Source organism: Streptomyces sp. NPDC024632 (assembly GCF_055559175.1).
This window is the reverse complement of record NZ_JBVHLD010000008.1, coordinates 115,139-161,252: the sequence shown is the minus strand read 5'-3', so window position 1 is coordinate 161,252 and position 46,114 is coordinate 115,139. Positions and strand designations below refer to the sequence as shown.

At 71.3% G+C, this 46,114-nt stretch carries 79 protein-coding genes (1 of these 79 only partly in view); 75 read left to right on the top strand and 4 right to left on the bottom strand.

Annotated elements, in window-relative coordinates; translation table 11 throughout:
- The first annotated feature begins 167 nt into the window (after positions 1–167).
- The 32 genes from ACZ37P_RS18670 to ACZ37P_RS18515 all read left to right on the top strand — a co-directional run bounded on the left by ACZ37P_RS18670 (position 168) and on the right by ACZ37P_RS18515 (position 16,277).
- Positions 168–338 carry a hypothetical protein gene (locus ACZ37P_RS18670; RefSeq protein WP_467347473.1) on the top strand — a complete coding sequence of 57 codons (171 nt, stop codon included), beginning with the start codon at positions 168–170 and terminating at the stop codon, positions 336–338.
- 47 nt (positions 339–385) lie between these two features.
- Positions 386–1,822: a glycosyltransferase gene (locus ACZ37P_RS18665; RefSeq protein WP_467347471.1), complete on the top strand. Its 1,437-nt coding sequence runs from the start codon at positions 386–388 to the stop codon at positions 1,820–1,822.
- Positions 1,819–2,058 carry a hypothetical protein gene (locus ACZ37P_RS18660; protein ID WP_467347469.1) on the top strand — a complete coding sequence of 80 codons (240 nt, stop codon included), beginning with the start codon at positions 1,819–1,821 and terminating at the stop codon, positions 2,056–2,058. Before ACZ37P_RS18665 ends, ACZ37P_RS18660 begins: the two co-directional genes overlap by 4 nt.
- 5 nt (positions 2,059–2,063) lie before the next feature.
- Positions 2,064–2,330, top strand: coding sequence for a hypothetical protein (locus ACZ37P_RS18655; protein ID WP_467347467.1), 267 nt, complete (start codon positions 2,064–2,066; stop codon positions 2,328–2,330).
- Positions 2,327–2,674 carry a hypothetical protein gene (locus tag ACZ37P_RS18650; protein ID WP_467347465.1) on the top strand — a complete coding sequence of 116 codons (348 nt, stop codon included), beginning with the start codon at positions 2,327–2,329 and terminating at the stop codon, positions 2,672–2,674. The genes ACZ37P_RS18655 and ACZ37P_RS18650 overlap by 4 nt, the downstream gene beginning before the upstream one ends.
- The gene (locus ACZ37P_RS18645) at positions 2,671–3,321 is read left to right on the top strand and encodes a hypothetical protein (RefSeq protein ID WP_467347463.1); all 651 of its coding nucleotides are present in this window, start codon (positions 2,671–2,673) and stop codon (positions 3,319–3,321) included. The genes ACZ37P_RS18650 and ACZ37P_RS18645 overlap by 4 nt, the downstream gene beginning before the upstream one ends.
- Positions 3,321–3,665 (top strand): hypothetical protein, encoded by a 345-nt coding sequence (locus ACZ37P_RS18640; protein ID WP_467347462.1) that lies wholly within the window; start codon positions 3,321–3,323, stop codon positions 3,663–3,665. The genes ACZ37P_RS18645 and ACZ37P_RS18640 overlap by 1 nt, the downstream gene beginning before the upstream one ends.
- Positions 3,666–3,718: 53 nt before the next feature.
- Entirely contained in the window at positions 3,719–3,964 is a 246-nt protein-coding gene (locus tag ACZ37P_RS18635; RefSeq protein ID WP_467347460.1) for a hypothetical protein, read from the top strand.
- Positions 3,961–4,533 (top strand): hypothetical protein, encoded by a 573-nt coding sequence (locus tag ACZ37P_RS18630; protein ID WP_467347458.1) that lies wholly within the window; start codon positions 3,961–3,963, stop codon positions 4,531–4,533. The genes ACZ37P_RS18635 and ACZ37P_RS18630 overlap by 4 nt, the downstream gene beginning before the upstream one ends.
- Positions 4,526–5,317, top strand: a complete 792-nt coding sequence (locus tag ACZ37P_RS18625; protein WP_467347456.1) for a hypothetical protein — start codon at positions 4,526–4,528, stop codon at positions 5,315–5,317. The genes ACZ37P_RS18630 and ACZ37P_RS18625 overlap by 8 nt, the downstream gene beginning before the upstream one ends.
- Positions 5,314–5,727 carry a hypothetical protein gene (locus tag ACZ37P_RS18620; RefSeq protein ID WP_467347455.1) on the top strand — a complete coding sequence of 138 codons (414 nt, stop codon included), beginning with the start codon at positions 5,314–5,316 and terminating at the stop codon, positions 5,725–5,727. Before ACZ37P_RS18625 ends, ACZ37P_RS18620 begins: the two co-directional genes overlap by 4 nt.
- 85 nt (positions 5,728–5,812) lie before the next feature.
- Positions 5,813–6,190, top strand: a complete 378-nt coding sequence (locus ACZ37P_RS18615; protein ID WP_467347453.1) for a hypothetical protein — start codon at positions 5,813–5,815, stop codon at positions 6,188–6,190.
- A 4-nt stretch (positions 6,191–6,194) separates the two neighbouring features.
- Positions 6,195–6,740: an NUDIX hydrolase gene (locus tag ACZ37P_RS18610; RefSeq protein ID WP_467347451.1), complete on the top strand. Its 546-nt coding sequence runs from the start codon at positions 6,195–6,197 to the stop codon at positions 6,738–6,740.
- Entirely contained in the window at positions 6,737–6,976 is a 240-nt protein-coding gene (locus ACZ37P_RS18605) for a helix-turn-helix domain-containing protein (protein WP_467347449.1), read from the top strand. Before ACZ37P_RS18610 ends, ACZ37P_RS18605 begins: the two co-directional genes overlap by 4 nt.
- The gene (locus ACZ37P_RS18600) at positions 6,969–7,850 is read left to right on the top strand and encodes a hypothetical protein (protein ID WP_467347447.1); all 882 of its coding nucleotides are present in this window, start codon (positions 6,969–6,971) and stop codon (positions 7,848–7,850) included. Before ACZ37P_RS18605 ends, ACZ37P_RS18600 begins: the two co-directional genes overlap by 8 nt.
- Positions 7,850–8,239 (top strand): DUF4326 domain-containing protein, encoded by a 390-nt coding sequence (locus tag ACZ37P_RS18595; RefSeq protein WP_467347445.1) that lies wholly within the window; start codon positions 7,850–7,852, stop codon positions 8,237–8,239. The genes ACZ37P_RS18600 and ACZ37P_RS18595 overlap by 1 nt, the downstream gene beginning before the upstream one ends.
- Positions 8,236–8,853, top strand: coding sequence for a 3'-5' exonuclease (locus tag ACZ37P_RS18590; RefSeq protein WP_467347443.1), 618 nt, complete (start codon positions 8,236–8,238; stop codon positions 8,851–8,853). Before ACZ37P_RS18595 ends, ACZ37P_RS18590 begins: the two co-directional genes overlap by 4 nt.
- Complete coding sequence (locus tag ACZ37P_RS18585; protein WP_467347441.1) at positions 8,846–9,178, top strand: hypothetical protein; 333 nt, start codon at positions 8,846–8,848, stop codon at positions 9,176–9,178. The genes ACZ37P_RS18590 and ACZ37P_RS18585 overlap by 8 nt, the downstream gene beginning before the upstream one ends.
- The gene (locus ACZ37P_RS18580; protein ID WP_467347440.1) at positions 9,178–9,609 is read left to right on the top strand and encodes an SLOG family protein; all 432 of its coding nucleotides are present in this window, start codon (positions 9,178–9,180) and stop codon (positions 9,607–9,609) included. The genes ACZ37P_RS18585 and ACZ37P_RS18580 overlap by 1 nt, the downstream gene beginning before the upstream one ends.
- Positions 9,606–10,187 carry a winged helix-turn-helix domain-containing protein gene (locus ACZ37P_RS18575; protein WP_467347439.1) on the top strand — a complete coding sequence of 194 codons (582 nt, stop codon included), beginning with the start codon at positions 9,606–9,608 and terminating at the stop codon, positions 10,185–10,187. The genes ACZ37P_RS18580 and ACZ37P_RS18575 overlap by 4 nt, the downstream gene beginning before the upstream one ends.
- Positions 10,184–11,242 carry a hypothetical protein gene (locus ACZ37P_RS18570; RefSeq protein ID WP_467347437.1) on the top strand — a complete coding sequence of 353 codons (1,059 nt, stop codon included), beginning with the start codon at positions 10,184–10,186 and terminating at the stop codon, positions 11,240–11,242. The genes ACZ37P_RS18575 and ACZ37P_RS18570 overlap by 4 nt, the downstream gene beginning before the upstream one ends.
- On the top strand, positions 11,239–11,748 hold the full coding sequence (locus ACZ37P_RS18565; RefSeq protein ID WP_467347436.1) for a hypothetical protein: 510 nt from the start codon (positions 11,239–11,241) through the stop codon (positions 11,746–11,748). The genes ACZ37P_RS18570 and ACZ37P_RS18565 overlap by 4 nt, the downstream gene beginning before the upstream one ends.
- The gene (locus ACZ37P_RS18560; protein WP_467347434.1) at positions 11,745–12,200 is read left to right on the top strand and encodes a hypothetical protein; all 456 of its coding nucleotides are present in this window, start codon (positions 11,745–11,747) and stop codon (positions 12,198–12,200) included. Before ACZ37P_RS18565 ends, ACZ37P_RS18560 begins: the two co-directional genes overlap by 4 nt.
- Entirely contained in the window at positions 12,197–12,463 is a 267-nt protein-coding gene (locus ACZ37P_RS18555) for a hypothetical protein (RefSeq protein ID WP_467347432.1), read from the top strand. The genes ACZ37P_RS18560 and ACZ37P_RS18555 overlap by 4 nt, the downstream gene beginning before the upstream one ends.
- On the top strand, positions 12,460–12,789 hold the full coding sequence (locus ACZ37P_RS18550) for a hypothetical protein (RefSeq protein ID WP_467347431.1): 330 nt from the start codon (positions 12,460–12,462) through the stop codon (positions 12,787–12,789). The genes ACZ37P_RS18555 and ACZ37P_RS18550 overlap by 4 nt, the downstream gene beginning before the upstream one ends.
- Positions 12,786–13,214, top strand: a complete 429-nt coding sequence (locus ACZ37P_RS18545; RefSeq protein WP_467347429.1) for a hypothetical protein — start codon at positions 12,786–12,788, stop codon at positions 13,212–13,214. Before ACZ37P_RS18550 ends, ACZ37P_RS18545 begins: the two co-directional genes overlap by 4 nt.
- On the top strand, positions 13,211–14,023 hold the full coding sequence (locus ACZ37P_RS18540; RefSeq protein WP_467347427.1) for a tRNA(His) guanylyltransferase Thg1 family protein: 813 nt from the start codon (positions 13,211–13,213) through the stop codon (positions 14,021–14,023). Before ACZ37P_RS18545 ends, ACZ37P_RS18540 begins: the two co-directional genes overlap by 4 nt.
- Positions 14,016–14,405, top strand: a complete 390-nt coding sequence (locus ACZ37P_RS18535; RefSeq protein ID WP_467347426.1) for a hypothetical protein — start codon at positions 14,016–14,018, stop codon at positions 14,403–14,405. The genes ACZ37P_RS18540 and ACZ37P_RS18535 overlap by 8 nt, the downstream gene beginning before the upstream one ends.
- On the top strand, positions 14,402–14,794 hold the full coding sequence (locus ACZ37P_RS18530) for a hypothetical protein (protein WP_467347425.1): 393 nt from the start codon (positions 14,402–14,404) through the stop codon (positions 14,792–14,794). The genes ACZ37P_RS18535 and ACZ37P_RS18530 overlap by 4 nt, the downstream gene beginning before the upstream one ends.
- On the top strand, positions 14,791–15,144 hold the full coding sequence (locus ACZ37P_RS18525) for a hypothetical protein (RefSeq protein WP_467347423.1): 354 nt from the start codon (positions 14,791–14,793) through the stop codon (positions 15,142–15,144). Before ACZ37P_RS18530 ends, ACZ37P_RS18525 begins: the two co-directional genes overlap by 4 nt.
- Positions 15,145–15,348: 204 nt before the next feature.
- On the top strand, positions 15,349–15,804 hold the full coding sequence (locus ACZ37P_RS18520; protein WP_467347421.1) for a phosphatase domain-containing protein: 456 nt from the start codon (positions 15,349–15,351) through the stop codon (positions 15,802–15,804).
- The gene (locus ACZ37P_RS18515) at positions 15,801–16,277 is read left to right on the top strand and encodes a hypothetical protein (RefSeq protein WP_467347420.1); all 477 of its coding nucleotides are present in this window, start codon (positions 15,801–15,803) and stop codon (positions 16,275–16,277) included. The genes ACZ37P_RS18520 and ACZ37P_RS18515 overlap by 4 nt, the downstream gene beginning before the upstream one ends.
- A 6-nt stretch (positions 16,278–16,283) precedes the next feature.
- Here ACZ37P_RS18515 and ACZ37P_RS18510 read toward each other — a convergent pair whose 3' ends face one another.
- Positions 16,284–16,754, bottom strand: a complete 471-nt coding sequence (locus ACZ37P_RS18510; RefSeq protein ID WP_467347419.1) for a hypothetical protein — start codon at positions 16,752–16,754, stop codon at positions 16,284–16,286.
- 169 nt (positions 16,755–16,923) lie between these two features.
- Here ACZ37P_RS18510 and ACZ37P_RS18505 point away from each other — a divergent pair, with 169 nt between their 5' ends.
- Together ACZ37P_RS18505 and ku are read left to right on the top strand one after the other, a co-directional pair.
- A complete protein-coding gene (locus ACZ37P_RS18505) occupies positions 16,924–17,301 on the top strand; it encodes a hypothetical protein (protein ID WP_467347417.1) in 378 nt (125 codons plus the stop codon).
- 311 nt (positions 17,302–17,612) lie between these two features.
- A complete protein-coding gene (ku, locus tag ACZ37P_RS18500) occupies positions 17,613–18,479 on the top strand; it encodes a non-homologous end joining protein Ku (protein ID WP_467347415.1) in 867 nt (288 codons plus the stop codon).
- 47 nt (positions 18,480–18,526) lie between these two features.
- Here ku and ACZ37P_RS18495 read toward each other — a convergent pair whose 3' ends face one another.
- Both ACZ37P_RS18495 and ACZ37P_RS18490 read right to left on the bottom strand, forming a co-directional pair.
- On the bottom strand, positions 18,527–19,588 hold the full coding sequence (locus ACZ37P_RS18495) for a hypothetical protein (RefSeq protein ID WP_467347413.1): 1,062 nt from the start codon (positions 19,586–19,588) through the stop codon (positions 18,527–18,529).
- Complete coding sequence (locus ACZ37P_RS18490; RefSeq protein WP_467347412.1) at positions 19,585–19,905, bottom strand: PadR family transcriptional regulator; 321 nt, start codon at positions 19,903–19,905, stop codon at positions 19,585–19,587. Before ACZ37P_RS18490 ends, ACZ37P_RS18495 begins: the two co-directional genes overlap by 4 nt.
- Before the next feature lie 209 nt (positions 19,906–20,114).
- Here ACZ37P_RS18490 and ACZ37P_RS18485 point away from each other — a divergent pair, with 209 nt between their 5' ends.
- The 36 genes from ACZ37P_RS18485 to ACZ37P_RS18310 all read left to right on the top strand — a co-directional run bounded on the left by ACZ37P_RS18485 (position 20,115) and on the right by ACZ37P_RS18310 (position 43,757).
- Positions 20,115–20,828, top strand: coding sequence for a hypothetical protein (locus ACZ37P_RS18485; RefSeq protein WP_467347410.1), 714 nt, complete (start codon positions 20,115–20,117; stop codon positions 20,826–20,828).
- Positions 20,829–20,869: 41 nt separating this feature from the next.
- A complete protein-coding gene (locus ACZ37P_RS18480; protein WP_467347409.1) occupies positions 20,870–21,160 on the top strand; it encodes a hypothetical protein in 291 nt (96 codons plus the stop codon).
- A gap of 113 nt (positions 21,161–21,273) precedes the next feature.
- Complete coding sequence (locus ACZ37P_RS18475) at positions 21,274–21,522, top strand: helix-turn-helix domain-containing protein (protein ID WP_467347407.1); 249 nt, start codon at positions 21,274–21,276, stop codon at positions 21,520–21,522.
- Between the two features lie 143 nt (positions 21,523–21,665).
- On the top strand, positions 21,666–22,244 hold the full coding sequence (locus ACZ37P_RS18470; RefSeq protein WP_467347405.1) for a DUF4352 domain-containing protein: 579 nt from the start codon (positions 21,666–21,668) through the stop codon (positions 22,242–22,244).
- A gap of 218 nt (positions 22,245–22,462) precedes the next feature.
- On the top strand, positions 22,463–22,852 hold the full coding sequence (locus ACZ37P_RS18465; RefSeq protein ID WP_467347403.1) for a hypothetical protein: 390 nt from the start codon (positions 22,463–22,465) through the stop codon (positions 22,850–22,852).
- A 120-nt stretch (positions 22,853–22,972) separates the two neighbouring features.
- Positions 22,973–23,356 (top strand): phage tail fiber protein, encoded by a 384-nt coding sequence (locus ACZ37P_RS18460; RefSeq protein WP_467347402.1) that lies wholly within the window; start codon positions 22,973–22,975, stop codon positions 23,354–23,356.
- Positions 23,357–23,374: 18 nt separating this feature from the next.
- Complete coding sequence (locus tag ACZ37P_RS18455; protein ID WP_467347400.1) at positions 23,375–25,018, top strand: hypothetical protein; 1,644 nt, start codon at positions 23,375–23,377, stop codon at positions 25,016–25,018.
- On the top strand, positions 25,009–25,302 hold the full coding sequence (locus tag ACZ37P_RS18450) for a hypothetical protein (RefSeq protein ID WP_467347399.1): 294 nt from the start codon (positions 25,009–25,011) through the stop codon (positions 25,300–25,302). The genes ACZ37P_RS18455 and ACZ37P_RS18450 overlap by 10 nt, the downstream gene beginning before the upstream one ends.
- A gap of 7 nt (positions 25,303–25,309) precedes the next feature.
- Positions 25,310–25,591, top strand: coding sequence for a hypothetical protein (locus ACZ37P_RS18445; RefSeq protein WP_467347397.1), 282 nt, complete (start codon positions 25,310–25,312; stop codon positions 25,589–25,591).
- Between the two features lie 22 nt (positions 25,592–25,613).
- Positions 25,614–26,264: a glycosyltransferase family 2 protein gene (locus ACZ37P_RS18440; protein ID WP_467347396.1), complete on the top strand. Its 651-nt coding sequence runs from the start codon at positions 25,614–25,616 to the stop codon at positions 26,262–26,264.
- Positions 26,261–27,037 (top strand): class I SAM-dependent methyltransferase, encoded by a 777-nt coding sequence (locus tag ACZ37P_RS18435; protein WP_467347395.1) that lies wholly within the window; start codon positions 26,261–26,263, stop codon positions 27,035–27,037. Before ACZ37P_RS18440 ends, ACZ37P_RS18435 begins: the two co-directional genes overlap by 4 nt.
- Positions 27,034–28,302: a Rossmann-fold NAD(P)-binding domain-containing protein gene (locus tag ACZ37P_RS18430; RefSeq protein ID WP_467347393.1), complete on the top strand. Its 1,269-nt coding sequence runs from the start codon at positions 27,034–27,036 to the stop codon at positions 28,300–28,302. Before ACZ37P_RS18435 ends, ACZ37P_RS18430 begins: the two co-directional genes overlap by 4 nt.
- Complete coding sequence (locus tag ACZ37P_RS18425) at positions 28,299–28,874, top strand: hypothetical protein (RefSeq protein ID WP_467347391.1); 576 nt, start codon at positions 28,299–28,301, stop codon at positions 28,872–28,874. Before ACZ37P_RS18430 ends, ACZ37P_RS18425 begins: the two co-directional genes overlap by 4 nt.
- Positions 28,871–29,461 (top strand): class I SAM-dependent methyltransferase, encoded by a 591-nt coding sequence (locus tag ACZ37P_RS18420; RefSeq protein WP_467347390.1) that lies wholly within the window; start codon positions 28,871–28,873, stop codon positions 29,459–29,461. Before ACZ37P_RS18425 ends, ACZ37P_RS18420 begins: the two co-directional genes overlap by 4 nt.
- Positions 29,446–30,141, top strand: coding sequence for a galactosyltransferase-related protein (locus tag ACZ37P_RS18415; RefSeq protein WP_467347388.1), 696 nt, complete (start codon positions 29,446–29,448; stop codon positions 30,139–30,141). The genes ACZ37P_RS18420 and ACZ37P_RS18415 overlap by 16 nt, the downstream gene beginning before the upstream one ends.
- A 37-nt stretch (positions 30,142–30,178) precedes the next feature.
- Positions 30,179–31,228, top strand: coding sequence for a hypothetical protein (locus tag ACZ37P_RS18410; RefSeq protein WP_467347386.1), 1,050 nt, complete (start codon positions 30,179–30,181; stop codon positions 31,226–31,228).
- A gap of 16 nt (positions 31,229–31,244) precedes the next feature.
- A complete protein-coding gene (locus ACZ37P_RS18405; protein ID WP_467347385.1) occupies positions 31,245–31,412 on the top strand; it encodes a hypothetical protein in 168 nt (55 codons plus the stop codon).
- A gap of 16 nt (positions 31,413–31,428) precedes the next feature.
- Positions 31,429–31,797 carry a hypothetical protein gene (locus ACZ37P_RS18400; protein ID WP_467347383.1) on the top strand — a complete coding sequence of 123 codons (369 nt, stop codon included), beginning with the start codon at positions 31,429–31,431 and terminating at the stop codon, positions 31,795–31,797.
- 3 nt (positions 31,798–31,800) lie between these two features.
- The gene (locus tag ACZ37P_RS18395) at positions 31,801–32,037 is read left to right on the top strand and encodes a hypothetical protein (protein ID WP_467347381.1); all 237 of its coding nucleotides are present in this window, start codon (positions 31,801–31,803) and stop codon (positions 32,035–32,037) included.
- Between the two features lies 1 nt (position 32,038).
- On the top strand, positions 32,039–32,887 hold the full coding sequence (locus ACZ37P_RS18390; RefSeq protein ID WP_467347380.1) for a hypothetical protein: 849 nt from the start codon (positions 32,039–32,041) through the stop codon (positions 32,885–32,887).
- Positions 32,880–33,104 (top strand): hypothetical protein, encoded by a 225-nt coding sequence (locus ACZ37P_RS18385; protein WP_467347378.1) that lies wholly within the window; start codon positions 32,880–32,882, stop codon positions 33,102–33,104. The genes ACZ37P_RS18390 and ACZ37P_RS18385 overlap by 8 nt, the downstream gene beginning before the upstream one ends.
- 2 nt (positions 33,105–33,106) lie before the next feature.
- Positions 33,107–33,568 carry a hypothetical protein gene (locus ACZ37P_RS18380; RefSeq protein WP_467347376.1) on the top strand — a complete coding sequence of 154 codons (462 nt, stop codon included), beginning with the start codon at positions 33,107–33,109 and terminating at the stop codon, positions 33,566–33,568.
- Entirely contained in the window at positions 33,565–33,876 is a 312-nt protein-coding gene (locus tag ACZ37P_RS18375) for an HNH endonuclease (protein ID WP_467347374.1), read from the top strand. The genes ACZ37P_RS18380 and ACZ37P_RS18375 overlap by 4 nt, the downstream gene beginning before the upstream one ends.
- A 2-nt stretch (positions 33,877–33,878) precedes the next feature.
- A complete protein-coding gene (locus ACZ37P_RS18370; RefSeq protein WP_467347373.1) occupies positions 33,879–34,112 on the top strand; it encodes a hypothetical protein in 234 nt (77 codons plus the stop codon).
- 6 nt (positions 34,113–34,118) lie between these two features.
- The gene (locus ACZ37P_RS18365) at positions 34,119–34,379 is read left to right on the top strand and encodes a hypothetical protein (protein ID WP_467347372.1); all 261 of its coding nucleotides are present in this window, start codon (positions 34,119–34,121) and stop codon (positions 34,377–34,379) included.
- Entirely contained in the window at positions 34,376–34,567 is a 192-nt protein-coding gene (locus ACZ37P_RS18360; RefSeq protein WP_467347371.1) for a hypothetical protein, read from the top strand. Before ACZ37P_RS18365 ends, ACZ37P_RS18360 begins: the two co-directional genes overlap by 4 nt.
- A gap of 434 nt (positions 34,568–35,001) precedes the next feature.
- Complete coding sequence (locus tag ACZ37P_RS18355; protein WP_467347370.1) at positions 35,002–35,646, top strand: bifunctional DNA primase/polymerase; 645 nt, start codon at positions 35,002–35,004, stop codon at positions 35,644–35,646.
- A 72-nt stretch (positions 35,647–35,718) separates the two neighbouring features.
- Positions 35,719–36,162, top strand: a complete 444-nt coding sequence (locus ACZ37P_RS18350) for a phage terminase small subunit (protein WP_467347368.1) — start codon at positions 35,719–35,721, stop codon at positions 36,160–36,162.
- Positions 36,134–37,942, top strand: a complete 1,809-nt coding sequence (locus ACZ37P_RS18345; protein WP_467347367.1) for a terminase — start codon at positions 36,134–36,136, stop codon at positions 37,940–37,942. The genes ACZ37P_RS18350 and ACZ37P_RS18345 overlap by 29 nt, the downstream gene beginning before the upstream one ends.
- A complete protein-coding gene (locus ACZ37P_RS18340) occupies positions 37,939–39,381 on the top strand; it encodes a phage portal protein (protein WP_467347366.1) in 1,443 nt (480 codons plus the stop codon). Before ACZ37P_RS18345 ends, ACZ37P_RS18340 begins: the two co-directional genes overlap by 4 nt.
- Entirely contained in the window at positions 39,374–40,189 is an 816-nt protein-coding gene (locus tag ACZ37P_RS18335) for a VG15 protein (RefSeq protein WP_467347364.1), read from the top strand. The genes ACZ37P_RS18340 and ACZ37P_RS18335 overlap by 8 nt, the downstream gene beginning before the upstream one ends.
- Positions 40,190–40,258: 69 nt before the next feature.
- On the top strand, positions 40,259–40,939 hold the full coding sequence (locus ACZ37P_RS18330; RefSeq protein ID WP_467347363.1) for a hypothetical protein: 681 nt from the start codon (positions 40,259–40,261) through the stop codon (positions 40,937–40,939).
- Between the two features lie 12 nt (positions 40,940–40,951).
- Entirely contained in the window at positions 40,952–41,908 is a 957-nt protein-coding gene (locus tag ACZ37P_RS18325; RefSeq protein WP_467347361.1) for a phage major capsid protein, read from the top strand.
- On the top strand, positions 41,908–42,945 hold the full coding sequence (locus ACZ37P_RS18320) for a glycosyltransferase family 4 protein (protein ID WP_467347360.1): 1,038 nt from the start codon (positions 41,908–41,910) through the stop codon (positions 42,943–42,945). Before ACZ37P_RS18325 ends, ACZ37P_RS18320 begins: the two co-directional genes overlap by 1 nt.
- 12 nt (positions 42,946–42,957) lie before the next feature.
- The gene (locus ACZ37P_RS18315; RefSeq protein ID WP_467347358.1) at positions 42,958–43,377 is read left to right on the top strand and encodes a hypothetical protein; all 420 of its coding nucleotides are present in this window, start codon (positions 42,958–42,960) and stop codon (positions 43,375–43,377) included.
- Between the two features lie 116 nt (positions 43,378–43,493).
- Complete coding sequence (locus ACZ37P_RS18310) at positions 43,494–43,757, top strand: hypothetical protein (protein WP_467347356.1); 264 nt, start codon at positions 43,494–43,496, stop codon at positions 43,755–43,757.
- On the opposite strand, the gene ACZ37P_RS18305 is transcribed toward ACZ37P_RS18310, so the two are convergent.
- Complete coding sequence (locus ACZ37P_RS18305; protein ID WP_467347354.1) at positions 43,747–44,064, bottom strand: DUF4429 domain-containing protein; 318 nt, start codon at positions 44,062–44,064, stop codon at positions 43,747–43,749. The two genes, ACZ37P_RS18310 and ACZ37P_RS18305, sit on opposite strands and share 11 nt — an antisense overlap.
- A gap of 39 nt (positions 44,065–44,103) precedes the next feature.
- Between ACZ37P_RS18305 and ACZ37P_RS18300 the strand changes: the two genes are divergently transcribed.
- From ACZ37P_RS18300 to ACZ37P_RS18280, 5 genes are all read left to right on the top strand, one after another.
- Positions 44,104–44,439, top strand: a complete 336-nt coding sequence (locus ACZ37P_RS18300; protein WP_467347353.1) for an HK97 gp10 family phage protein — start codon at positions 44,104–44,106, stop codon at positions 44,437–44,439.
- Positions 44,436–44,837 carry a phage tail termination protein gene (locus ACZ37P_RS18295; protein ID WP_467347351.1) on the top strand — a complete coding sequence of 134 codons (402 nt, stop codon included), beginning with the start codon at positions 44,436–44,438 and terminating at the stop codon, positions 44,835–44,837. The genes ACZ37P_RS18300 and ACZ37P_RS18295 overlap by 4 nt, the downstream gene beginning before the upstream one ends.
- Positions 44,838–44,917: 80 nt before the next feature.
- Positions 44,918–45,502 carry a phage tail tube protein gene (locus tag ACZ37P_RS18290; protein ID WP_467347349.1) on the top strand — a complete coding sequence of 195 codons (585 nt, stop codon included), beginning with the start codon at positions 44,918–44,920 and terminating at the stop codon, positions 45,500–45,502.
- A gap of 104 nt (positions 45,503–45,606) precedes the next feature.
- Positions 45,607–45,975: a hypothetical protein gene (locus ACZ37P_RS18285; RefSeq protein ID WP_467347347.1), complete on the top strand. Its 369-nt coding sequence runs from the start codon at positions 45,607–45,609 to the stop codon at positions 45,973–45,975.
- Positions 45,976–46,028: 53 nt separating this feature from the next.
- Positions 46,029–46,114: the beginning of a hypothetical protein gene (locus ACZ37P_RS18280; protein WP_467347345.1), read on the top strand. It continues 262 nt past the right edge of the window; 86 of the gene's 348 nt are visible here — the first part of the coding sequence; its start codon is at positions 46,029–46,031; the stop codon falls past the right edge of the window.

The window sequence follows — 46,114 nt, the reverse complement described above, 5'->3', positions numbered from 1 at the left end:
TAAGGGGGGTCGCTCACCCCCTTCCTTCCTGACCGGCCCGGGGGCGGCGCGACGGCGGTCCCCCCCCCCCAGGGCTCCGCCGTCTGACCACGCCGTCGGCCCCGCCAACTCCCTGACCCGCCCGGGGCCAGGGCCGTCCCACCCATCAGAAAGAGACATCCAACCCCATGTCCGATCACAACCAGCTCGCCCGCACGGGCACCGGTGCCGTCATCGTCGTCGGCGGCGTCGCCCTCACGGGGGCCTGGCTGCTGGCCATCGCCCTCGGCCTCGTGCTCGTTGGCGCGGTAGCCATCCGCGTCGGCTTCCGCCGCGGACGCAGCGCAGGCCAGCGGTGAACCGCGGCGAGGCGCTCGCCGCGCGCCAACATCGCTCCGGTGCGGTCGTGACCGGCGCCATCACCCTGACGCTGGCCGCGGCGTGGGCGGCACAACACGCCCTCCACGCAGCCGACTACGGCACCCGCACCGGCGGGCGCCTCGCCGCCGTCTGGATCGTCACCTTCGCCCTGCTCATTCTCCAGACCCTGATGTACCACCTCGAGCGGCCCCGCCGCCTCACCCCGCGAGTCGCCCGGCAGCTCGCCGGCCTCCACGTCGCCGTCCTGATCCCCGCCTACAACGAAGACCCCGGTTACCTGCGGATGTGCCTGGAGTCCCTGCTCGCGCAGACCCGGCGCCCGGACTCAGTGCACCTGGTCGACGACGGCTCGAAGACCGACTACGCGGCGGTACGCGCCTGGTGGATGGCTGCAACCTGGGAGACCGGGATCGCAGTGACCTGGGTGCGCGTCCCGAACGCCGGTAAGCGGCACGCGCAGGCCCGCGGCGTGTACGCCTCACCGAAGGCCGACGTGTACGTCACCGTCGACTCCGACTCCTGCCTGGCGCCGGACGCCATCGAGCAGGTCCTCGTGCCGCTCGCCCGGCCGGACGTGCAGTCGGTCGCCGGGATCGTGGTGGCAACCAACTCCCGCGGCCCCGCCCGCCCGGCCGTACGCGTACGCGGCGGCCACGGGCGCCGCACCCCGCTGTCCCGTGCCGCCGCCGTAGCAGGCCGGGTCCGCGACCTCACTGCGTGGCGCGGCTCCCAGCTCCTGTGCCGGATGACCGACCTGTGGTTCCTCACCGGCCAGCTCGTCGACCGCTCCGCGATGTCCGCGATGGGCTCGGTCATCGTCAACTCCGGCCCGCTCGCCGCCTACCGGGCCGGCGTCATCCGCGACAACCTCGAGTCCTACCTCAACGAGACCTTCCTCGGCCGGCCGGTCGGGTTCTCCGACGACAGCATGCTCACCCTCTACGCCCTGCTCCGCGGGCGCACTGTCCAGCAGACCACCGCTGTCGTCTTCTCCGCGATGCCGGAGCGCCCGGGCCACCTGCTGCGGATGTACCTGCGCTGGATGCGCGGCTCCACAATCCGCTCGATCTGGCGACTCCGCTACCTGCCGCTCAACCGCTGGGCGTACTGGGCGCACCTGATGCGCTGGTTCCAAATGGCCCTGTCCACCACCGTGCTGGCCTGGCTCCTGATCGTCGAACCCTTCGGTTACGGCAACCCGCCGCCCGCGAGCTTCGCCGTCGTGCCGTTCCTCATCGGCTGGGCGCAGGGCCTGCGCTACCTGTCCATCGCCCGCAACGACGAACGCTTCCGCTCCCGGATCGGCACCTGGCTCCTCATGCCGCTCGCCGTCCTGTGGGCGTGGACCGTACTCCGCGCACTGCGCTGGTACGGCATGGCCACCTGCGCCAGAACCGGCTGGGGCACCCGCCAGTCCGGCGCGGAAGTCTCCCTCACCACCCCGGTGGCGGTGACCGAATGACCACCCTCGCTCCGCAGACCGCCGCTCCCGCCACCGCCACCGATACCGACGACGGCCTGTGCCACGTCTTCTGCTGCGACCCCGACACCGCGCTCTGCGGCACCGACGTCAGCGGCGAAACCGAGGTCCCCGACCCGACCGACCGGGACTGCGTCGTCTGCCTCGACCTCGAAGAAGAACAGGGCTGCCCCACCTGCGGCGGCGGCTCAGCCGCGCCGTACGAACCGAAGGACTGATCACCATGGCCACAGGCCCCGACCACTACCGCGCCGCCGAGGATCTCCTCAAGCGCGCCCACCGGTTCACCGCCGAGGGCGCCACGACCGCGGGGCTTGCCTTGTCGACCGAGGCCGTCGCCCACGCGCTGCTCGCCGGGGCCGCGGCGACCGCGATGTCCGCGCCCGTCGAGGACTTCGAGGCGGGCCTGCCGCCCGCCGACGCCGAAGCCTGGTTCGACGCCTGCGGCACCCGCCCCGCCAAGCCCGCTCAGCGAGGGAGCGACGCATGACCGCCACCGAGGTAACCGTCCCCGCCGGGGCGGACGTGCAGCGCCTGGCCGACGCGCTCAACGCCGCGCACCTGCTGGGAATCAAGTTCGCGGTCGGCCCCAACCCGCACATCGCCTGGGACACGGCCGCCCAGAAGTACGTCGCCGCCAGCCAGGCGCCGCGCGACGAGGAGTTCGAGACCACCTGGGACGGCGGCCACGCCCTGATCACCGAGTACGGCGACTGCGAGTTCTACGGGCGCTGCCAGTGCGGCGAGGATTTCGGCATGGTCACGCCCGACCGGTACCGGGCCGACGTCTTCGGAAGCCTGTGGGAGCGCCACGTGATGGGGCTGCCGCGATGAGCCAGCGGGAGGACGACAGCACCGAGCAGCGGATCGTCGAGCTGCTGCGGTCTGGTGCGGCGATCATCGAGCGGGACCGGGAGATCATCAGGCGTCGCCCGCGGCCCCCGCGGCGTACGGACGCCGACCTGTTCGAGGTGAATACCGAACCGGGCGACGACGGCCACCTGTTTTGGGTCGGGTACACCCGTCCCGACGGCGTGCCGATCCTGCGGAAGACCACCGCGTACCGGGTCGCGTGGAAGCTCGGCTCCGGCGCGGACCCGGACGGCACCGTACGCCCGGTCTGCGGGCAGTCCGCGTGCGTCGCCTACGACCACCTGGTGTGCGGGCCCGTCCCCCGGCTCGCCGACTCCGTGACCTCGCTGACCCGCCTCGCGGACCTGATCGGCGCGCGCACCGAACCGGCCGAGCCGGGCGGCCACGTCCGCTGGACCGGCCGCAAGGACGCACGGGGCACCCCGGTCATGCGATACGCGTCGCCGAAAGCCCACGTCCAGAGCACCGCGTACCGATTCGTATGGCTGCTGAACACCGGCGCGGACCCGGTCGGCACCGTACGCCCGGTCTGCGGCGTGTCCGGCTGTGTCGCTTACCCGCACCTCGCCGACTCCGGCACCCGCCCCGACAACGAAACGGCCCCGTGATGCCCGACTGGATGCCCAACCCCGACCGCGGTATGTGGCAACTGCCCGCCACGCCCGCCGAACCGGCCCCACGATGGTGGCGTACCCGCTGGCGGCCCGGCACCGAGACGTACCCGCGCCGCGCCCTCGTACTTGCCGACAGCCCGAGGCCCCGCTGCCCGGACTGCAAGGGCAGCGGCTGCTGGCGGCAGCACTACGCCGGACCGGACGGGGAGTACGGCGGCACAGACGACGTCGTATGCCCCTGCTGGAACCCCGGCCGCCGCATCGTCCTCCTGCCCCTGCCCGCGTGGGCCCGGCGCCGCCGCGACCGGACCGGGTACAGCGACGAACCGCCGTTCTGACCACCCGCCACCCGTCTCATCGCACCGCCCGCACCACCGGAAGGACCCTCTCGATGCCCCGTCTGCCCAGACTGCGTGTCCGCCTCGACACCTGGCCCTGGCCCGCCCTGCGCCTGGAGGACACCCCGCGCCCGAACTGCCCCTCGTGCGACGGCTCGGGCATCCTCAACCGCCCCGGCGCCGAGATCATCTGCCGGTGCTGGGATCCCAGCCTGCGGTTCGTCCTCCTTGCGCTGCCCAACCTTCCCGCCCTCCAGCGGCGCCACCGCGCGGTCTACGGCGAAGGAGCAACCCGATGAGCAGCATCGAGCACGCCCGTACTCACATGCGCGCCCTCGCTGAGGAGATGAAGAACGCCCTCGACCCGGACGACAACAGCCCCGCGGCCATCTTCACCGCCGGAGCGGTCAATGGCGTCGCCATGGCCCGCCGCATCCTCGACGGCGCGACCGCCGAGCAGGCGCTGGAGTCGACGGAGACGATGCTCCACACCCTCATCGGCCGCATGTACCTCGCGGGCGACCTGGCGGTCCTCGCCGACGCGTACGACCACCCCGACGTGAGGGCAACCGCGGGCGCGGCCCGGGATGTGATGGCGCAGGTGAAGCTCACCGAGATCCGGCGTGAGCAGCACCCGGACCGGACGACGTGGTCGCCGTTCGACCAGAACGAGCCCGTCCCGCCGCCCACTGCGGTCCGCGACGGCGACGCCGACACCTGGACCCGGAACACGCGCAGCCGCCGCTGGCGCATGACCGGATACACCGCCGCCCGCCACGAGCCGCGCGCCGGCCGCGCCCTGACCTGGCAGCAACTCGCCTACCACTACGGGCCGCTCACCGCCGAAGGAGACGCCACCGATGCCTGAGCCCGAGCCGTACACGTACACCGACGCCCAGAACCACCGGCTCACGCTGCTGTCCACCGAGGACTCGCAGAACCGGCCCTTCGTGCGCGTGGACGCCGAAGACTTCGCCGTTGGCGGCACCTTCGCGTCGGTGTGGCTGACGAACGACGAGTCCGCCCTCCTGTACGACGCGCTCGACACCGGGTTCCCGGCGTCGTTCACCGACCACACGGGCGACACGCTCACGGTCGAGCCGGGCGAGACCTACACCGTGCTCACCGTCTCTTCCCACGCCACCACCGATGAGCCGGACGCCCCCCGGAACTACGTGCGCGTCGTCATGCTCACGGCCCGGCTGCCCGAAGCGCAGACCGCGCTGACGGCCACTGCCGAGCGCGCGCAACAGCTCTCTGCCGACCGGCAGTTGAAGGCCGTCGCGCGCACACCCATGGTCGGTGTCGGCATGCCCGCTGCCCTCCACCTCGAGGCGTTCGGCCGGGAGATCAACGACGCCTTCGGGCACCTCCCGTACCTCGTCGGGTCCGCGGCCGTCGGCAAGCAGTGGCGGGATGTCGACGTCCGTCTGATGCTGCCCGACCAGGAGTTCGAGACCCTGTTCCCCATGCACCGCAAGCCCGACCGGCTCGACGGCCGGTGGGGGCTGATCTGCGCGGCGATCTCCGAGCTCGCCCGCGTCCGCACCGGCCTGCCCGTGGACTTCCAGATCCAGGCCACGGGGTGGGCGAACGACCACTACGACGGCGTCCGCATCCCGCTCGGCATCCACGACAGGAACGGCCAGTGAGCAGCAGCTACTACGCCCTGTGCGTCAGCCACATCCCGGCCATCACGATCAGCGCCGACCTCGGCGCGACGCAGGCCGACCACCTCACCGCCCGCGACCGGTTCACCGACCACGACAGGTGCGACATCCTCATCGAACGCCTCTCCGGCGGCCTCATCGAGATCGCCTGCCCCGGAACCCAGTTGCCCGGCCCGACCGGCTGCAAGGGCGGCCACCGGGAAGTCGAGTGGATCGACGTGGGCTGGCTGCGACTCCTGGCCTTCGCCATGAGCCCTCCGGACCCGGTCGACCCGAACCTCCCGCGGCACATCAGCACGCACGGCTGCTGGACTCCGCAGCGCATGGCCAGCCTCCGCGACAGGCTCGGCGTCCCGCTCACCTCGCTGCCCGGACCGGGCGGTGCGTCGTGACGCGCGCTGTGTGGTCGTGGCTCGCGGTCGCCGCCGCCATCGGCGTCGTCTTCAGCGTGACGTGGGCGGTGACCTTGTGAGCCGCATGAGCCCGGCCGAAGAGATCGCCACCGCCGCCGCGCGACTCCGCGAACTGGCGGCCTCCGTCGACGTAGTCGACCAGCCGGGCGTGCCCTGGCACACAGAGCAGTGCGCCGACGACGACCGCGGCAACTGTTCGTGCATCGTCGCCCAGGGCCGCACCAGCTATCACGACGAGCCGCCGCAGCCGATGTTCTACGTCGCCGACGCCGAGACTCCGCAGCTCGCCATGTACATCGCCGCCATGCACCCCGGCGTCGGTGCGGCGCTCGCCGACGTCCTCGACCAGTGGGCGTGGCTCGGCCGGATGGACCCCGATGCGCTGAACCGCGTCGGCGGCCCGGAAACGGTCCGTCTCGCCCGTCTCATCAACCGGGAGTAGCGCCATGAAGATCTGCGACAACGCCTCCGTCGGCGTGATCATCACCGACGAGTACAACAAGTTCCTGGTGTTCGAGCGGGCCACGTTCCCGCCCGGTATCGCCTCGGTCGCCGGGCACATCGACGAGCACGGCACGGTCCGGCAGGCCGCGGAGGCCGAAGTCCTCGAGGAGGTCGGCCTCACCGTCGTCAGCCTGACCGAGGTCACCACCGGGTGGCGGCACAACCGGTGCCGCCGCCAGCCCGGCCCGCGCGGTGTCGGCCACCAGTGGACGGTGTTCCGCGCCGCCGTCCTCGGCGACCTCGACCCGGACCAGCGCGAGACCCGCAACGCCCGCTGGATCGACGACAGCGAGCTTCAGCCCCTCGCGGAACGCACCCTCGCCTACGCCAAGGGAATGGTCACCGACGCCGCATTCGCCGCGCGCCCGGGCCTCGAACCGGTGTGGGTGCAGTGGTTCGCCGAGCAGCTCGTCATCGTCCTCGAACCCGACGAGCTCGCCGCCATCGACCGCCTCGCGAACGCCGACGGTCGCAGGGGCGGCTCGTGAGCGGCCATCGCCTGGACGTCCCCGCCCTGCACCTGGCGCTCGATATCCGGCGCGAGCAGCAGGGCCAGTCGTGGCGGGGCGTCGCGCGGGAGACCGGCCTGTCCCCGTCGACGCTCGGCCGGATCCAGCAGGGCCTGCGCCCCGACGCCGACGCCCTGATCAGCCTGATCGTCTGGCTCGGCCTGGACACCGACATCGCCCGTCTCGTGCAACCCCGGGAGCAGCCCGATGCCTGACCTGATCCACTACTCCTCCTGGGCTGAGGTTCCCGCCGGCATCTACCTCACGAAGACGCAGCTCGCCGACCTCGACCTCCCCCGCCGGCCCGGCCCGCGGGCGGCGACCGTCGAGGGCTACGACTTCCGCGACAAGAAGACTGTCGTCGACCTGTTCCGGATCGACCAGTCCACCCCGAGCCCTGCCAGCCCGCGGGCCCTGCGCGCGGCCCGCGCGCGCAGCGGCGGACCGGACGCGCATCTGTGCACCGACTGCGGCGCCCACCCCGACCTCCCCACCACTGCCTACGGCGATAGTCAGCGGCTGTGCCAGGTCTGCGCCCGCATCCGGAGCCTCCGCGCCCGCCAGGCCGAAAGCGCAGAGCGCCGCGCCCACACCGCGACCCGGGCCGCCGAACTCCTGGCCCGGCCGCTGGCCGTCGTGCACTGCACCCTCATCGACCGCGGCACCACCGCCGGCGGCAACCCCCGGCCGCCCGCCGCCGTCCACACCCTCGCCGTCGACCAGGACGGCACCACCCTCCTCAACCTCGTCGTACGGCTCGTCGGCTCGCGCGCCCGCGGCATCCCCGACGATGCGGTCGCCCCGGACGACGCCGGGCAGCAGATCAAGAACGCCTTCGCCGGGCGCGCCCTGGTGACGTGGCTGGGCGACGGCTTCGGCGAGTTCGCCGACGCCGTACGCCGCGCCGGGTGGACCGAGGCGATCCCCGGCGGCTACGGGGACCGGCACGACCTGCGTGCGATGACCCAACTGTGGCGCGGCGACCTCGACCCGAAGACCGCCCGGCCCCGCACCCCGGTGCCGCCCGGCCGCGCCGACCGCATGCTCTACCTCCTCCAGCAGATCGCCGCCGAAGCAGGTGAGAGCTGATGCCCGCCCGTATCCAGCGCCAGCGCACCAAGAACAAGCCCGGCGTGCCCCCGGGGGCGAAGTACGTCGGACGCGGCAAGGGCTGCAAGTGGGGCAACCCGTTCACCGTCGCCGCCGCGATCGAAGCCGGCTTCGCCGAGACGATTCCCGAGGCGCGTGCCTATGTGGCGGCGACCTTCCGGGCCTGGCTGATGAAGGAGTTCCCGCCCGGCCCCGAGGGCACCTCCTCGTCGGCGGAGAACCGTGACTGGATGCTCGCGAACCTGCCGAAGCTGGCCGGGCGTGATCTGGCGTGCTGGTGCGCCCCTCCGGAACCCGGCCAGCCCGACCACTGCCACGGCGCCGTTCTCCTCGACCTCGCCAACCCCGTACACGGAGCCGCACGATGACGACGCCCGCGCCCCTCGCCTTCCTCGACACGGAGACCACCGGCCTCGATATCGCCCGGCACGAGCTGTGGGAGATCGCCGTCGTCCTCCGCCAGCCCGGCGCCGCGACCGACGACGAGTACCTGTGGCAGGTCCGCCCCAACCTGACCGACGCCGAACCATGGGCGCTGGAGATCAGCCGCTACCACGAGCGCGCCGCCGTACCGGCCGGCCACAACGCCGCCGTCACCGGGGGGGCGCCCGAGGTGATCGCTCCCATGACCCGCGGTGAACTGCGTGCCGCGCTCACCAACCTCCTCACCGGCGCGGTCGTGGTCGGCTCCAACCCGTCCTTCGACACCGACTTCCTCCGCAAGTTCCTGCTCGGCGCGACGCCGTGGCACTACCGGCCGCTCGACATCGCCACCCTCGCCGCCGGCCGCATGTGCGCCCGTGGCCGCGCCCCGGTTCCGCCGTACTCCTCACGCGCCCTGTCCCGCGCCATGGGTGTCGCCCCGCCCGCCCCGGACCAGGCGCACACCGCCCTCGGCGACGCCAGATGGGCGCGCGACCTTTACGACGCCGCCACCGACCGGTTCGTGCGCCCGGCTCTGAAGGACCCCGACCATGCCTGAGCGCGTCTACAGCAACCGGATCCGCGGCGAGGAGCGCATCCACATCGAGCTGACGCTCGACGAGATCGACAGCCTCCTGCGGGACGGCACCTTCGCGCCCGGCGCAGGACCGACCGCGCGGGAGCTGGTGCGGATTCTGGAGGACTGGCGCCGCACCTTCACCGCGCCCGTCGGCCGCGGCGTCGTGCACGGCTGCCCGCCGGACGGTACCGGCGTCACCACCTGTTGCGGCCTTACCCCGTTCGAACTGCCCCGTACCGAACGTCTCAGCGAGACGGCTGCCGAGGTCACCTGCGCGGCGCGCGTTCCGGGGGTGAGCAGCTAATGACGGGACAGCCTCCGCCGTACCGGATCCTCCTCACCGGCTCCCGCGACTGGGCCGATCCCGGCATCGTCCGCCGTGCCCTCGACGAGACGCTCGCCGCCGCCCCGCCCGGCAGCCCCATGGTCGTCGTCCACGGCGACTGTCCCACCGGCGCCGACATCGTCGCGAAAGTCTGGGCCACCACATGGTGCGGCGCCGAGCGGGTCACCGAGGAACCGCACCCGGCCGCTTGGCACCTCCACGGCCGGGCGGCCCGACCCGAACGCAACCTGGCGATGGTCCGCGCCGGGGCTGACATCTGCCTGGCCTTCATCGGCCCCTGCGCCTCGCAGCGTTGCGGGCGGATCGACCACCACGGCTCCCACGGCGCGAGCAGCTGCTCCACCCTCGCCGAAGCCGTCGGCATCCCCACGAGGAGGTGGACGGCGTGAGCCACGACACCGGCGCAGTACGACGGCTCACCGTCGCACCCGAGCCAGGCCGAGCCGCGGCCGAGACAGGGCGAGCCACCCCCGAGCCACACCGGGCCGAGACGTCTCGCGCCGACCGGGCCACCCTCCGAGCCGTCGCGAGCCAGCTCTCCGACCAGGGCCTGAGCAACCGCGAGGTCGGCAGGCGGCTCGGCATCAGCAAGGACAAGGTGAAGCGATTGATCGACGAACTCACCGCCGAACAGGCGGCCACCAAGACACCGGCCGAGCCAGGCCAAGCCAGCCCCGAGCCGGATCGAGCCGCAGCCGAGACGGCGCGCGCCACCCCCGAGCCGGGCGACGCCGACCGGCTCACACTGGCGCTCGACGACGAGCTGCGCGCCGACCTCACGCTGCTCGCCGAAGCGGGCCACGACCCGGACTACGCCGTACGGATCGCCGTGAAGCTCCTCGCCGACTCCTACCGGACCGCCTGGGACTACCGCGTCGTCGACCGCGGTGTCGCCCCCCGGATCCGCACCCAAGTCGCCCGCCCGGTCCCGCCCGGCCACGAACCCGCACAAGGGGAAACCCGATGACCACCACACCCGCCACGCCGACCACCTTCGGCCTCATCCGCGACCACGACGTCACCGGCGTCTCCGGGACCGGCCGCGTCGCCGACGGCACCCTGTGGCCCGACGGCACCGCCTCCGTGCGCTGGCGCGGCGACCGCCCCTCGATCGTCCACTGGGGCCGCCTCGCCGACGTCGAGCACGTCCACGGACACGGCGGCCACACCCGGATCGTCTGGGACGGCGAGCAGCCGGGCCCCGGCCCGGACGAAAGCGACGACGAGCTTCTCCAGCGGATCGAGACCGTACTCCGGGAAGCCGCGTTCTCCTGCGACGGTGACTGCGGACTCACCGAAGAGACCTGCCGTCAGCAGCACACCATCCAGATCGCGGCCTGGTCGCACGGCAAGGTCTCCGACATCGAGGGACCAGTCACCGACCTCGCCGCGCTCCTGCTGCCGCTCGTGGCCGCCGTCACCGAGATCAAGACCGAGACGCACCGCAAAGCTCTCACCTACGAACGGAGGCTGAGCTACAAGCGGTTGCGCCGCGCCCTGGCCGCCGAGGCGGCCACCAACCGTGTGCGAGCCCTCGCCGAAGGCGAGTACCACGGCGTCACCGGCCGCGCCTTCCTCACCGCCCTCGACGCCGACGGGCAGCCTGGCGTCGAGAACGACGACGCCGCCGGTCCGGACATCGAGCGGGCCCCGGATGATGAACACCGGCACGCCCTGGACGAAGCCTTGCGAGTCAACGCCGAGGCGCAGCGGATCATCGACATACAGCGCGCCTTCATCGGCGAGCTCCGGCGGATCATCGTCAACGCCGCGGGCCACCGTGAGGACACCAGGGCCACGGACGTCTGCGAACGGTGCGACCGCGACCACATCGCCGAACTCGCGGTCGTGGTCGCGGCCACCGACAAGCAGTACGCCATCGAGTTCCCTGCCGACTGGCACGGCCCGGCCAAGCCCGGGCGCATCCCCGGCGTCGCCGCGGCCGAGCCCGCCGTGACGGTGCTGCTGCCGTCCCAGGCCGCCGAGGCTCTCCGCGAAGCCCTGCGGCGGTCAGCACAATGAGCGAGCTGCACATCACCCCGTACCGGTGCCCGATGCCCGGGTGCGTCGGCGGCCTCATCACCACCGTGTCCGGAGACGTCGACCGGTGCCTGCACTGCGCCGGATCCGGTCTCACCGACGATCCGCTCGGTGGCGCCGACCTCGCGCCCCGGCCACCCGCCGTGATGCGGACCCCGTGCGCGGACTGCGCGTTCCGCCCCGGCTCCCCGGAGCTGGAGAACGCCGGCGTCCAGCTCCCCGACGACGAACCGTTCTTCTGCCACCAGGGCCTGCCCCTCAGCGCCGCCGGCCGGTACGAGCCCGTCGCGACCTTCCGCGGCCTCCCGCTGGGCGCGATGGTCTGCGCCGGATGGTGGGCGCAGCAAACCGGCGAGCAGCCGCCCGCGGCACCCTACCGGGAGGTCCCGGTCGGTGAGGCCGGTGTCGACCGGCTGTGGGGCGAGCAGGCCCGGCGCAACATCGACCGCGCGGTACAGTGCGCCGCACCCGGAAGGCCCCGCCCGTGAACCACCGCCCCTACCCGAACACCGAACGGGCCCTGGCCGTGATCGAGCGGCGACCCGGTCCGCCGGTCTGCCCCGTGTGCCGTCACCTCGTCGCCCGCCATGCGCTGGAGGGCGGAGTGCCGGTCTGCACCCGCGGCCCCCGCGCCCGCGTCTCCTGTCAGGCCTGCGCCCACGATCAGGCCGCACTCCACGGCCTGCCGTCCTCGATGGCGGCTGCGCTCGCCGGAGTTCAGGACCTTGAGGCCGTCCTGAACGGCAGATTCGCCCCGCTCACACTGCTCGCCGCGCGCAGTACGGGGCGCGGCGCTGCGATGAGCGAGACCGTCAGGGAGGCTCTTGAGCGCGGCGAGCACGTCCACTACGCCACTGCCGCCAGAGGCGTACGGTGTCTCGGCGGCGGCGCCCGCTGCCCGCTTCCCCGAGCCAGCGTCCCGGCCGGGACCTTCTCGTGAGCGGCCCGCGCCGGTTCCTCGTCACCGGTATCAAACCGGTCATCGAGATGGCGATGGCGGCGACCCATTCCTGGACCTGGTGGCTGGGCAGCCGGGAGCACGACGGTGTTCTGACGTACGAGGTCCACGCGTACGGCGAGCACCCGCCGGAATTCCTCAAGGCGGTGTCGGCGGCCGGCGCTACCGTCGAGGAGATCACGACCAACAGCGAGCACGCCGGACGGCGTGAACCGACCGCCGCGGACTGGAGGCCGACACCGTGAAGAAGCCGTTCCCCACGCTGCGCGGCATCGACCGCCGCGGTGAACTGCGCTGCGGCTCGCAGCCCTTCACCGGCGCGCCCACCTGCCGCGCGCCCGCCGCCTGGCACGTCGCCTGGACCCTCACACCCGGCAACGCCGACTTCTCCCTGCTGTGCGAACGCCACATGGCCCAGGCCTGCCGCGACCTCGTCTTCGCGGAACGCCACCCGGCCGAAATCACGTGCGACATGCCCAGCACCGGGTGGAGACTCTCCACTCGGTCGTACTGCGTGGCCGTCAGCACCGACGACCTCGCGCCCAACAACCCGCCGCAGGAGCCACGATGACCGCCACCGACGACCTCCGGCAGCGCATCGCCGCGGCCCTCGCCGCGCGATACGCCGCCGGCCAGTCCGACGCGGGGATGACGAACCACTTCATCACCGAAGACGGCGATCCCCAATGGCGCCCCGTCACCCCCGACGAGGCGGCCGTCGTCGCGCTTTCCGCGATCCAGGGCGCGTACGTACCGCCAGCGCCGGGCTCCGACCGCGACAAACTCCCCGACCACGTGCTCGCGCACATCACCCTGGCGCCGTACCTGTCCACCGCCTGCGAGACCGCCGCCGCCATCGAGGAAGCCGAAGGGCTCGGCGGCCACGGCCTCGACGACTGGGCCACCCGCACGCACACCTCGTGCCGGATCACCCGCAAACAGGACATGGCCCCGTGCCGCTGCGACTGCCACCAGAGAGCCGAGGCGACCCGGTGAGCGACCACACCGCGCTCGGCGACCGCATGAAGGCGTACGAGGCCGCTCACCGCACCGTGCTGCCGCGCCGCACGTACACCGTCATCCGCGTCGACGGCCGCGCCTTCCACTCCTACCTGCGCGGCGCCGCCCGGCCGTACGACGAGACGTTCATGGGGGACATGGACGCCGTCGCGCAGGCGCTCTGCGAGGAAATCGCCGGCGCCGCGTTCGCGTACGTCCAGTCCGACGAAATCAGCATGCTCGTCACCGACTTCGCCACGGTCACCACCCAGCCGTGGTTCGGCGGGGTCGTCGCCAAGCAACTCTCGATCAGCGCGGCACTGGCCACCGCCGTCCTCAACGAGCGCCGCCCGTACGGACGCCGCGCGCTGTTCGACTCCCGTCTGTTCACCCTCGCCGACCCCGTCGAAGTCGCGAACTACTTCATCTGGCGGCAGCGCGACGCCGTACGCAACAGCGTCTCGATGGCCGCGCAGGCGCACTTCCCGCACCGCCGTCTCCAAGGCCTGTCCGGCGGCCAGATGCAGGAACTCCTGCGGGCCGAGCACGGGATCAACTGGAACGACTACCCCGACGGTTCCAAGCGCGGCCGGACCGCCGTACGCCACGTCGGCGAACGGGAGACCACCTACACCGACCGCCGCACAGGCGAGACCAACACCGTGCTGGCGACGCGCTCCTGGTGGGAGAGCAGCCCGGCCCCACACTTCACCACCGAGCCCGGCTCCTGGCTCACCCACGCCATCCCACCGCTGCCCGCCCTCGAACGGGTACCGGTGCCCGCCCGGGAGGCGCAGGATGCCTGAGCCGCAGCCGATCCTCAGTACCCTCCTGCCCAACGACACCGAGCCCGAATGGGAGTACGCCACCGTCCTCGGCGCACCCGCGGGTGCGATGCTCCTGCCCGGACAGGACGGCCCTTTCGTCGTACGCCGCCGCGTCACCCGCGGACGCTGGGAGCCGGTCACCCCGGACCGGTTCGCCGACGACCCCACCGGCAGTTTCGGCAACTGGTGCGGCGCCGAACCCTCGGGCGGCATCGGGGGCAAATGGATCGCCACGGACGGTAGGCAGGGCCGCTGGGGCGACTGCGACTGCACCAAGCCCGTCGGCCACGACGACGACCACGCATGCGAGCCGTGCACCGCGCGGCATGGCGCCCCCACCTGGCCAAGGGAGGATGCGTGAACGTCCTGCTGTCCGGGATCGTCGGCAGTACCGCGTACGGCCTCGCCCGCGAAGGCTCCGACATCGACCGCCTCGGCGACGGCTCGTTCAGCTCCGATACGAGAAAGAGGACGGCCAAGCACGCCCGGCATCTGATGCGGCTGTGCCGCCGGGGCTACGCCCTGTACACCACCGGCCGTCTCGACGTCCGCGTCGACGACCCGGATGCCTACTTCGAGTTCGGGCAGCGCGCCGCCCTCGACCCGGACTCCGTACGGCCCTTCCTCATCCGCATGGAGGAAGCCTTCGACAGGGCCACCAGCCCGCTCCCCGACGAGCCCGACGAGAAACCGGTCGAGGCGTGGCTGCACCGCGTCCGCCGCACCTACTACGACCCCGAGGCGACATGAGCAACTTCGACAAACGCACCATCCTGCGCATCAACAACATCGACGGCGAGCAGCAGGTCATCGTCGGCCCGGAGGACAGCAACGGGGGCGAGGTGTGGCTCGACGCCAGAGACGTCTTCATCCTCACCGTTCCCCAGGCCCGAAAGCTCGCGGCGGCACTGATCGACGCCGCCGGCTACGCCAAAGCCGTCGCGAAGGAAGAGGCGCACCCGGTCCAGTGGCCGCCCGGCGTTGTGCCCGACGCCGACTGGCCGCCCGGCTCCATCTACCGCTACGACTGGACGGATCCGGCGTGGCGTACGGCAGGGAAGCCGAGTACGGGGACACAAGGGGGCAGCAGCGGTGGATGATCTGGTATCGCGTCGCGGAACGACGGCCGGAGAAGTGCCACAGCCGGTCGAGGTCCGTCTGATCGGATCGGACTCCGCCGTTCGCGCCCTGGTGGCCGCCCTCCAGAGCGTGATTCCCACCGGCCCGGCCAACTATCGGCCGAGCCGGTACGGTGACGGCACCCGTGCCTACCTCACTGTCATCGTGCCCGGTGAGATGACGCCATGATCGACCAGGTGACCGGCCGTACCGAGGCCGTGATCTTCGACGTGGACGGCACGCTGTGCGACGTCCGCTCGGTTCGGCACCTCATCGGCTCCAAGGGTTTCGACGCTTTCCACCGCGCGAGCGCGAGCTGCCCGCCCCACCCGTACGTCGTCGACGCCGCGCGGGCCGTCCAGGCCGCAGGCCAGGCCGTGCTGGTCGTCACCGGCCGCGTCGAGAAGTGGCGGCGCCTCACCTCGATGTGGCTCGCCCTCCACGACGTGCCGTCCGACGGGCTGTGGATGCGGTCCGACGGCGACTTCCGCAAGGACTATCTGGTCAAGCGGCAGATCCTGCGCCGCCTCCGCCAGCGGTACACCGTCGTCCACGCCTGGGACGACAACCCCGCCGTCCTCAAGCTCTGGGCGGAGGAGAACATCCCGACCACCGTCGTGCCCGGCTGGGACGGGCCGTGAACGAGGCCCTGCTTCTGCCAGACGAACTGCCGCCCGAAGCGCGGGCGGTGTTCTGCCGCGACTGCCACCGGCCCGTGTCCAGCGCCACCGCGCGCCGTACAGGCCAGGGCGGCGGATGCCGCCGCAAGCACAGCCCCGGCGCCGTACGGCGCGGCGGCCGCTTCACCGTCGACCAGGACCCGCTGCCCAGCTCCCACGACACCCCGCCCACTGCTCCACCCGCCGCGCGGCGCCCCGCCGCGCCTCACCACCTGGAGGCCCCCGTGCCCGAGTCCGTACCCGTCCGCGTCCTGCTCGTCATCGGCGACCAGGCCGAGATCGTCGCCGACGCGCCCGACGCCGGACCGCCCGAGCGCTACCCCGCCGCCGACGTCGCCGCGGCGGCCGGCGTACCGAGCGCCGACCTGCCCGGCCTGCACTTGACCGCCGATGTCGGCCCCGACGACAGGCTCACCGCTTTCCGCCGCAGGTAGCCGCCCTCAGTCGCTCTTGCGGGGGCGGCCGCCGGTGCGCGGCCGCTCGGCCGCGTACCGGCGCAGCGTGGCCTCTTCCCACACGGGGCCGGACGCGAGCACCGTGATCGGCTCGGGGAAGTCGGGGCGTGTGCGGGCCAGTTCGCCGACGCGCGGCGTCGTCACATCCAGGATCTCGGCGGCCTCCTTCGTCCCGGCGAGGCGGCCGACCGCGGCCGCCGGGTAGTCGGAGTGCGTCACGCTCAGGTTGATGATCCGGCCCCCGCGACCGGTCGCGTCGACGGCTTTCCGGATGAAGCGCTCGGCCTTCTGCGCCGCGCCGCCGACGGTCATGGACGTCACCTGCCCGGTGACTGTCACGCGGCGCGTGCCCGGGTCGTACTCGGCCTCGCCGTGGATGGTCTGAGCGACTGCCTGGGCATTCTCGACTGTCCACTCCAGTGCGTTGATCACGCAGCGGACGTTCCATTCGTACATGGCCACCTCCCTGTTTCCTGTCACGACCATACCTCAAAAATCCTGAACAACGGAAGGGGTTTCTTCGTGTAAAACCCTTCTCTTCATAAAGGGTTTTTGGTAGAGTGGTGCATGTCAGAAGGGAAGGGGCCGCGAACCCCGACCCGACAACCACCAGAAGGGGAAAATCATGTCGGACGAGTTCGACGCCAAACTGGAACGGATGGGGCTCCGCATAGCGAGCCTCTACCAGGGCATTCTCGTGGCTTGCCTCGCGCTGCCGTTGCCCATCAAGCTGCCGGTCGGCAACGTCGGCAACGTCGGCGACCCGAGCGCGGTGGCCGCTGTCCGCCGCGTCACCGAGATCGTCGAGGACCAGCCCATCCCCGAAGAGCAGCAGGGCGACCTGTACGCCGCGTGCGTCTACTGGCTGTGCAGCATCGACCTCTTCGGCCTTCAACTGGTCGAGAAGGACATCGACCGCGAACCCCAGGTCCTGGCGAACATCGCAGGCGTGGAGACCGCGCTGATCGAGCTCATGTCCTGGCTCTCCGACCAGGACGACTGATCACACGCTGCCCCCGGCCGCCAGCCGGGGGCAGCCCCGTCTCCGGACATGAAAAAACCGGCAGGACCGGGCCGAAGCCCAGCAGCCGCCACGGCGGCCGTCGCGAAATCCTGCCGGTACAACCACCCCGAAGGGCAGGCCTCTATCGTACGCGGGCGCCCGGCCCCAAGTGATATCGGTCGCCGGAGTCTCTTCCCCGACGTCGTGGAGATGATCAAGAAGTCCGAGCACGCCGACTGACTCCACGCTGCGCCGACGCCCGCGCGGACGTAGCGTGAAACCGGGGACAGATTCGGCTGAAGGGGCGCACCATGCCGTTGTGGTCCGGGGCCCTCAGTTTCGGTCTGGTCACGATCCCGATCAGGCTGGAGACGGCCGTCACCAGACACAAGATCAGCTTCCGCCAGATCCACCTGGCCGACCAAGGCCGCGTCCGCTACCGCAAGACATGCGAACTGGAGTGCGACGTCCTCAGCCAGGACGACATCGGCCGCGCCTACGAGACCGCTGACGGCCGCCTGGTGCCCCTCTCCGACGCCGAGCTTGCCGAGCTTCCCCTGCCGACCGCGAAGGTCATCGAGATCAGTGGATTCCTCGATGTCGCCAGCGTGCCCGCCACACAGATCGGCCAGCCGTACTACCTCGCACCCAACGGGCAGATCGCGAACAAGCCCTACGTCCTGATGCTCCGCGCCCTCGACCGCGCCGGGAAAGCGGCCGTCGGCAAGATCGCCATGCGCAACTCCGAGCGCCTGGTCCTCGTACGCCCCTACGGCGACATCCTCGCCGTGCACACCCTGCACTGGCCGGACGAGATCCACGCCACCGCCGAGGCGGCACCCCGCCGCGCCGCAGAGATCACCCCCGAGGAAGCCGCCGCGGCCGACGCCCTCATCGAGGCGCTCGGTACCGTCGGCATCGGCGACTTCCACGACGACTACGCCCGCGCCGTCGAAGACCTGATCAAGGCCAAGGCCGAAAGAACCGACCCCCCGGCCGCCGACCAGGACGCCGCGCCGGAGACCAAGCCCGCCGACCTCATGGCCGTCCTCCGCGCCGCCGTCGACCATGCGCACGGCGACGACTCGGGCGCCGATGCGGACGTCCACCGCATGTCCGACCGCAAGGCCAAAGCGAAGAAGAGCACCAAGAAGCCGGCCCGCAAGCGGGCCGGCTAAGGGTGGAGCGGGTGGTCCGGGCCGGCGCCCGGACCACCCGGAGCTGATCACGACGCGCGGTCGGGCTGCTGCGACTCCGCCAACTCGATACCGCGGATGCGCCTCAGCCACCGCGACACTGCGAAGAGGCCGCCACCGAGCAGCGCGCACGGCTCGCTGCGCTCCACCAGCAGCAGGTACAGCCCGTCCTCGGCGCAGAAGTAGATCACCGCCGCGCCCACCATCGAGACGATGAACGCGTTTGTGCGGGTGCTGGTGCGCAGCAGCCAGTCCACCGGCCGCCACAGGGGTGCGGCGACATCACTGATCCGCATCCGTCCGGCAGCCCACACGAAGCCGATCGCCATCCGGTTCCGCGCGACTCGCGGCAACGGAGTTCCTGGGTTGGGGTCACCGACAAGGTCGGCCGCCCACGCGTCCTGGAGATATGCCCGCCGAGGGCCGGCCACGGCGACGGCGATGGACGTCAGGGATTCAGCCATAGACCGTTCGCGCGCGACCGCCCGCCATCTGTTGAACCGGACGGAGAGAACCCTGTTCAGTGCCTGGGCCGACTTCGCGTTCGCGACCCCGGCGTCGGCCGCGATCGCCGCCAGCCGCCCGTGCTCTCGTTGGGCGATGCCCAAGTTTGACCGGGCAGTGAACAACAACCGGGTGAGTTCCTTGTCCGCGACCGCAGAAGGGTCGGCCGGAGCCGGTTCCATGGCCTGCCTGGCGGCCAGTTCCATGGCGGCTTCCGACGCCAGGCTGATTGCGCGGTTCACCACTTCACGGACCTCGTGGTCGTGCACGAGAAGCTTCTGGGTGATCTTGACGTGATGCATCACCCTGAAGCGGGGGATGACCTCGCCGGTGACGAAGACGCCGCACACGGCGAGCAGAAGCGCAGCCGGGTAAGTGGCGATGGGACCCCAGCCTCGCTGAATCGAGAGGATGACGAAGCCAAGCACGCCGAAGGCACTGATAGCCGCGCGCAGGGCGATGCTGCGTACACCGCGGGAAAGCGCAACTATTTCACTTTGCGATTTTTCCAGATCGAATGCGGCCGCTCGCTCGCGCGTCGCATTCCAGGACTCCATGAGGGCTTTCCACTCGGGTTCGGTGCTCATGCCACGCCCCCCGCCGGTCCGAGGAAGGCGGCGCGCCGGGCCTGCCGGGCGTCGAGGGCGGCGCGCGCGGCGCTGCGCCCGGTTCCCGTGAGCTCGTAGTAGCGGCGGGCCGGGCGGCCCGGGTGGGGTTCGGCTTCCGTGCTGCTGGTGACCCAGCCGCGGTCGGACAGCCGTTCCAGGATCGGGTAGACGGTGCCGGAGCCGAGGTCCGCGTCGCGGCAGATGCTGAAGCCCCAGGCGGGGGCGTCCTGCGTGGCCGCGAGCAGTACCTCCAGGACTGCGATGGTTGGCTTCGTGAGCCGAGGGGGTGACGTCATACCGTCAGTAGACCATATGTCGAGTACGACTGTCGAGTACGAGATTCGTGGTGGCGGCGCGCGGGACGACCCCGGGGCGCGCGGCCGTGATCGTCGGCCTGTCCCAATCCGATGGGATTCCGACGGCTGCCCATGATCATCCAGTGATCGTCAGCGCATCATGGAGATCAGCAAGTGCCCCTCGTCACCCGCGCCGTGAGGAGCCAGTCATGCCCGAACCCACTCCTGAGACGGATCTCGACTCCGACGACGTCTGGCCGCAGTGCACCGCCTGCCAGCGCGACCTGTGGGAGAACGAAGTCGGCCGGCACGCCTGCCGCCCCTGCGAGGAACGGACGGCTCAGCGCCTGCGCGAGCTCGGCCCGCTGTTCGAGCGCCTCGCCTCCACCGCCGCCCTTGAGAAGGGCGGGCGGCGCCCCGGGGCCGCCGCCGGCGGCACCCGCGTGCCGCCGCTCCCGCTGCGCCTGGCCGTCCTCAACCTCGCTGCCGCCGGGGGCGTCAGCACCCGCCTCCAGGCGATCGAGGACGCCTGGAGGCAGGCCCGCGGCCGCCGCATGGGCACCTGGGCCGGAAGCCCCGAGGAGGCCGTGCCCGTGCACCTCGATTTCCTCCGCATCAACCTGGAATGGGCGTGCGAGTCCTACCCCGAGGTCGCCCAGGACCTCGAGGAGATCCGCCACCTCCACTCCGAGTCCACCGCCGCCCTGTCGCCCGACCCGCGACCCGGCCGCGTCAAGATCGGCCTCTGCCCTGTGCGGCCGCCCGGCGGCGCCTACTGCGCGCAGCCGCTCACCGCGTCCGCCGCGTCCCACCGAATCCACTGCCCGGCATGTGGCGCTCGCTGGGAAGACCTCGCCGACTGGCGGCAGCTCCGGATTGACCAGGAGGCGATGCACGCCGTGCTCGCCGGCGCCGCGGCGTGAGCCCGGCTCTTCCGCAGCGCGACCGGTCGTTCGATTTCGACATGGATGTGCTCAAGACGGCCAACCTGGTCCGCGCGCTGAGCAGCGGGCAGCCGCCTGTGGACACGTGCCCGCTCCACTTCTGGCCCACTCCGGCCGGCGTCACCCAGGAGTGGCAGGACGGCGTCCTCGTGGTCACCTTCCACCCCTGCGGGCACGAGGCGTTCCCCCAGTTCGCCGCCGTCAGCAGGTACCTCGGCCAGCCTGTTGCCCGGGAGCCGCGGAAGCGACCGTGGGGACGGCGGCGGCGCCCGGCGTGGAAGGCGGCTCGGGCTCCGGAAAGCCCCTGTTGATCAGGTCGCTTGACCGCTGACCTGCGCGAGCGTATTTTCTGATCCAATTGATCTTACTGTCGAAGGGGCCACCCGTTGCGGGTGGCCCCTTTCGTATGCCCGGGGGTGAATCCATGCCCGAGCCGCACCTGGTCACGGAAGATCTCGCCGCGTACTTCACCGGCCGGCCCGCCTCCACCGTCCGCCGGTGGGCCGCCGAAGGCCGCATCACCCGGCACGTCGACCGCACGACGCGCCGCAACGGCGTCCGCTACGACCTGTGGGAACTGCCTGCTGCCGTACGCGACCCCGACACCCACGCCCTCATCCAGGCCGCGGAAGCGCCCCCTCTGCCCGACGACGCCGACCCCCTCGCCGCCTGAGGCGGCGCCCGCGACGTATTACCTGACGTTACGTCACGGGGCGGTCTCGGAAAGGTCACTGGCCCACGAAACCGGCACAAGCGGCAACCGGCCCCCAAGACAATGACCCGGACTCAATCCGGATCATTCGCCTGGGGGGAACCATGCGTCGCACCGGCGCCACCATCGCCACCGTCACTCTCGCTGCCGCGCTCGCCGCGTGCAGCGGCACCACCGTGAAGACGAGCCCCGACAAGACCGCCCCAACACCGCCGGCCAGCGCAGCCGCCACCACCGCCAAGGCGGCGCCGGCCACCACGAAGCCGGCCGCCGCCCGCATAGGCGACACCATCACCCTCCACGACGAGGACGGCACGAACCTCGCCGTCACCATCGTCAAATGGGCCGACCCCGCCCGCAGCAGTGACGACTACACCAGCCCTGACAAGGGCAACCGGTGGGTCGCCGCCCAGTTCCGGCTCGTCAACCATGGCACCGACACATACTCCGACAGCCCCACCAACGGATCGAAGGTCGCCGACACCCTGGGGCAGCGCTTCGGAACCGTCCTCGCCGACATCACAGCCGGCCCCGCCATGGACACCGGCCTGAACCTTCCCCCCGGCGAGACCGCCCTCGGCTGGGTGGTCTTCGAGATCCCCGCCGCGTCAAAGGTCGCCACCATCCAGTGGGCCCCCGACTCCGGATTCTCCGACGAGATCGGGCAGTGGGCCGTGAAGTAGCCGGACACCCACCCCCGACCGACAGCCCCGGCGCCGCGCGCCGGGGCTTCCTCATGCCCCCCGGCGTGAACATCAGACCGCCCGGGGCGCAGCAGGGCGACGACTGAAGGCCATGCCTGCACCTCGCCGCCCCGCCCGATGCGAGCAGGGCCGCAAGGCCATCACCGCCATCACCATCACCGCCATGATCGACATCGCCACAACCATCAGGAGTCACCATGTCCCCGTCCCAGCCCACGATGCGGGTGTTCATCGTGAACACCGGCGACCTCGCCACGCTGCACGCGAACCGCATCGAGGCCGCGTACTACAAGTCCGAGGGCGGCTTCACCACCTTCAAGGACACCGCCAACCAGCCTGTGTTCACCGTCCGCGACGATCACCTCGTGTCCGTGGAGCGCGCCCACGGCGCGGAGCCGCTGATCGCCGGCTTCACCGACCTGGTCGCTGCGGCCCGGGCGGACGGCCGCGCGCACGGCACGATCGGCACAACCGTCGAAGTGTCGCCCGACGGCGTCATCACGGAGACCAGCTTCACCGTGGACATCGCCATGTGCGAGAGCATCGACTCGACCCGCTCCACCCGGCACCCCGCCCCCGCCGCCTGAGACTCTCGCGGGCGGGTCGAGCCACCGTGGCGGCCGGCTCCCCGCCCGCGAGAACCGTGCTGCCACGCGTCCTGCCCGGCACATCACGTCTTCGTCCAGCTCGCAGAAGGAGGCCCCGGTGTGGCCGACAACCTGACCGACACAGCGGAGAACCGCACCCTCGACTGGCTCACCGGGAATACCACCACGTCGCCGACCGGCGCGCTGAAGGTCGCCCTCGTCACCGCCGCCGGAAGCGACAGCGCAGCCGGGACTGAGGTCACGGGCGGCTTGTACGCCCGGCAGACCGCGACATTCGGTGCCGCGTCCGGCGGTGCCGCGACCAACAGCGGCGACCTGGTCTGGTCGGGCATGCCCGCGGCGACCGTCGTCGGAGTGGAGATCTGGGACAGCGCCGGCACTCCGGTCCGGTGGTGGTACGGCGCGCTCACCGCGTCCAAGACCCTCGGCGCCGGCGACACCTTCACCATCCCCGCGGGCCAGCTCAGCGTCTCCCTGTCCTGACGCACAGGGGGAGGGGCAGTGGCCGCGCGCTTCTACTTCACGCCCGACGACGCGCCCTACGTGCCCGCCACCGTCAAAGGCGGATACGAGAACCCCGGCTCCGTGCTCACCGGCCTGCTGTCCCCGCACCCGTCCGGGGCCGCGTCGACCGTCACCACCGCCGTCGGCTCCACCACCAACCCGTGGGACGTCCTGTTCGGCCGCTGGATCAGCCCCCCGGCCTCCGTCAGCGGAACGATCAGCGGCCAGATCGCCTGGATCACCGGCCGGGCCGAGTCCAACGCCGGCGCCAACGCCGTCGTCTACATGCATGTGTGGGTCACCGCCGGAGACTCCGACACCGCCCGCGGCACCCTGCTGTCGAACTACGTCGGCGGCACCGAGTTCGGCACCAGCGCGACCGGCGGCGGCACCGCAGGGACCGCGATCACCTCCGTCGCCGTCCAGGCCGGAGACCGCCTCGTCGTCGAAGCCGGATACCGGGCGCTCGGTTCCACGAGCGCCGCGTACACCGCGACGATGAACTACGGCAACACCGGCACCCCTGACCTCGTCAACGGCGGGGCGGGCGCCAGCGGCCCCACCGTCCGCCCCGGCTGGATCGAGATCACCAACACCAGCGCCGACGGGATGTTCCCCCTGACCGTCCCCGGTGCCGCCGCACTCACCGCCGAGGCGGGTGCCGCCGCGGCCGGTGTCCGGACCGTCAACGGGTCTGTGTCACACACCGGTTCGGCGGTACTCACCGCGACCGCACGGACCACTCAGGCGGCCGCCGCAGGCCTGACCGGCGCCGGCGTGCTCACCGCCGCAGGCCTCCGCGCCGTCCCGGCACTCGCACCGCTCACCGCCGCGAGCTCCCTCACGGCCGCACCACGCCGCGACGCGCACTCCACCGTCACTGTCGAGGCCTCGGCCGCCCTCGCCGCGACGGGCCGGACCACGGTCCCCGCGCCCGCCGTCCTCGCCACCGCCTTCACCCTCACCGCCGCCGCAGTAGTCCCCGCGCGCGCCGCAGCCCAGCTCGCCGCGGCCCCGGAGCTGAGCGCCGCAGCGCTGCGCGCGGTCCCCGGATCCGCCGGCCTCGTGGTCTCGTCGGGCGCGGCCGCCGCCGCGGCAGTCACCTGGTACGCCTCGGCCGTCCTCACCTCAACCAGCGCGCTGTCCGCGTCGGTTGTACCCGGAGCGACCGCGTCCGCCACTCTCCATGCCGACGGCGCGCTCACCGCATCCGGCGCCGTCGCGACCCGGTCCGGCGCGGCCCTCGCCGCGGCCGTGACCGCACTGGCGTCCGGAGTCCGGGCCGCCGTCGGCCGGGCACCGCTTGCCGCGACCGCGACGGTCACCGCGACGAGTCTGGCCACGGCTGACGCCGCCCTCGCCGCCGCAGCAGACCTGAACGCCGCTGCGGCCCGTACCGTCCCGGCCGGCGCTGCCCTCACCTTCGCCGCCGCGCTCTCCGCGTCTGACGACAACGGCCCGGCCATCGGCGCGGCCCACCTCGCCGCCACTGGCGCGCTCACCGCGACGGCCGCCAACGCGCCCGACGCCGCTTACACGGTCGGCGCACCGGCCGGCCGCTGGTCCACCGCGCTGGCCGGTGACCGCTGGTCCTCCGCGCTCAGCACCAGTGCATGGGAGGCGGGGGCACCGTGGACGTAGCCGCGACCAGCACCGAGTACGTCCATATCCCCATTACGGCCTCCTCGCCGGACGGCGCCCCCGTCGACCAGGCGAGCCCTCCGCGAATCGCCTTCCTCACCGGGTCCGGGAATCCCGGCCCGTCCGACTGGTACACCGCCGAATGGTCCGCCGGAGCCGCCCGCATCCTCATCGGCCCCCACGGTGACACCGCCCTCGCGCCCGGCATCCACTGGGTGTGGGTCACCTGGACCGCGGGCGACGAGACGCCCGTCTACCGCCCCGGACGCATCCGCATCTTCTAGGAGACACGTGCGCACCCGCTTCACCTCCGGCATCCTCACGGCCGTGTTCACCGCGCTCACCCTTGCAGCAGTCCCCGCGTGCGGCGACGACAAGCCCAAGCCGGGCGACACCGCGACGACCAGGCCGACGACGTCGGCACCCCCGACGCACACCACGGCCCTTCCCACCACGCCGCCGACGACTCCGCCCACCACCGCGTGCGCACCGTGGGATCCGCAGTGCCAGACGCCCGTCCCGACGACCCCGCCGGACACCACCGAGCCGCCGACCACCGCGGCCGGCGGCTGAACCGGACGGGAAGGCCCGCGCCATGATCAGCGTCCTCCTGCCGTCCCGCGGCCGGCCCGGTCCGCTCGCCGACACCGTCGCCGGCCTCCTTGGACTCGCCCATGACCCTGCGTCTGTCGAGATCTTCATCGCCGCCGACCCGGACGACCCGGACACTGCCGCCGTCGGCCTGCCGCCGCAGGCCCGGATCTGGACCGCACCCGAGCGGTACGGCTACCACCAGCTCCACGCGTACGTGAACCACCTCGCCGCCCTCGCGGCGGGGGAGTGGCTGCTGCTGTGGAACGACGACGCCCGCATGATCACCCCCGGCTGGGACACCCTCCCTGGCACCCCGGACCGGGTCCTGTGGCCGCACACCAACGACGTGCCGACCTGCAACACCTTCCCGCTGTGGCCCGCCGCCTGGACCCGGGCCCTCGGCCACGTCTCCCTGTCGCCGCACTGCGACTCGTGGATCCAGTACCTCGGACAGTCCCTCGGCCGGCACGACCGCGTCGGCATCGAGATCCTCCACGACCGGGCCGACCTCACCGGCGGCCACGACGACCAGACCCGCGCGGAATCGCTGGCCGGATACCGGACCGCCGACTACGGCAGTCCCGCTATGGAAGCCGCCCGCGCGGCCGACGTCGCCGCCCTGCGTGCGCTTCTGACCGCGGAGGTGCCGTGACCGACCCCGGCTTCTACGAGCGGCAGCAAGTCGCCTGGTCCCGGCCCCCCGTCGACGACGTCGGCTACATGCCCGCCGAGGACCTCCTCGCGCTCCCCGCCGACCGGCTCCGCGACCTCATCGAGCGGATGCGCGCCACCCGGTACGGCGGCTGGCGCAACCACGGCGGCCTGTGGCGCGACCTCATGGGCCTCGACGAAGGCGGCCGGCGCGTCCTGGACTTCGGCTGCGGCACCGGCGTCGAGGCCCTCGAACTCGCCCTCGCCGGGAACCAGGTCGACCTCGCCGACATCACCCCCGTCAACCTGCACCTGGCCCTCCGCGTCATCGGCCTGTACGCCGACCAGATCACCTGGCAGCGCGACCTGACGATCTACCTGGCGCTCGCCGAACCCCCGTACATCGAGGCGCCGGACGGTTCGTACGACGTGTTCCACTGCAACGGCGTCCTCCACCACATCCCGTGGGCCCGGCAGATCATGGAACGCGCCCACCAGTTGCTGCGGCCCGGCGGCACCGCCCGCCTCATGCTCTACAGCGACCACGGCTGGCGGCAGGCCACCGGCACCGAACCCCCAGCCGACGTCACCACCCACCCCGCGTTCGGGCAGTTCGTCCGCTACTTCGACCAGGTCGGCGAGTACGCCGACTGGTACGACCGGGACCGCATCGAGGAGCGCTTCGGCGACCTGTTCACCGTCGAACGGTTCGCGTACCTCACCCCCAACCAGCGGTACTGCGCCGCCGTCCTCAGAAAGCGGGAAGCGGCATGAGCAGCACCGTAGGTTGGGTGGGCCTCGGCAAATTGGGGCTGACCTGCGCGCTCGCGCTCGCCAAGCACGGCGGCCACCGCATCGTTGGATACGACCCGTCGCCGCGCCCACAGCAGATCCTGACCGGCACTGCGGAACCGCCCGAGGAAGCCGGCATCGAGGAACTCCTGGGCGGCGCCTACGACCGCGTGCACTGCGCGCCGTCGCCCGCCGACGTCGTCACCGCCACCGACGGCATCGTCATGGTGTCCGTCCAGACCCCGCACGACCCGCGGTATGGCGGCGAGACCCCCATCACCGAGCAGCCGGTCGACTTCGAGTACGGCTACCTCATCCAGGCCGTACGCGACATCTCCCGGGCCGCCGCCGAGCAGGACAAGCAGATCACCATCGTCGTGATCTCCACCGTGCTGCCCGGCACCACCCGCGCGCACCTCGCGCCGCTGTGCGGCCCGAACGTCCGCCTCGTGTACGGCCCGTACTTCATCGCCATGTCGACCACCGTGCAGGACTTCCTCCGGCCGGAGTTCGTGCTCATCGGCTCCGACAGCGAGCAGGCGCTCGCCGATGTCGCCGCCCTCTACGCCACGGTCCACGACCGGCCGGTCCACGCCGTCAGCATCGAGTCCGCCGAGCTGCTGAAGGTCGCGTACAACTGCTTCATCTCCATGAAGATCGTCTTCGCGAACATGGTCATGGAGATCTGCCAGAAGACCGGCGCCGACTGCGACCAGATCGCCGACGGCCTCGCGCTCGCCACCGACCGCATCACGTCGCCCGCGTATATGCGCGGCGGCATGGGCGACTCCGGGGCCTGCCACCCTCGCGACAACCAGGCCATGTCCTGGCTCGCCGACCGCCTCGACCTGTCCGTCGACCTCATGGGCTTCGTCTCGCAGGCCCGCGAGGACCAGTCCGCGTGGCTCGCCGGCCTCACCGAGCACTGGCACCGGATGACCGGGCGGCCCATCTGCATCCTCGGCAAGGCGTACAAGCCGAACGTCAGCCTCACCAACGGTTCGGCTGGCCTGCTGCTCGCCGACCAGCTGCGCGCGCGCAGCCTCGACGTCGAGCACTACGACCCGCACGTTGACGCCGAGCCGTTCGACGCCGATCAGTCCGGCGTGTTCGTGATCGCCACCCGCCACGACGCGTTCCTCCACGCCCCCTACCGCTTCCCGCCTGGTTCGGTCGTCATCGACCCCCACGGCTACATGCCCGACCAGCCCGGCGTCACCACGATCCGCGTCGGCAGGAAGTCATGACCGCGATCGACTATGACCTCGAGTTCATCGAGGACGGTCGCACGATCGACCTGATCTCCATCGGCATGGTCGCCGACGACGGCCGCGAGTACTACGCGGTCAGCTGCGACATGCCCGTCGGCCGGATCCGCAAGCACAAGTGGCTGATGGCGAACGTCGTCCCGCAGCTGCCGAAAGCGCACGGCGACCGGCGGCTCACCATGCCGAAGCGGTGGCTGTTCGACTACACCGACCCCGCCGTGAAGCGCCGTCGGCTGATCGCGGCCGAAGTCGCCGCGTTCATCCAGGCGACCGGCGACTCCTCCGCCGGGGCCAACGACGTCGAGCTCTGGGCAGACTACGGGGCGTACGACCACGTCGCCCTCGCCCAGATGTGGGGGCCGATGCCCGACCTGGCGCCCGGCGTCCCCATGTTCACCTGCGACATCCAGCAGGAAGCACGCCGTCTCGGGATCGGCTGGAGCGACCTGCCCCAGCAGCAGGCCGGCCACCACAACGCGCTCGCCGACGCCCGCCACACCCAGACCGTACGGCGCTGGCTCGCCGCGCGACAGCGAGAGGGCAAGACATGAGCGCCGAAGACGTCATCGCCGCCTGGGACCGCCCCGAGGCCCGCGGCGCGATCCACCCCACCCGCGGCATCAGCGAGGACGCGTACACCGAATCCGGCCGCGCCCAGGCCGACATGCTCGCTCAGGACATCCCCGCCGGGGCGAAGGTCCTCGACTTCGGGTGCGGCGACGGCCGCGTCGCGATCCCGCTGCGCGCCCTCGGCTACGACGTCACCGGCGCCGACGCCTCCCCCCGGATGCTCGCCGCGCTCGCCGAACGCGACCCCGACCTGGCGGCGTTCCGGTCCGACGGCACCAACTTCCGCGACCACTTCGGCCCCCGCAAGGTCGACGCCGTCGTCTGCCTGTCCGTCCTGATCCACCACGACTACGCCGCCGGCGAGCAGCTCGTGGCGAACCTCCGCGGCATCGTGAAGAAGGGCGGCCTCCTCACCCTGGACTGGCCCACGTCCACCACCCCCTCCGACGGGCACGGCTGGCTCGGCGTCACCACCTGGGACAAGCAGCGCCAGGATGACCTCGCCGCCCGGCTGAAGATGGCCCGCGTCGACGAAGCCCGGCCCTGGGGCCTGTGGCGCGCCCTGTGACCGTCGCCGCCGTCATCCCCTGGCGCCCCGGCGACGACCACCGCAACCGCCACCACGCGACCGTACGAGCCCACCTCCGTACGCTGCTGCCCGACGCCGTCCACCTCGATGCCGACAGCGGCCACACCCCGTTCTCCCGCGCCGGCAGCCGCAACGAAGGAGTCCGCCAAGCCGAAGCCGCCGGCGCCTACACCATCGTGATCTGCGACGCCGACACCCTCGCCGAGCCCGGTCCGCTCCACGCCGCGATCGAGGCCGCCGGCGACGGCGTCCTCCACCTGCCGTACACCTGGTACCGGGGACTCACCGCCGCCGGCACCGTCGACCACCTCGCCGGCCGCCCAGCCGCAGACTGCACCGCCGACATCGAGCACCAGTGGGCCACCGGCGGCGTCCTCGTCATCCAGGCCGCCGCCTGGTGGACCGCCGGCGGCATGGACGAACGCTTCCGCGGCTGGGGATTCGAAGACGCCGCATTCCGGATCACCGCCGACGCCCTCCTCGGCCCCACCGCCGCACACACCGGCACGATCACCCACCTGTGGCACCCCGCCGAATCCGGACTCGGCACCCCCCAGCACACCGCCAACGGCCGCCTGTGCCAGCGCTACGTCGACGCCACCGGCAACCCGCAGACGCTGCGCCGCATCGTCGCCGAGCATGCCCCGCAGACCGCTTGACCCACCGACTGGCCCCGTACCGAGAGCGAGCAGCGCCATGCACGCCATCAAGGTCGACTACCGCAAGGACGCCCACGAGAAGCGCGGCACCCTCGTCAACCGCGGCTACTTCCTCCACGGCATCCCACGACCCCTGGTCCTGTGCCGCCTCGTCGGGCACAAGGCGGTCGTCGACGGCACCGACGGTGTCAACGGCCGGCCCGGGCACCGATGGGTGGCCTGTGACCGCTGCGGCACCCGCCCCAACCCGCAAGGACGGCTCGACCCCGCCCGGTGGAACATCGGCGACCGCTACACCGGCCCCCGCCTCGACGCCCCGCCACCGCCCCTCACCCGCGCCGAGATCGAACGCCGCGCCCGCGCCCACGAGCCGCTCGAAGACCCCGAGCAGACCCCCGGCCCGTGGCGACCCGAGCGCGACGGCGCAGTCGGCGCACAGCTCGTCATCGGCAAGCCCTACAGCGGCTGGAGCATCGAGTTCAAGGTCGGCAACGCCGGATCCGAACACACCCTCGCCGCGCACCTGCGCCTCTGGCCGTTCGGCGCCATCTACCTCCACTCCGAGGTCTTCGGTACCTGGCTCCAGCGCCGCCTCAACCCGACCGGCCACCAGTCCCGGGTCACCGGCCTCGACTTTTGGCACGGCGAACTGCGCTGGCGCCTGTGGGCCAAACGCGACGAGACGTCCCGCGACGACCCCTGGTGGCAGCACGGCCGCATTGTGCTCGACCCGCGCGACAAGCTCCTCGGCCGCTCGCACTACGAGTACGAGGACGTCGGCGAGCCAGTCACCGTCACCGTCCGCATGCCGCACGGCGACGACCACCAGGTCACCCTCAAGCTCCAGCACGTCACCGACGGGCGCCGCCGCCGCAAATTCCACTCCTGGAGCGCCGACTGGTCCTGCCGCCCCGGCATCCCCACCAAGGCGCACGGCCGCGGCACCCTCCACGGAAGCGGCGTCGACGTCTCCACCGCCTCCGTCAACGCCGGAACCTGGCCGGCCGAGGCCGCCGCCGCGATCGCCGTCGCCCTGGCCAAGGACCGCACCCGGCACGGCTACGACCCCGCCCCGGCCGCAGCCTGACCGAAGGGAGACCTCGATGCCGCCCTGCTACTGCGACACGCACCCCCACGGCGTCCCCGAAGCCGAGCCCACCACACGCCTGGCGCCGGCCGCCGACAACGACCGTCACGGCGCGGTCACCCGGCCCGTCACCACCGACCAGATCCCCGACGCCCTCCGCGGCCTACGGGCACCGCACCGCTAAACAAGGAGCCAGCGCCATGGCCCTCATCGCTTTCCCAATCACCGGCCCCGACTCCGCCGCCACCGCCTCTGACCGCGCGCGGGACACCGTGCGGGCCGTCCTCCGCGACCAGCTCCCGGCCCTGTCGGACGACGGCATCGAGCAACTCGCCGACGCAGTCACCAACGCGCTGCGCCCCGTGTCACTCGCCCCGCTCAGCCTCACCTACGCCTGGTCCGACGGCCAGACCTTCAGCACAGTCGACAAGAGCGGCGGCATCCCCGACGACGCCCGCGAACGCGCCCTCCTGGAAGCTCTCCTCCACCACGCGCTCACCGCAGTCGCGAAGGCGAGCAACCCGCTCCACACGACGGCCGTACCGATTTCCGGGCCCCGGGAGGGCTGAGCCGTGGACACCAACACGATGAGCGGTCCCGTCACCGCGGACACCGAGCAGGCGCCGGACCCCACACTCCAGGCCGTCATCATCGACAGCCTCGTCTCCGCCGCGCGCGAGTCGTACGAGGCCGACGACTCCGACCAGGCCTTCGACGAGGACGCTGTCCGGCAGGCCGCGTTCACCCAGTGGCTCGCCCGTCGTATCGCCGCCGACGTCGAGACCTACTACGCCGACACGGAGGCATGACGTGGCCCGCCTCCAGATCCTCCAGCTCCCCGAAGGCGCCGCCGACGAACGCCCGCCCTTCGCCCTCGTCATCGACCAAGTCACCAACCCCGAAGCGCTCGGCGCCGGACTGGACACCCCCGACGCCTCAGAGATCACCGGCGCCATGTTCGCGCACCTCGCCGACGAGATCGGCGCGCGCACCGTACTGATCTTCGAGGGCGAGACTGTGCACATCCCCGCCAACGATCTCCCGCCCGGCGCCCTGCTCCACGCCGCCGACGGCCCGGCCACGGCACTCTGCACCGGCCTGGAGTACCACGACACCCAGTGCGGCAAGTTCACCGCCGAGGAACGGCTCGAACTCGCCCGCCAAGCCCTCGCCGCCGACGGCTACTTCAGCGTCGACGAGATCGGCGACGACATCGCCCCCCGCATCACCGAGTGGCTCGCCCACCATCGCGGGCTCCTCGACTCGGAGCAGCGCCTCAGCGTCGATCTCCGCACCCGGCTTCAGGACACGAGCGACGCCGCGAGCACCGCAGACACCAGGCTCCACTTCAACAAGGCCGCCCTGCTCGAGGCGCTCGGCATGGACCCGACCCGCGACTGGGACGACATCGTCAACGCCGCCCGCACCCTCCGCCACGCCCGCGTACGCGACCTGAACGCCAGCGCTGACGCGCAGAACATGGCCGCCGCCCTCGGCCGCGTACCCAGCACCGAGGACATCCTCACCGCGCCCGGGACAACCATCGCCGACAGCACAGGGACCAGCGAAGCCGCGCGCACCCGCTGCTGCACCGCAGTCCACCAAGGCGTCCACGCCGACGGCTGCACCGGCCGAAGCGGCAGCCGCTCCCATGGCTGAACAGCCCATCGGCCAGCTGCTCGACACCCTCGCGGTCACCGCCGACATCGCCCCGGACGACATGCCGACCGACGCCCTCGTCATCCTCAAGGTCGTCGGACCCAGCGGCGAAGTCGGCGTCGTCCTCGGCGCATCCGAGACGATGGACTGGATCACCCAGGCCGGTCTCCTCGCAGCGGCGAACACCATCGTCACCGACAGCCCCACCACGGACTAACCATGACCCCGCCGCGCCGCACCTTCCGCGTCTCCACCCGCGTCTCCGGCCGCCGCCGCACCGTCACCGTCCACCTCTACGACACCGTCGAGCAGCTCCGCGCCGCCGCCACCGCGTACACCCGCCGCCACGGAACCGACCACGACGGCCAGTTCGCCCATGCGCGCGGCGTCACCCACACCGGCGAGACCCGCACCTACGACGGCACCGGCACAACCCCGCGCCGCAGCACCGCCGCCGCGATCATCCGCCTGGCCCAGCCGCACCTCGGCACCAGCGTGATCGTCCACGAAGCCCTCCACGCCGCGTGCGGCATCTACCGGCAGGACCACCTCGCCGAACACGGCCACGTCGAAGACGACATGGACAACGAAGAAGTCCTCGCGTACCTGACCGGCGACCTCACCCGCCGCATCGTCGACCGGCTCTACCACTACGGCGCATACACCGCGCCCGCCCAATGAGCGGCGGCTGGGCCGGCAGCAACCGGCGGTCCCGGCTCCCCCCGAACTGGCGAACCGAGATCCGCCCCGCCGCCCACGCCCGCAACCCCGAGCACATCTGCCACCTCTGCGGCCAGCCCGGCGGCGACTACCTCGACCACAAAACCCCCGGCGACGACCACAGCCCCGACAACCTCGACTGGGCACACGACGCCATACCCCCGCACTGCCACCGCCGCAAATCCAGCGCCGAAGGCAACGCCGCCCAGCGCGCCAACCCCCGCCCCGGACGCCGCCGCCCGGAGGAACCCCACCCCGGCCGGAGATGACCATGCCTGCCTATCTCGTCCAGCACCGCGGCGGACAACGAGGCGACATCTCCATCGACGATCCCAACCTCCACGTCGAACTCACCAACGGCTGGGCCGTCTTCAAAGACCGGACCTCCCTCGAAAAGGGCGCCGTCGTCCTGGCAATCCCCGCCGACCAGATCGCCAGCATCTGCCGCCTCGACCCCCAGGCGGACGACCACCCTGAACACCAACAGGCCCCGGCGGAAGGTTGATCCGCGATGACACGAGGACGACAGGGCAACGGGCACCGCACCAGCGGAGGCAACGCACAGACGCTCCGCGACTACTGGACCCGAGGCGCAGGCGCCGCCAAGATCCGCTGGGGCACGCCCGGAGACTGGTCCCGCTGCCACAGGCAACTCTCCAAGTACATGGGCGCAAGGGCCAAGGGCTACTGCCAGCTCAGGCACATAGCCGCGACCGGCATGACCACCTCAGCGCACGCCAAGGCGCTGCGCGCCGGAACCCGCAAACGATGAGCGACCTGCTGCACGTTGCCCCCTTCGGCGATTTGATCGAACGCGACACCAGGACGACAGAGCCCAACTGCCCGTGCGGGCCGACCGTCCAGCCGGTCGAGCGGGAGGACAGATCGACGGGATGGCTGATCGTCCATCACCCGCTGGACGGGCGCGAGCAGCACGAGAGGGGCACGGCGCCGGACTAGGGTCGCCGCCGGGCGTCGCCGTGTGCCGCGTCCCGTGCCAGCGGTCGGGCAGCGGCACGCATGTGCGACAGGAGATCGAATCGATCATCGACTCGCGACCGGCGAAGCATGATCGATCAGCAATGTCGCAGCGCTCAGTGATCTTGTCGGCCAAGCGGGGTCCGGTCCGGTCGACATGCCGGTTCCGGGCTCGGTGATCATGGCGAGGATGATCACGCTCGCTCGCCGCCCCCCTGGGGGGATACCCCCCTCCCGTGATCATTTGCCATCGGGGCCGTATAGCACCTGACCGGCTGTACGGGTTCCCTAGGGCCCTGACCTGCGGTGACGGCAGGCCGCCCGCGTCGGCCCGACGCGGCCTCTGAGCGTCAGATTCGTGATTATGGCTGGTCAAAGCGTAGTATCCGTAACGCCTCACCGGTAGGCTTGGCCCCATGAGCTACGTCGCCGCCGCTTCTCTCGCCCGCTGCGAGACGTGCGCCGGCCCGCTCCCGATCATGGCGCGGGCCCGCGCCCGGTACTGCTCGCCCGCCTGCCGCCAGTCCGCCTACCGGGCGCGCCGCCGCGCCGAGGCGCAGCGCGTCTCCGCGGAGCGCGCTGCGCACATCCCCGTCGAGCTGACCGGCCGGCACCGGTGGGTGCGGCACGCGGCGAAGCGGCCTCTGCGCCTGGATGGCCGGTACGCCTCCACCATCGACGCGTCGACGTGGTCCGACTACGCGGCCGTGGCCAAGTCGCGGACCGGTGAAGGACTGGGGTTCGTCCTTGCGCCCGGTGACCGGATCCTCGTCGTCGACCTGGACCACGCCGTCGACAGCGCCGGCCGGGTCGCCCCGTGGGCCGCTCGGATCATCGAGGCGCTGCCGCCGACGTACACCGAGCGAGGCCGGTCGGGTACCGGCCTGCACCTGTGGTTCCGCGCCGACCCGGTGGCCGGGCGGCGGATCCGCTGCGGAGATGTGGCCCTGGAGGTCTACTCCGACCGCCGGTACATCATCGTTGGCGACCGCGTGCCGGGCACGCCTCTCGAACTCGCCGAGCTGCCTGACGCGGCCGGTGTCATCGCCTCGCTGACCTGACGTCCGCGTCGGGGCGGGGCGCTCTTTCCCCCGCCCTGCGCCCTGGTGGCGCGCCCGACCCTGGAGGTCATCGTGGGCACGCATGGACCGATTCCGAAGCGCAGCGAGGAGCGGCGCCGCCGGAACAAGAACACTGAGGACGGGCCGGAGCTGGTGCAGGCCCCGTCCGGGCCGCTGGCCGATCTCGGCGGTGTGCCGAAGGCGAATTCGCGGTGGCACCCGATCGCGAAGCGCTGGTACGAGTCGCTGGCGAAGTCGGGTCAGTCGCAGTTCTACGAGCCGTCGGACTGGGCGATGGCCCAGTACGCGGCGGAGGTGATGTCGCGGCTGCTTCGGGCGACGACGGCGCCGAACGGGCAGGCGATCGCCGCACTGGACTCGATGATCGCGCGGCTGCTGACGACCGAGGGTGACCGGAGGCGCGCGCGGATCGAGCTCGCGCGGAAGCCTGCGGCGACCGAGGCGCAGTCGGGTGTGACGGTCCTCGATGACTACCGCAACGCCTTCGGAGGCTGACGCTCCCGCAGGCGACCCGCCCGTCCCCGACGTCGTCGTACCCGTTGCGATCGGCCCGACCTGGACGCGCGGCGAGGACGGCAGCTTCGTCAAGCCGGCGTTCACTCTCGGGTGGCACGTCCTGTGGTGGACGGGCACCTACCTTCAGCACGCGACCGGGAAGGCGTGGCGGTACACCAGCGAGCAGGTCCGCCTGATCCTGTGGTGGTACGCGCTCGACCCGGAGACCGGCGAATTCCTCTACCGGGACGCGGTGCTGCAACGGTTGAAGGGCTGGGGGAAGGACCCGTTCGGGGCGACGATCTGCGCGGTGGAGTTCGTCGGTCCGTCCCGGCAGGACTGGATGGAGCCGGAAGACGGCTCCGCGCGGTATCTGCGGCTGGCCGGACCGGCCGACCCGACCGGGGTGCCGGAGGGGCAGCCGCTGGGGGTCAGGCATCCCGAGGCGTGGGTGCAGGTCGCCGCGGTGAGCAAAGAGCAGACCCGCAACACCATGACCCTCTTCCCGAACTTGTTCACGAAGAAGGCGGTCTCCGAGTACGCGATCGACCTCGGCAAGGAGATCATCTACGCCTTCAAGGGGGCGTGCCGGATCGAGGCGGTCACGTCCAGCCCGCGCGCGCTCGAGGGCGGCCGGACCACCTTTACGCTGCCGAACGAGACGCACCACTGGCTGGCGACCAACAGCGGGCACGAGATGGCCGCGGTCATCGAGCGGAACGCGACGAAGTCGGCCGACGGCAGCGCCCGCACGATGGCGCTGACCAACGCTTTCGAGCCCGGTGAGGACTCGGTCGCCGAGCGGACACGGGACGCGTACGAGGCGATCGAGGCCGGGCGGTCGGAGGACATCGGGCTGCTGTACGACAGCCTCGAGGCGCCGCCGGAGGCGCGGCTGACCCGGGAGTGGATTCCGAAGGTCATCGAGGCGGTCCGCGGCGACAGCGTGTGGCTGAACATCCCGCGCATCGTGAAGTCGATCCTCGACCCGCGGAACCCGCCGTCCCGCAGCCAGCGGTTCTGGTACAACCGCATCGCCGCGGCCGAGGACTCGTGGCTGGCCCGCTACGAGTGGGATGCCTGCGCCCGCGAGGACCTGGCGCTCGCCGACGGCGACACCGTCGTGCTCTTCTTCGACGGCTCGAAATCCGACGACGCCACCGGCCTCGTGGCGTGCCGCCTGACCGACGGGCTGTGCTCGCCGCTCGGTGTGTGGCAGAGGCCGGCCTCGTGGCCAGCGCCGAACTCCGTGCACTACGTGCCGTGGGTGGTGCCGCGCGAGGACGTCGACGGCGTCGTCGCCAACGCCTTCGAGCGATTCAAGGTGACCGCGTTCTTCGCCGACCCGGGCTCCGGTGAGGACGATGACGGCGAGCTGTACTGGGACGCCTTCATCGACGCCTGGGGCCAGAAGTACGGCAAGAAGCTGTCGCTGCGCGCCGTCGTCACCGGTCCCCACCAGCACGCTGTGCGCTGGGACATGAGGAACAAGGCCCACCAGGCCCAGTTCACCGACGCCGTCAAACGCACCCACCAGGACGTGATCGAGCGGGGGCTGATGCACGACGGAAACAGGATGCTGCGCACCCATGTGATCAACGCGCGGCGCCGTACGAATCAGTGGGGCATCACGATCGGCAAGGAGCACCGCGAGTCCGGCCGGAAGATCGACCTCGCGGTCTGCATGGTCGGCGCGCGGATGCTGCGCCGCATCGTTCTGAACTCTCCGAAGCACCGGCCGAAGGGCCGCGGTAAGGGACGGGTGGTGGTGCTGCGATGACCGCCTACGCTCCCGAGCTGCCGCTGACGTTCCTGTCCGACGACGAACTGGCGCTGATCAGCGTCCTGCGGGCGGACCTGCTGCGGGACCGCTGGCAGCTGCAACTCCGTGACGCCTACTTCAATGGCGAGCAGCTTGTCCGGGACCTGGGAATCAGTATCCCTCCGCAGCTCAAGGGCCTGCACACGGTCATCGGCTGGCCCCGGATCGGCATTGAGGCGCTCGAGGCACGGCTGAACCTGGAGGCCTTCCGGTGGGCCGACGGCAGCGATTCCTCCGAGCTGGACGACATCGTCGAGGCGAACGACCTTCTGGACGAGGCGAGTCTGGCGCATACCGATTCGCTGGTCTACGGGCGGGAGTATCTGGCGGTCGGGTCAGGGGACTGCGGCACGGACGGCTGCCCGCCTCTGATCAGCATCGAGTCGCCGCTGGACATGACGCTGCTGTGGGACGCCCGGCTGCGGATGGGTATCGCCGCGCTGCGGGAGTGCTCGCCGAACTTGCTGGAGACGCTGCCCGACGACCGGATGCTGGTCCTGTACCTCCCGGACCAGACCGTGCAGGCGATTCCGACGGCGAGCGGCGGGTGGGAAGTCGTCGACCGGGACATCCACAACCTGGGCGTCGTACCTGTGACGAGGATGGCGAACCGGCAGCGGACTGCGGACCGCGTGGGGAAGTCGGAACTCACCCCGGACGTCATGTCGATCACGGACGCGGCCTGTCGGCGGCTGATGGGCATCGAGGTGGCCGCTGAGTTCCACGGCGCCCCGCAGCGGTACATCCTCGGCGCCTCGGAGTCCGCCTTTCAGGATGCGGAAGGCAACGCGAAGTCCGCTTGGGAGACGTACATCGGCCGGATGCTCGCCCTGGAAAGGGACGATGAAGGGAACCTCCCAGAAGTCGGCCAGTTCTCGGCGCACGACCCGTCCGGGCAGACCAAAATCGTCGACCTGTACGCGCGGATCATGGCAACCCAGCTCGGGCTGCCGCCGCACATGCTCGGCTACACCTCCGACAATCCGGCTTCAGCCGACGCGATCCGCAGCAGCGAGGGGATGCTGATCAACAAGGCCGAGCGCCGTACGACACGGTTCGGATGGGCGTGGCAGCAGGCGATGCGTCTGGCGCTGTGGGTCCGTGACGGCGAGCCTCCGGACAAGAGGCGACGCATCGAAACGGTGTGGCGGAACCCCGCGACCCCGACGATCGCTGCTCAGACCGATGCTGCTGTGAAGCTCGTCCAGGCTGGGATCCTGCCTGCTGACAGCGACGTGACGATGGAACTGGCTGGCCTCACCGAAGGCCAGCGGCAACGCGTCCGTACCGACCGGCGCCGCGCTGCGGGCCGGGCACTCCTGGACCGGCTCTCCCAGGACGCGCCGGCGGACACCGCCCCTGCGGACACCGCCCCGGGCGAGTTCTCCCTTGGCTAGGCGGATCTCCGACCGGTCGGGTGACCGGTACCGGGCAGCTCAGCGCCGGATCACGTCGCCACTGGTCAGAGACATACGGCGTCTGCGGCGCATAATCGTCGTCTCCCGACTCAGGACGTCGGTCCCCGCGTGGATCGACGCGATGCAGTTGGTCATCGACCAGTACGGGAACGCGTCGGCTGCGCTCGCCGCCGAAGTGTACGAGGCGCAGCGCGCAGCTGCGGGTGCCGTCGGAAAGTTCACGGTGCCGGTGGCGAATCCGCCGCGGGACGACCAGGTGACCAGTTCGCTGCGCTGGGCCACGAAGGACCTGTGGCCCCGGGACCCGGAGGCGGCTGCGACCACGGACGCGCAGCGGGCGCCGATCGAGGTCCGCCTGGATGCGGCGGAGTCCAAGGCCGAGCAGGTGGCGCAGCGCTTGGCGGCCGAGCAGGGCCGGGCCACGATGCGGGGCGCCGTCCGCCAGGATCCCGGCGCCGTCGCGTACGCGCGGTCGGCAGCCCTCGGCGGCTGCTCGTTCTGCAAGCTCATGGCGAGCCGCGGTGCGGTCTACAAGAACGCGCAGACCGCGGGCCGCGACGCCGATATCCGTTTCCGAGGTGACGCGTCGGTAGTGAAGTTCCACGACTACTGCCACTGCACGATCGTCCCTGTCTTCCGGGGCCAGCGTTTCGAGCTCTCCCCGGCTGCCGCGGAGTGGGACCGCATCTACCGCGAGCACGCCGCAGGTCACCCGGGTGACCAACTGCGGCTCTTCCGTAGGGCCTTGGCAGAGCACGACGTGCAGCCGATGCCCGACGCCCACTGACCCCCCACTTCTACGTCTGGCCGCCCTGGAGGCGGCCTTTCGCATTTCGCCCCTGGAGGGCCGTTCGCCATGCCCGAAAACGACAACGACACCGACGCCTCGACCGCAGCAGGTACCGACGAGCAGGAATCCGCCGCGACGACGGACGACGCGGCCGAGGACACCGCAGCCGCGGCCGAGGCCGACAAGGCGCAGGCCGAGGGAGCCGCCCAGGAGGCGGAAGCCGAGAAGCCTTTCGACCGCAAGAAGTTCGAGGCGGAGCTGCGCAAGAAGAACTCGGAGGCCGCAAACCTCCGCAAGCGCCTCAAGGAGCTGGAGCCGCAGGCGGCCGAACTGCAACGCCTCAAGGACGCCGACAAGTCGGAATCCGAGCGCCTCAACGACCAACTGGCCCGCGCCACTGAGCAGATCACTAAGACCCGCCAGCGGCTCGTGACGAGCCAGGTCAAGGCTGTCGCCGCCTCGCCGTCCGGTGACCGGGCCGCGTTCGCGGACCCCGAGGACGCGGTCGGCGCGCTCGACCTCGACTCCTACATCGACGCAGACGGCGACATCGACGAGGCGGCCATCGAGGCGGACCTCGCCGCGCTCCTGGAGCGCAAACCGCACTGGGCGAAGAGCCAGCCCCAGGAGGGCCCCCGCCGCCCCGCGCCCGACCGCACGCAGGCGTCCGGCGCGAACAAATCCCGATCTCTCGGACCCGCTGACGAATTCGCCGGGTTCATCACGACGCGGCTCAAAGGCCGCTGAAAGTAGGGCACCATGGCGGTCACCGCCCCCCTGAAGCTCAGCGACGTCGATGACGCGCTGCTTCCCCGGACCCTCGCAGGCCCCATCTTCGAGAAGAGCGTCGAGCAGAGCGCCGTGATGTCGCTTGCGCAGGAAGCTCCGCTGGCGATCGACGCGACCACGTCGGTGCCGATCCCGATGGACGTCCCGACCGCCGACTGGGTCGGTCAGGCGCAGGCGAAGCCCCTGTCCAGCGGCGGCGTTGCGGTCAAGAGCATGCAGCCGCGAAAAATTGCGGTACTCATCCCGGTCGCTGAGGAGGTCGTCAAGACCAACGCCGCCGGTCTGTGGACGCAGCTCCAGCGCGACCTCCCGACCGCCTTCGCCCGCGCCTTCGACCACGCCGCGATCCACGGCAAGACCATGCGCGGTGCGACCGGGCCTTTCCCGGACTACCTTGCGATGACGTCGAACGCCGTGGCGCTCGGCACCGCCCCGCGTACCGAGGGCGGCATCTGGGCCGACTTCGTCGACGGGATGGCCCTGGTCGTCGACGACGACTGGGACTACACCGGAACAGTCGCCGACCACCGTCTCAAGCCCACCTTGCTGCGCGCCACGGACGCGAACGGCCAGCCGATCCTCGTCGACACCCAGACCCCGGGGACGAACATGGCCGCCGCAGGATCGCTGATCGGCGAACCGCTGGCCTACTCCCGTTCGGTGTCGGGCAAGCAGCGCCGCCAGTCCTCCAGCTCGGACACAGGACTGCGCGCGATCGGTGGCGACTGGTCGCAGGCTGCGTATGGCGTCGGCATGGACATCACCGTGCGGATCAGCGCGGAGGCCACCTACATCGACGAGGAAGGTGGCGTCCATTCCGCCTTTCAAGAGAACCTCGTGCTGCTCCTGGCCGAAGCGTTCTACGGCTATGTGCAGGGCGACCCGGACGCGTTCGTGAAGTACACCGGCACCCCGTCGGGCACCTGATGGGCAGGGCTGTCCCGGCCTCCGCGCCGGGCGGGGCGGCCAAGCGCCTGCGGATCGTCTGCCGTGTCCACGCGATGCCGCCGGAGCACAACGCCGGGGCAGAACACATGCTGGTGTCGATGCTGCGCCCCCTGGTGGAGCGCGGTCACGACGTCCAGGTGTGGCTGTCCCGGTACGGCAAGGCGTCGCAGGCCTACGCCTACCGAGGGATCCAGGTGATCCCCCTGGAGGCGCGTCTGGACTTCCCGACTGCTGTCCGAAAGGCCGACGTGCTGCTGTCGCACCTGGAGGGTGTCCCGTCGACGTCGTCGCTCGGCCGCGGGTACGGCACGCCGGTCGTGGTGATCTGCCACAACACGTTCCGGCCCACGTTCCGGGACATGGCCGCCGGGGGAACCGCCCTGGCGGTCTACAACTCACAGTGGATGCGTGCCGAAGCGGAGCTGTTCTTCGCCGAATACCCCAGGAGCATCCGGCCGGGAGCCGAGATGATCGTGCGGCCGCCGGTGTTCGCGGAGGACTACACCGCGGCGACGCCGGGAGACCGGGTGACGCTGGTGAACTGCAATCCTGAGAAAGGCGGCCGGGTCCTGGAGGCCCTCGCCCACCGGATGCCGGACACCAAGTTCCTCGCCGTGACCGGCGCCTACGGGCAGCAGGTTCTCCCGGACCTCCCGAACGTCGACGTCATCGGCCATGTCCCCGGCGAGGAGATGCGCGAGAAGGTCTACGCGCGAACTCGCATCCTGCTGATGCCCAGCTCGTACGAGTCCTGGGGGCGCGCCGGCGTCGAGGCACTGGCCACCGGCATTCCGGTGGTGGCCCACCCCACACCGGGCTTGTGCGAATCGCTCGGCGAGGCCGGGATCTTCGTCGAGCGCGAGGACCTCGGCGGATACGAGGCGGTTATCCGCAAGCTCAGGACGCCGGCGGAGTACCGGCTGGCGTCGAAGCGGGCGAAAGCCAGGTCCGCCGAACTGAACCCCGACGGTGACCTGGCCGCTTGGTGTGACGCCGTGGAGGCGCTGGCCGTATAGGAGGCGCCCACGATGGCATTCGTACCTCCCACCGCTGAGGACCTCGGGCTGTACCTCGGGCTCGAGGAGATCGGCGGTGCTCGGGCCGACCTGCTGATCCGGCAGGCCGTCTACCTGTGCCTCACCGTCGTCAAGCCTCTTCCCGACGAGGCGTCCGCCGTAGTTCTCAGCGTCGCGGGCAGGGCGTACGTCAACCCTCAGCAGGTGTCGTACGAGACGATCGGGCCGATGTCCGTCCAGCGCCCGGCCGGATCGGGCGGCCTCTACCTCACCAAGTCCGACAAGGGCGCCCTCAAGGCTCTTGCGGGTCGCGGCGGCGCCTTCACGGTCGACCCGACTCCGGCGGACGCGACTCCTTGGCCGTCCTGGCCGCTCGACGCACCACCGTACGGCGCGGACGGCGACTACGACCCGGGCTGGGGCTGGCTCTGATGCCCGGACCCTTCCCGTTCGGGGAGACCGTCGTCCGGATCCGGCGCACTCCCCAGACCGATGCCGACGGGCATGCCGTACGTGACGAGCGGGGGCAGCCGGTCTACGGGCCGCCGGTGGAAACCGACATCAAGGGCTGCGCGGTCACACCGCGGGCCGAGACGCCCCCGGTGGGCGGCTCGGAGCAACAGGCCCGCGACACGGTCATCATCGGCTATACCGTCTACGCTCCCGCCGGAACCGACTTTCTGACGACCGACCAGGTCCGGATCCGCGGTGAGGTCTGCGGCATCACCGGCTATCCAGGTGACTGGGGCCGCAGCCCGTTCACCGGGGCAACCGGTCCTGTGCAGTTCGCTGCGGACCGCGTCACTGGCTGAGCGCAGCCTGGATGGTGTCACGCATCTTCTCGAACGCCGCGGCCGCCGTGCGGGGGAACATGACCGCGTTGCGGTCCTGATTTGCCGGGGTCGGCAGGGCCGCAGACTGGCTGCCGGCGACGGCTAGCCGCAAGTGGCCGAGGCCCAGCCGGCCAGCGGGCTTCCAGTCGACAGCGCTGACTGCCGACAGCGGTATGACCGTCTGGCCGGCGCCTGTCAGAGATGTTCCCGGCCTGTGGCTCCGTTCGATGGTGATCACGCTCCCGTCGAAGGTGATCCGCGTCTTTCCCGCTGTCGCCTCGATCATCGTCCCGCCCCCTTGCGTCCGTCGTGTGTGGAGGTGCCCGTGCCAGCGCGTTTCAAGATGTCCCGGTCCGGCGTCGGCAGGCTCCTCCGGTCACCCATGGTGGAGGCCGAGATGCTGCGCCGGGCCGAAATCATCAAATCCCTCGCCGAATCGATCGCCCCTGTCGGCGGGCCCGGCGACCCGCACCCCGGCTACTACAAGGCGAGCTTCTACACCGGCAGTTCCTCGCGTGGCGGCGAACGACGGGATCGCGCCGTCGCCTACGTCGGGAACCGGGCGCCGTACGCCCGGTTCGTCGAGTGGGGCAACAGCGCTGGGGGCCACGCACACCACGTGCTGCTGCGCGCGGCGGCGGCCGGAGGGCGGAACCAGTGAGCGGCACCGTCGGCTCGGTCGATATCGAGGTCCTGCTGATCGGCTGGCTCCAGGAACGCGCAGGGGAAGCCGTGACCGTCAGGGACGAACTCGACAACGCCCTCCTCGGTGAACTCCCCACCGTGACGGTGCAGCGGGTCGCCGGGGACGACGACGGCATCCGGCTCGACCGGGCCCTGGTCTCCATCGACGCGTACGCGGACAGCCGCGCCGCAGCCGCCGAGCTCTCCGCCCGTGTCCGGGGCTGGCTCCTGAGCGGGCTGCGCGGCTCGGCGACCGCCACCGCCGTCATCGGGATGGTCCGTACCGTCACCGCACCGGTATGGCGGCCGTACGAGAACACGACGCTGCGCCGCAACGGCGCCACCTACGAGATCTACTTCCACCCGGTCTCCTGACCGCCGACAGGCCCGCGCCCGCCCCGTCCACCCCCTTATATGCCCCGCCGCCGCGGGGTTTCGCAGTTGGGAGACCCTTCATGGTCAACATCACCCGCGCCGCCGACCTCATGGAGGTCGGGGCGAATGGCGGAGGCTGGGTCGCGGACCTAGGCACCCCGTCGCCCGGCGACCCCGCAATCCAGCCCGGCGCCCTGTGGAAGCCGATCGGCGGAATCAGTGACGACGGACTGGTCCAGGGCTTCGACGAGGACAGCCAGCAGTACACGCCCTGGGGTTACACCAGCCCGATCAGGACGACGATCACCAAGTCCCTTCGGACGTTCAAGGTCGTGGCCTGGGAGACCGGCCGCACCACCGTGCAGTCCTTGCAGTACCGCATTCCAGTGGCGAGCCTTGCCCCGACGGCCGGTCTGACGACCTTCGCGGAGACCGCGAGCCCGCAGCCGGACCGCCGCGCGTACTGGTTCATCGTCGAGGACGGCGAGCTGCTGCGCGGCTTCTACTGCCCCGAGGCGGAGATCTCCGACCGCTCCGACGTGACGCACAAGCAGGACACCATGGCGGGCTTCGAGTGGACGATCACCGCCTATCCCGACGAGGCGGGCAACACCGTCTACCACGCCGACCGCGTGCCGGAGACCCCCGAGTACACCGGGTCCTGAGCCCCGCCCCACAGACGGGTGGCGGGCCGACCCTGGCGCGGGCCCGGTCCGCCACCTGCAACTCACCCCACAGCCCGCGCCACGACAGAGGAAGGCCCGCGCGCATGCCCACCACGAAGGAAGCCCTCGACGACGCCGCGTTGGCGCAGGAACTCGAGGCCGAGCAGGACGCCGCACCGGACGCCGGGTACTACCCGGTTCCGCTCGCCGGATTCGACGGCGTCACCAAGGACGTCCGCGCCCTGCCCGCCACCCGGTGGCGGGCTTCGGCGATGCGCGCCCTGAACCGGGGTGACTTCGACGCTTTCATGGAGCTCGTCGTCTTCGAGGACGACTACCAGATCTACGTGGACCTCGATCCGGACACCGAGGCCATCGGGCACTTCGCGCAGAAGGCCGCCGAGGCAGGTGGAGAGCCGCTGGGGAAATCCAGTGGACCGCACGGGTCCTCCAGGAGCACGCGGAGGCGGTAGAAGCCGACCTCCTCGACCGGGGGTTCGACGTCCTGGACATTCACCGCGGCCTCATGACGTGGCGCCGCCTGCGGGTGATCATCCAGGGGCTGCCGCCGGAGTCGAGGACGATGACGGCGATCCGCGGGGCCATGTCGGC

Excerpts from the sequence above, each read along its gene's own strand:
- ACZ37P_RS18670 (WP_467347473.1), top strand. The coding sequence starts at position 168 with ATGTCCGATCACAACCAGCTCGCCCGCACGGGCACCGGTGCCGTCATC.
- ACZ37P_RS18660 (WP_467347469.1), top strand. The coding sequence starts at position 1,819 with ATGACCACCCTCGCTCCGCAGACCGCCGCTCCCGCCACCGCCACCGAT.
- ACZ37P_RS18655 (WP_467347467.1), top strand. The coding sequence starts at position 2,064 with ATGGCCACAGGCCCCGACCACTACCGCGCCGCCGAGGATCTCCTCAAG.
- ACZ37P_RS18650 (WP_467347465.1), top strand. The coding sequence starts at position 2,327 with ATGACCGCCACCGAGGTAACCGTCCCCGCCGGGGCGGACGTGCAGCGC.
- ACZ37P_RS18645 (WP_467347463.1), top strand. The coding sequence starts at position 2,671 with ATGAGCCAGCGGGAGGACGACAGCACCGAGCAGCGGATCGTCGAGCTG.
- ACZ37P_RS18640 (WP_467347462.1), top strand. The coding sequence starts at position 3,321 with ATGCCCGACTGGATGCCCAACCCCGACCGCGGTATGTGGCAACTGCCC.
- ACZ37P_RS18635 (WP_467347460.1), top strand. The coding sequence starts at position 3,719 with ATGCCCCGTCTGCCCAGACTGCGTGTCCGCCTCGACACCTGGCCCTGG.
- ACZ37P_RS18630 (WP_467347458.1), top strand. The coding sequence starts at position 3,961 with ATGAGCAGCATCGAGCACGCCCGTACTCACATGCGCGCCCTCGCTGAG.
- ACZ37P_RS18625 (WP_467347456.1), top strand. The coding sequence starts at position 4,526 with ATGCCTGAGCCCGAGCCGTACACGTACACCGACGCCCAGAACCACCGG.
- ACZ37P_RS18615 (WP_467347453.1), top strand. The coding sequence starts at position 5,813 with ATGAGCCCGGCCGAAGAGATCGCCACCGCCGCCGCGCGACTCCGCGAA.
- ACZ37P_RS18610 (WP_467347451.1), top strand. The coding sequence starts at position 6,195 with ATGAAGATCTGCGACAACGCCTCCGTCGGCGTGATCATCACCGACGAG.
- ACZ37P_RS18600 (WP_467347447.1), top strand. The coding sequence starts at position 6,969 with ATGCCTGACCTGATCCACTACTCCTCCTGGGCTGAGGTTCCCGCCGGC.
- ACZ37P_RS18595 (WP_467347445.1), top strand. The coding sequence starts at position 7,850 with ATGCCCGCCCGTATCCAGCGCCAGCGCACCAAGAACAAGCCCGGCGTG.
- ACZ37P_RS18590 (WP_467347443.1), top strand. The coding sequence starts at position 8,236 with ATGACGACGCCCGCGCCCCTCGCCTTCCTCGACACGGAGACCACCGGC.
- ACZ37P_RS18585 (WP_467347441.1), top strand. The coding sequence starts at position 8,846 with ATGCCTGAGCGCGTCTACAGCAACCGGATCCGCGGCGAGGAGCGCATC.
- ACZ37P_RS18580 (WP_467347440.1), top strand. The coding sequence starts at position 9,178 with ATGACGGGACAGCCTCCGCCGTACCGGATCCTCCTCACCGGCTCCCGC.
- ACZ37P_RS18570 (WP_467347437.1), top strand. The coding sequence starts at position 10,184 with ATGACCACCACACCCGCCACGCCGACCACCTTCGGCCTCATCCGCGAC.
- ACZ37P_RS18565 (WP_467347436.1), top strand. The coding sequence starts at position 11,239 with ATGAGCGAGCTGCACATCACCCCGTACCGGTGCCCGATGCCCGGGTGC.
- ACZ37P_RS18545 (WP_467347429.1), top strand. The coding sequence starts at position 12,786 with ATGACCGCCACCGACGACCTCCGGCAGCGCATCGCCGCGGCCCTCGCC.
- ACZ37P_RS18535 (WP_467347426.1), top strand. The coding sequence starts at position 14,016 with ATGCCTGAGCCGCAGCCGATCCTCAGTACCCTCCTGCCCAACGACACC.
- ACZ37P_RS18525 (WP_467347423.1), top strand. The coding sequence starts at position 14,791 with ATGAGCAACTTCGACAAACGCACCATCCTGCGCATCAACAACATCGAC.
- ACZ37P_RS18520 (WP_467347421.1), top strand. The coding sequence starts at position 15,349 with ATGATCGACCAGGTGACCGGCCGTACCGAGGCCGTGATCTTCGACGTG.
- ACZ37P_RS18510 (WP_467347419.1), bottom strand. The coding sequence starts at position 16,754 with ATGTACGAATGGAACGTCCGCTGCGTGATCAACGCACTGGAGTGGACA.
- ACZ37P_RS18505 (WP_467347417.1), top strand. The coding sequence starts at position 16,924 with ATGTCGGACGAGTTCGACGCCAAACTGGAACGGATGGGGCTCCGCATA.
- ku (WP_467347415.1), top strand. The coding sequence starts at position 17,613 with ATGCCGTTGTGGTCCGGGGCCCTCAGTTTCGGTCTGGTCACGATCCCG.
- ACZ37P_RS18495 (WP_467347413.1), bottom strand. The coding sequence starts at position 19,588 with ATGAGCACCGAACCCGAGTGGAAAGCCCTCATGGAGTCCTGGAATGCG.
- ACZ37P_RS18490 (WP_467347412.1), bottom strand. The coding sequence starts at position 19,905 with ATGACGTCACCCCCTCGGCTCACGAAGCCAACCATCGCAGTCCTGGAG.
- ACZ37P_RS18485 (WP_467347410.1), top strand. The coding sequence starts at position 20,115 with ATGCCCGAACCCACTCCTGAGACGGATCTCGACTCCGACGACGTCTGG.
- ACZ37P_RS18480 (WP_467347409.1), top strand. The coding sequence starts at position 20,870 with ATGGATGTGCTCAAGACGGCCAACCTGGTCCGCGCGCTGAGCAGCGGG.
- ACZ37P_RS18475 (WP_467347407.1), top strand. The coding sequence starts at position 21,274 with ATGCCCGAGCCGCACCTGGTCACGGAAGATCTCGCCGCGTACTTCACC.
- ACZ37P_RS18470 (WP_467347405.1), top strand. The coding sequence starts at position 21,666 with ATGCGTCGCACCGGCGCCACCATCGCCACCGTCACTCTCGCTGCCGCG.
- ACZ37P_RS18465 (WP_467347403.1), top strand. The coding sequence starts at position 22,463 with ATGTCCCCGTCCCAGCCCACGATGCGGGTGTTCATCGTGAACACCGGC.
- ACZ37P_RS18440 (WP_467347396.1), top strand. The coding sequence starts at position 25,614 with ATGATCAGCGTCCTCCTGCCGTCCCGCGGCCGGCCCGGTCCGCTCGCC.
- ACZ37P_RS18430 (WP_467347393.1), top strand. The coding sequence starts at position 27,034 with ATGAGCAGCACCGTAGGTTGGGTGGGCCTCGGCAAATTGGGGCTGACC.
- ACZ37P_RS18425 (WP_467347391.1), top strand. The coding sequence starts at position 28,299 with ATGACCGCGATCGACTATGACCTCGAGTTCATCGAGGACGGTCGCACG.
- ACZ37P_RS18420 (WP_467347390.1), top strand. The coding sequence starts at position 28,871 with ATGAGCGCCGAAGACGTCATCGCCGCCTGGGACCGCCCCGAGGCCCGC.
- ACZ37P_RS18410 (WP_467347386.1), top strand. The coding sequence starts at position 30,179 with ATGCACGCCATCAAGGTCGACTACCGCAAGGACGCCCACGAGAAGCGC.
- ACZ37P_RS18405 (WP_467347385.1), top strand. The coding sequence starts at position 31,245 with ATGCCGCCCTGCTACTGCGACACGCACCCCCACGGCGTCCCCGAAGCC.
- ACZ37P_RS18400 (WP_467347383.1), top strand. The coding sequence starts at position 31,429 with ATGGCCCTCATCGCTTTCCCAATCACCGGCCCCGACTCCGCCGCCACC.
- ACZ37P_RS18385 (WP_467347378.1), top strand. The coding sequence starts at position 32,880 with ATGGCTGAACAGCCCATCGGCCAGCTGCTCGACACCCTCGCGGTCACC.
- ACZ37P_RS18380 (WP_467347376.1), top strand. The coding sequence starts at position 33,107 with ATGACCCCGCCGCGCCGCACCTTCCGCGTCTCCACCCGCGTCTCCGGC.
- ACZ37P_RS18375 (WP_467347374.1), top strand. The coding sequence starts at position 33,565 with ATGAGCGGCGGCTGGGCCGGCAGCAACCGGCGGTCCCGGCTCCCCCCG.
- ACZ37P_RS18370 (WP_467347373.1), top strand. The coding sequence starts at position 33,879 with ATGCCTGCCTATCTCGTCCAGCACCGCGGCGGACAACGAGGCGACATC.
- ACZ37P_RS18365 (WP_467347372.1), top strand. The coding sequence starts at position 34,119 with ATGACACGAGGACGACAGGGCAACGGGCACCGCACCAGCGGAGGCAAC.
- ACZ37P_RS18360 (WP_467347371.1), top strand. The coding sequence starts at position 34,376 with ATGAGCGACCTGCTGCACGTTGCCCCCTTCGGCGATTTGATCGAACGC.
- ACZ37P_RS18355 (WP_467347370.1), top strand. The coding sequence starts at position 35,002 with ATGAGCTACGTCGCCGCCGCTTCTCTCGCCCGCTGCGAGACGTGCGCC.
- ACZ37P_RS18345 (WP_467347367.1), top strand. The coding sequence starts at position 36,134 with ATGACTACCGCAACGCCTTCGGAGGCTGACGCTCCCGCAGGCGACCCG.
- ACZ37P_RS18340 (WP_467347366.1), top strand. The coding sequence starts at position 37,939 with ATGACCGCCTACGCTCCCGAGCTGCCGCTGACGTTCCTGTCCGACGAC.
- ACZ37P_RS18330 (WP_467347363.1), top strand. The coding sequence starts at position 40,259 with ATGCCCGAAAACGACAACGACACCGACGCCTCGACCGCAGCAGGTACC.
- ACZ37P_RS18325 (WP_467347361.1), top strand. The coding sequence starts at position 40,952 with ATGGCGGTCACCGCCCCCCTGAAGCTCAGCGACGTCGATGACGCGCTG.
- ACZ37P_RS18320 (WP_467347360.1), top strand. The coding sequence starts at position 41,908 with ATGGGCAGGGCTGTCCCGGCCTCCGCGCCGGGCGGGGCGGCCAAGCGC.
- ACZ37P_RS18315 (WP_467347358.1), top strand. The coding sequence starts at position 42,958 with ATGGCATTCGTACCTCCCACCGCTGAGGACCTCGGGCTGTACCTCGGG.
- ACZ37P_RS18305 (WP_467347354.1), bottom strand. The coding sequence starts at position 44,064 with ATGATCGAGGCGACAGCGGGAAAGACGCGGATCACCTTCGACGGGAGC.
- ACZ37P_RS18290 (WP_467347349.1), top strand. The coding sequence starts at position 44,918 with ATGGTCAACATCACCCGCGCCGCCGACCTCATGGAGGTCGGGGCGAAT.
- ACZ37P_RS18285 (WP_467347347.1), top strand. The coding sequence starts at position 45,607 with ATGCCCACCACGAAGGAAGCCCTCGACGACGCCGCGTTGGCGCAGGAA.